This is a genomic window from Caballeronia sp. GAWG1-5s-s (assembly GCF_023631445.1).
GTDB lineage: Bacteria > Pseudomonadota > Gammaproteobacteria > Burkholderiales > Burkholderiaceae > Caballeronia.
This window is the reverse complement of sequence record NZ_JALQDC010000001.1, coordinates 282,660-338,797: the sequence shown is the minus strand read 5'-3', so window position 1 is coordinate 338,797 and position 56,138 is coordinate 282,660. Positions and strand designations below refer to the sequence as shown.

The 56,138-nt window shown below is 64.1% G+C and carries 55 protein-coding genes, 1 pseudogene and 1 riboswitch (2 of these 57 cut by a window edge); of the genes and pseudogenes, 30 read left to right on the top strand and 26 right to left on the bottom strand.

Translation table 11 applies throughout. The annotated features are described in order from the left end of the window. From NCR34_RS01615 to NCR34_RS01600, 4 genes are all read right to left on the bottom strand, one after another. Positions 1–264, bottom strand: partial view of a PhaM family polyhydroxyalkanoate granule multifunctional regulatory protein gene (locus tag NCR34_RS01615; protein ID WP_250498916.1) — the start only. 504 nt of this gene lie to the left of the window's left edge; 264 of the gene's 768 nt are visible here — the first part of the coding sequence; the start codon lies at positions 262–264; its stop codon lies off the left edge, out of view. Positions 265–323: 59 nt separating this feature from the next. Next, a complete protein-coding gene (locus NCR34_RS01610; RefSeq protein ID WP_250498915.1) occupies positions 324–1,151 on the bottom strand; it encodes an enoyl-CoA hydratase/isomerase family protein in 828 nt (275 codons plus the stop codon). A gap of 16 nt (positions 1,152–1,167) precedes the next feature. Continuing rightward, a complete protein-coding gene (locus tag NCR34_RS01605) occupies positions 1,168–2,328 on the bottom strand; it encodes an ABC transporter substrate-binding protein (RefSeq protein ID WP_250498914.1) in 1,161 nt (386 codons plus the stop codon). Between the two features lie 126 nt (positions 2,329–2,454). Continuing rightward, positions 2,455–3,441: a fumarylacetoacetate hydrolase family protein gene (locus NCR34_RS01600; protein ID WP_250498913.1), complete on the bottom strand. Its 987-nt coding sequence runs from the start codon at positions 3,439–3,441 to the stop codon at positions 2,455–2,457. A 75-nt stretch (positions 3,442–3,516) separates the two neighbouring features. Between NCR34_RS01600 and NCR34_RS01595 the strand changes: the two genes are divergently transcribed. From NCR34_RS01595 to NCR34_RS01565, 7 genes and pseudogenes are all read left to right on the top strand, one after another. Further along, positions 3,517–4,332 carry an IclR family transcriptional regulator gene (locus NCR34_RS01595; protein WP_248320960.1) on the top strand — a complete coding sequence of 272 codons (816 nt, stop codon included), beginning with the start codon at positions 3,517–3,519 and terminating at the stop codon, positions 4,330–4,332. 88 nt (positions 4,333–4,420) lie between these two features. Further along, positions 4,421–5,644 (top strand): DUF3108 domain-containing protein, encoded by a 1,224-nt coding sequence (locus NCR34_RS01590; RefSeq protein WP_250498912.1) that lies wholly within the window; start codon positions 4,421–4,423, stop codon positions 5,642–5,644. A gap of 64 nt (positions 5,645–5,708) precedes the next feature. Beyond that, on the top strand, positions 5,709–6,497 hold the full coding sequence (locus NCR34_RS01585; protein ID WP_250498911.1) for an alpha/beta fold hydrolase: 789 nt from the start codon (positions 5,709–5,711) through the stop codon (positions 6,495–6,497). Positions 6,498–6,619: 122 nt separating this feature from the next. Beyond that, the gene (locus NCR34_RS01580) at positions 6,620–6,877 is read left to right on the top strand and encodes a BTH_I0359 family protein (RefSeq protein WP_175939078.1); all 258 of its coding nucleotides are present in this window, start codon (positions 6,620–6,622) and stop codon (positions 6,875–6,877) included. 250 nt (positions 6,878–7,127) lie between these two features. Continuing rightward, positions 7,128–8,195: a homocysteine S-methyltransferase family protein gene (locus NCR34_RS01575; protein ID WP_250498910.1), complete on the top strand. Its 1,068-nt coding sequence runs from the start codon at positions 7,128–7,130 to the stop codon at positions 8,193–8,195. 41 nt (positions 8,196–8,236) lie between these two features. Next, a pseudogene (gene metH, locus NCR34_RS01570) lies at positions 8,237–10,966 on the top strand (methionine synthase); the annotation flags it as partial. A 166-nt stretch (positions 10,967–11,132) separates the two neighbouring features. Then, the gene (locus NCR34_RS01565) at positions 11,133–11,321 is read left to right on the top strand and encodes a hypothetical protein (RefSeq protein WP_175939072.1); all 189 of its coding nucleotides are present in this window, start codon (positions 11,133–11,135) and stop codon (positions 11,319–11,321) included. 106 nt (positions 11,322–11,427) lie between these two features. Here the strand turns inward: NCR34_RS01565 and NCR34_RS01560 are convergent, their stop codons facing one another. Next, entirely contained in the window at positions 11,428–11,754 is a 327-nt protein-coding gene (locus NCR34_RS01560) for a DUF1840 domain-containing protein (protein ID WP_250471076.1), read from the bottom strand. Positions 11,755–12,000: 246 nt separating this feature from the next. Between NCR34_RS01560 and argS the strand changes: the two genes are divergently transcribed. The 4 genes from argS (at position 12,001) to NCR34_RS01540 (ending at position 16,297) form a co-directional block, all read left to right on the top strand. Further along, positions 12,001–13,785 (top strand): arginine--tRNA ligase, encoded by a 1,785-nt coding sequence (gene argS / locus NCR34_RS01555; RefSeq protein ID WP_250498908.1) that lies wholly within the window; start codon positions 12,001–12,003, stop codon positions 13,783–13,785. Between the two features lie 152 nt (positions 13,786–13,937). Then, the gene (locus NCR34_RS01550) at positions 13,938–14,705 is read left to right on the top strand and encodes an SPOR domain-containing protein (protein WP_250498907.1); all 768 of its coding nucleotides are present in this window, start codon (positions 13,938–13,940) and stop codon (positions 14,703–14,705) included. Positions 14,706–14,851: 146 nt separating this feature from the next. Beyond that, positions 14,852–15,499, top strand: a complete 648-nt coding sequence (locus NCR34_RS01545; RefSeq protein WP_248320952.1) for a thiol:disulfide interchange protein DsbA/DsbL — start codon at positions 14,852–14,854, stop codon at positions 15,497–15,499. A gap of 15 nt (positions 15,500–15,514) precedes the next feature. Then, entirely contained in the window at positions 15,515–16,297 is a 783-nt protein-coding gene (locus NCR34_RS01540; protein ID WP_248320951.1) for an SDR family oxidoreductase, read from the top strand. A 52-nt stretch (positions 16,298–16,349) separates the two neighbouring features. Here NCR34_RS01540 and NCR34_RS01535 read toward each other — a convergent pair whose 3' ends face one another. The 14 genes from NCR34_RS01535 to flhD all read right to left on the bottom strand — a co-directional run bounded on the left by NCR34_RS01535 (position 16,350) and on the right by flhD (position 30,328). Beyond that, the gene (locus tag NCR34_RS01535; RefSeq protein WP_248320949.1) at positions 16,350–17,636 is read right to left on the bottom strand and encodes a DUF3443 domain-containing protein; all 1,287 of its coding nucleotides are present in this window, start codon (positions 17,634–17,636) and stop codon (positions 16,350–16,352) included. 19 nt (positions 17,637–17,655) lie between these two features. Continuing rightward, positions 17,656–18,177, bottom strand: coding sequence for a DUF2844 domain-containing protein (locus tag NCR34_RS01530; protein WP_248320947.1), 522 nt, complete (start codon positions 18,175–18,177; stop codon positions 17,656–17,658). Positions 18,178–18,518: 341 nt separating this feature from the next. Continuing rightward, positions 18,519–19,223: a protein phosphatase CheZ gene (gene cheZ, locus NCR34_RS01525; protein WP_175939057.1), complete on the bottom strand. Its 705-nt coding sequence runs from the start codon at positions 19,221–19,223 to the stop codon at positions 18,519–18,521. A 2-nt stretch (positions 19,224–19,225) separates the two neighbouring features. Beyond that, the gene (cheY, locus tag NCR34_RS01520) at positions 19,226–19,621 is read right to left on the bottom strand and encodes a chemotaxis response regulator CheY (RefSeq protein WP_159837744.1); all 396 of its coding nucleotides are present in this window, start codon (positions 19,619–19,621) and stop codon (positions 19,226–19,228) included. Between the two features lie 57 nt (positions 19,622–19,678). Continuing rightward, a complete protein-coding gene (locus tag NCR34_RS01515; RefSeq protein ID WP_248320945.1) occupies positions 19,679–20,800 on the bottom strand; it encodes a protein-glutamate methylesterase/protein-glutamine glutaminase in 1,122 nt (373 codons plus the stop codon). Between the two features lie 2 nt (positions 20,801–20,802). Beyond that, positions 20,803–21,561, bottom strand: a complete 759-nt coding sequence (cheD, locus tag NCR34_RS01510; RefSeq protein WP_248320943.1) for a chemoreceptor glutamine deamidase CheD — start codon at positions 21,559–21,561, stop codon at positions 20,803–20,805. Further along, complete coding sequence (locus NCR34_RS01505; RefSeq protein ID WP_175939052.1) at positions 21,558–22,487, bottom strand: CheR family methyltransferase; 930 nt, start codon at positions 22,485–22,487, stop codon at positions 21,558–21,560. Before NCR34_RS01505 ends, cheD begins: the two co-directional genes overlap by 4 nt. Positions 22,488–22,598: 111 nt before the next feature. Beyond that, positions 22,599–24,449, bottom strand: a complete 1,851-nt coding sequence (locus NCR34_RS01500; protein WP_248320941.1) for a methyl-accepting chemotaxis protein — start codon at positions 24,447–24,449, stop codon at positions 22,599–22,601. A gap of 51 nt (positions 24,450–24,500) precedes the next feature. Further along, on the bottom strand, positions 24,501–25,019 hold the full coding sequence (gene cheW / locus NCR34_RS01495) for a chemotaxis protein CheW (RefSeq protein ID WP_175939048.1): 519 nt from the start codon (positions 25,017–25,019) through the stop codon (positions 24,501–24,503). Positions 25,020–25,045: 26 nt separating this feature from the next. Further along, the gene (gene cheA / locus NCR34_RS01490) at positions 25,046–27,325 is read right to left on the bottom strand and encodes a chemotaxis protein CheA (RefSeq protein ID WP_248320939.1); all 2,280 of its coding nucleotides are present in this window, start codon (positions 27,323–27,325) and stop codon (positions 25,046–25,048) included. Positions 27,326–27,380: 55 nt separating this feature from the next. Beyond that, positions 27,381–27,758 carry a response regulator gene (locus NCR34_RS01485; RefSeq protein WP_175939044.1) on the bottom strand — a complete coding sequence of 126 codons (378 nt, stop codon included), beginning with the start codon at positions 27,756–27,758 and terminating at the stop codon, positions 27,381–27,383. A gap of 100 nt (positions 27,759–27,858) precedes the next feature. Continuing rightward, positions 27,859–28,848 (bottom strand): flagellar motor protein MotB, encoded by a 990-nt coding sequence (gene motB / locus NCR34_RS01480; RefSeq protein ID WP_248320937.1) that lies wholly within the window; start codon positions 28,846–28,848, stop codon positions 27,859–27,861. 37 nt (positions 28,849–28,885) lie between these two features. Beyond that, complete coding sequence (motA, locus tag NCR34_RS01475) at positions 28,886–29,746, bottom strand: flagellar motor stator protein MotA (protein ID WP_206467376.1); 861 nt, start codon at positions 29,744–29,746, stop codon at positions 28,886–28,888. A gap of 234 nt (positions 29,747–29,980) precedes the next feature. Continuing rightward, entirely contained in the window at positions 29,981–30,328 is a 348-nt protein-coding gene (flhD, locus tag NCR34_RS01470) for a flagellar transcriptional regulator FlhD (RefSeq protein WP_248320935.1), read from the bottom strand. A gap of 620 nt (positions 30,329–30,948) precedes the next feature. On the opposite strand from flhD, the gene NCR34_RS01465 reads away from it, so the two are divergent. From NCR34_RS01465 to NCR34_RS01455, 3 genes are all read left to right on the top strand, one after another. After that, positions 30,949–32,013, top strand: coding sequence for a glycosyltransferase family 4 protein (locus NCR34_RS01465; RefSeq protein WP_175939037.1), 1,065 nt, complete (start codon positions 30,949–30,951; stop codon positions 32,011–32,013). Between the two features lie 243 nt (positions 32,014–32,256). Continuing rightward, positions 32,257–32,985 (top strand): aquaporin Z, encoded by a 729-nt coding sequence (aqpZ, locus tag NCR34_RS01460; protein ID WP_248320933.1) that lies wholly within the window; start codon positions 32,257–32,259, stop codon positions 32,983–32,985. Between the two features lie 300 nt (positions 32,986–33,285). Further along, a complete protein-coding gene (locus NCR34_RS01455) occupies positions 33,286–33,570 on the top strand; it encodes a hypothetical protein (RefSeq protein ID WP_248320932.1) in 285 nt (94 codons plus the stop codon). Positions 33,571–33,609: 39 nt separating this feature from the next. Here NCR34_RS01455 and NCR34_RS01450 read toward each other — a convergent pair whose 3' ends face one another. Further along, a complete protein-coding gene (locus NCR34_RS01450; RefSeq protein WP_248320930.1) occupies positions 33,610–34,437 on the bottom strand; it encodes a Cof-type HAD-IIB family hydrolase in 828 nt (275 codons plus the stop codon). Positions 34,438–34,483: 46 nt separating this feature from the next. Next, a complete protein-coding gene (locus tag NCR34_RS01445; RefSeq protein WP_248320928.1) occupies positions 34,484–35,410 on the bottom strand; it encodes a glucosamine kinase nucleotide-binding domain-containing protein in 927 nt (308 codons plus the stop codon). Positions 35,411–35,516: 106 nt separating this feature from the next. Between NCR34_RS01445 and NCR34_RS01440 the strand changes: the two genes are divergently transcribed. From NCR34_RS01440 to NCR34_RS01430, 3 genes are all read left to right on the top strand, one after another. Then, the gene (locus tag NCR34_RS01440) at positions 35,517–36,128 is read left to right on the top strand and encodes a DNA-3-methyladenine glycosylase I (RefSeq protein ID WP_248320927.1); all 612 of its coding nucleotides are present in this window, start codon (positions 35,517–35,519) and stop codon (positions 36,126–36,128) included. Positions 36,129–36,553: 425 nt separating this feature from the next. Further along, entirely contained in the window at positions 36,554–36,979 is a 426-nt protein-coding gene (locus NCR34_RS01435) for a hypothetical protein (RefSeq protein WP_248320925.1), read from the top strand. 15 nt (positions 36,980–36,994) lie between these two features. Further along, positions 36,995–37,372 (top strand): hypothetical protein, encoded by a 378-nt coding sequence (locus NCR34_RS01430; protein WP_248320923.1) that lies wholly within the window; start codon positions 36,995–36,997, stop codon positions 37,370–37,372. A 97-nt stretch (positions 37,373–37,469) separates the two neighbouring features. Here NCR34_RS01430 and rpsU read toward each other — a convergent pair whose 3' ends face one another. Both rpsU and NCR34_RS01420 read right to left on the bottom strand, forming a co-directional pair. Then, on the bottom strand, positions 37,470–37,682 hold the full coding sequence (gene rpsU / locus NCR34_RS01425; protein WP_159837708.1) for a 30S ribosomal protein S21: 213 nt from the start codon (positions 37,680–37,682) through the stop codon (positions 37,470–37,472). Between the two features lie 370 nt (positions 37,683–38,052). Then, positions 38,053–39,003: an aldo/keto reductase gene (locus tag NCR34_RS01420; RefSeq protein ID WP_248320921.1), complete on the bottom strand. Its 951-nt coding sequence runs from the start codon at positions 39,001–39,003 to the stop codon at positions 38,053–38,055. Between the two features lie 256 nt (positions 39,004–39,259). On the opposite strand from NCR34_RS01420, the gene NCR34_RS01415 reads away from it, so the two are divergent. The 4 genes from NCR34_RS01415 (at position 39,260) to fliT (ending at position 44,675) form a co-directional block, all read left to right on the top strand. Further along, positions 39,260–41,680, top strand: a complete 2,421-nt coding sequence (locus NCR34_RS01415; protein WP_248320919.1) for an HAD family hydrolase — start codon at positions 39,260–39,262, stop codon at positions 41,678–41,680. Between the two features lie 241 nt (positions 41,681–41,921). Then, on the top strand, positions 41,922–42,746 hold the full coding sequence (locus NCR34_RS01410; RefSeq protein WP_175939021.1) for a flagellin domain-containing protein: 825 nt from the start codon (positions 41,922–41,924) through the stop codon (positions 42,744–42,746). A 153-nt stretch (positions 42,747–42,899) separates the two neighbouring features. Beyond that, positions 42,900–44,342 (top strand): flagellar filament capping protein FliD, encoded by a 1,443-nt coding sequence (gene fliD / locus NCR34_RS01405; protein WP_248320918.1) that lies wholly within the window; start codon positions 42,900–42,902, stop codon positions 44,340–44,342. Between the two features lie 33 nt (positions 44,343–44,375). Then, positions 44,376–44,675, top strand: coding sequence for a flagellar protein FliT (gene fliT, locus NCR34_RS01400; RefSeq protein WP_248320916.1), 300 nt, complete (start codon positions 44,376–44,378; stop codon positions 44,673–44,675). 122 nt (positions 44,676–44,797) lie between these two features. Here the strand turns inward: fliT and NCR34_RS01395 are convergent, their stop codons facing one another. Continuing rightward, the gene (locus NCR34_RS01395; RefSeq protein WP_248320915.1) at positions 44,798–45,808 is read right to left on the bottom strand and encodes a sodium:calcium antiporter; all 1,011 of its coding nucleotides are present in this window, start codon (positions 45,806–45,808) and stop codon (positions 44,798–44,800) included. A 95-nt stretch (positions 45,809–45,903) separates the two neighbouring features. Continuing rightward, a riboswitch (yybP-ykoY riboswitch) is annotated at positions 45,904–46,072 on the bottom strand. Between the two features lie 221 nt (positions 46,073–46,293). Between NCR34_RS01395 and NCR34_RS01390 the strand changes: the two genes are divergently transcribed. After that, positions 46,294–47,889, top strand: coding sequence for an ABC transporter substrate-binding protein (locus tag NCR34_RS01390; protein WP_371747362.1), 1,596 nt, complete (start codon positions 46,294–46,296; stop codon positions 47,887–47,889). A gap of 18 nt (positions 47,890–47,907) precedes the next feature. Here NCR34_RS01390 and NCR34_RS01385 read toward each other — a convergent pair whose 3' ends face one another. Then, on the bottom strand, positions 47,908–48,981 hold the full coding sequence (locus NCR34_RS01385) for an MBL fold metallo-hydrolase (protein ID WP_248320914.1): 1,074 nt from the start codon (positions 48,979–48,981) through the stop codon (positions 47,908–47,910). A gap of 106 nt (positions 48,982–49,087) precedes the next feature. Between NCR34_RS01385 and NCR34_RS01380 the strand changes: the two genes are divergently transcribed. Genes NCR34_RS01380 through NCR34_RS01350 form a run of 7 tightly spaced genes read left to right on the top strand, consistent with a single transcriptional unit; the run spans position 49,088 to position 55,085 of the window. Continuing rightward, a complete protein-coding gene (locus NCR34_RS01380) occupies positions 49,088–49,510 on the top strand; it encodes a MerR family transcriptional regulator (RefSeq protein ID WP_248320912.1) in 423 nt (140 codons plus the stop codon). A 40-nt stretch (positions 49,511–49,550) separates the two neighbouring features. Next, a complete protein-coding gene (aceK, locus tag NCR34_RS01375) occupies positions 49,551–51,344 on the top strand; it encodes a bifunctional isocitrate dehydrogenase kinase/phosphatase (RefSeq protein WP_248320911.1) in 1,794 nt (597 codons plus the stop codon). A 28-nt stretch (positions 51,345–51,372) separates the two neighbouring features. Beyond that, positions 51,373–52,146 carry a carbonate dehydratase gene (gene can, locus NCR34_RS01370; protein WP_248320910.1) on the top strand — a complete coding sequence of 258 codons (774 nt, stop codon included), beginning with the start codon at positions 51,373–51,375 and terminating at the stop codon, positions 52,144–52,146. Beyond that, on the top strand, positions 52,139–53,332 hold the full coding sequence (locus NCR34_RS01365) for an acetyl-CoA C-acetyltransferase (RefSeq protein ID WP_248320909.1): 1,194 nt from the start codon (positions 52,139–52,141) through the stop codon (positions 53,330–53,332). Before can ends, NCR34_RS01365 begins: the two co-directional genes overlap by 8 nt. Positions 53,333–53,354: 22 nt before the next feature. After that, positions 53,355–54,032, top strand: coding sequence for an SDR family oxidoreductase (locus tag NCR34_RS01360; protein WP_248320908.1), 678 nt, complete (start codon positions 53,355–53,357; stop codon positions 54,030–54,032). Positions 54,033–54,060: 28 nt separating this feature from the next. Further along, positions 54,061–54,669, top strand: coding sequence for a glutathione S-transferase family protein (locus NCR34_RS01355; RefSeq protein WP_248320907.1), 609 nt, complete (start codon positions 54,061–54,063; stop codon positions 54,667–54,669). Further along, positions 54,666–55,085, top strand: a complete 420-nt coding sequence (locus NCR34_RS01350) for a YchJ family protein (protein WP_248320905.1) — start codon at positions 54,666–54,668, stop codon at positions 55,083–55,085. The genes NCR34_RS01355 and NCR34_RS01350 overlap by 4 nt, the downstream gene beginning before the upstream one ends. 116 nt (positions 55,086–55,201) lie before the next feature. Here NCR34_RS01350 and NCR34_RS01345 read toward each other — a convergent pair whose 3' ends face one another. Further along, complete coding sequence (locus NCR34_RS01345; protein ID WP_250499007.1) at positions 55,202–55,447, bottom strand: hypothetical protein; 246 nt, start codon at positions 55,445–55,447, stop codon at positions 55,202–55,204. On the opposite strand from NCR34_RS01345, the gene NCR34_RS01340 reads away from it, so the two are divergent. Next, positions 55,413–56,138, top strand: partial view of a dienelactone hydrolase family protein gene (locus NCR34_RS01340; RefSeq protein ID WP_248320904.1) — the 5' portion only. The gene runs 519 nt beyond the window's last position; the window shows 726 of its 1,245 coding nt (coding positions 1–726); the start codon lies at positions 55,413–55,415; the stop codon falls past the right edge of the window. The genes NCR34_RS01345 and NCR34_RS01340 overlap by 35 nt on opposite strands.

Below are 56,138 nucleotides of genomic sequence, written 5' to 3'. Positions count from 1 at the left end.
GTTGAGCTTGAGCCACTGCTCGACGGCGCGCATGTCGGTCACACGCTTGTCCAGTTCCTCGATGTTCGTAAGCGGCGCGAGCATGTCCGACATCATGGAAAGCGAGGGATTCGCGCCCTGCGCGCCGCCCGACATCGCGGCCGCGAACGGATTCAGGCGCATCATCTCCCACATCTTGCCCATCATGTCCGCCTGGCCCAGGCCGGAGAAACCGGGGAAGCCGGGAATCGAAAACGGCGGGGTGCCGCCTGAGGTGTCCGTCATTCGTCGCTCCTCTTGATTGGTTGATCGCCTTGGCTAGCCACTAGCCGTGCCGGGCCGCGTCAGAACGGCGCGTCGCCCGGAAAGTCCGGCGCGCGGCGCTCGCGCAGCGAACGCATGCCCTCGTGCACGTCGGGTCCGGCGAAGCCCATGAATTCCAGCGCCAGCGATGTATCGAAAGTCGGCCCCGCCGTGCGCAGCCAGTTGTTCAGCGCGTACTTGGTCCAGCGGATGGCCGTCTGCGATCCCTGCGCGAGCCGGTTCGCCACTTCGATTGCCTTCGGCATGAGTTCGTTCTCTTCCACCGCGAGCGATACCAGCCCGATGCGCTCCGCTTCTTCGCCGCTCACGGGCTCGCACAGGAGCAGATAGTACTTGGCCTTCGCCATCCCGCACAGCAGCGGCCAGATGATCGCCGCGTGATCGCCCGCCGCGACGCCGAGCCGCGTATGTCCGTCGATGATGCGCGCCGACTTCGACGCAATGGAGATATCCGCGAGCAAGCCCGCGACCAGCCCCGCGCCGACCGCCGGACCGTGCATCGCGGAGACGATCGGCTTGCTGCAATTGATCACGTTGTACACGAGATCGCGCGCTTCGCGCCAGACACGCGCGCGCACGTCGAAGTCGTTCGCCATCTGCTCGACGAGCGCGAGGTCGCCGCCCGCCGAAAAGCCCTTGCCCTCGCCGCGAATCAGCGCGACGCGCGTCTCGGGATCGCGGTCGATGTCGCGCCAGATCTCCGCGAGTTCGCGGTGCATGTTGGCGTCGGCGGTGGACAGGCCGCTCTTGTTCGCGCCCGCGCCCGGCATGACGACTTCCAGCACGCCATGCGCGTGACGGCGCAAGTGCAGCGACGTGTAGCGCGAATACAAGGAGAGATCGCTCATGTCGGTTCCATGTGGTCTAGCGCGGCTGATACACCCACTTGCCGTCGCGAATCTCGACCATCACGCGGGCGCGCTGGTCGAGGCCGATATGATCGTTGGGCGTCATGTTGACGACGCCGTTGGTATCCGCGAAGTTCTTCGTGCCTTCGAGCGCATCGCGCAGCGCGCCGCGAAACGCGGGCGTGCCCGGCGCGCCGGCCTTCATCGCGATCGGAATGGCGCGTTGGAGCAGCATGCCAGCGTCCCACGCATACGAACCGAACGCCGAGACCGTGCCTACGCCCTGCTTCGCTTCATAAAGCTTGATGTAGTCGAGCGCGAGGCGCTTGGCCGGGTGATCGTCCGGCAACTGCGCCGCGACGAGCACCGGGCTCGTGGGCAGGAACGTGCCGTTGCAATCCGCGCCGCACACACGCAGGAAGTCGCGATTGCCCACGCCGTGATTGTGATACACCTTGCCCTTATAGCCGCGCTGCGCGAGCGTCTTCGGCGGCAAAGCGGCAGGCGTGCCGGCCGCGCCGACCACCACCGCGTCCGGCTTGGCCGCGAGAATCTTGAGAATCTGCCCGGTCACGCTCGGGTCCGTGCGATTGAACCGCTCGTTGGCGACCACGGTGATCTTGTGCAGTTGCGCGAACTTCGCGACTTCCGCGTAGAAGGTCTCGCCGAGCGCGTCCGCCTGGCCGATGTAGGCGAGCGTCTTCACGCCGTGATTGCTCGCGTGCTCGGCAATCGCGGAGGCCATCATCGCGTCGGTTTGCGGCGTCTTGAAAACCCAGCGGCGCTTCTCGTCGACAGGCTCGATGATCTTCGCCGATGACGCGAGCGAGATCATCGGCGTCTGGCCTTGCGCGACGACATCGATCATCGCGAGCGAATTCGGCGTGATCGACGAGCCGATGATCGCATCGACCTGATTCTCGCTGATGAGCTTCTTCGTGCTCTGCACCGCTTGCGTGGTGTCGGAGGCGTCGTCGAGCACGATGTAGTCGACGCTCGCGCCGCCCATTTCCTTCGGCAGAAGCGCGACGGTATCGCGGGCGGGAATGCCGAGCGACGCGGCCGGTCCCGTCAGCGACAGCACGAGCCCGATCTTAACGTGCGGCGTTTGCGCGAACGCCGCTGTCGTCGCGGCGAATGCGAGCACGGCTGCGGCCACCCACTTGCTTCTGCGCATGGAAGTCTCCTGTTGTTTTTTGTCGTCGCGCGGCGCGTGAGCCGCAACGCCCGGAGAGTGTACGGTGGCCGGTGCTCCCGACGCATCGGGCGAAACCCGTTGCGCCGTTTGTTTCATCGCGCGATATCAGTGTTCGAGCTGCACGACGGCCTGATCGATCGCGCCGAAGATGGACTTTCCCGCGTCGTCGAAGATCTCGATTTTCACGCTGTCGCCGAACTTCATGAACTCCGTCTGCGGCGCGCCGTGCTCGATGGTCTCCAGGCAGCGCTTCTCCGCGATACAGCAGTAGCCGCGCTTCGTGTCCTTGTTCGAGATCGTGCCCGAACCGACGATCGACCCCGCGCGCAGATTGCGCGTCTTTGCCGCGTGCGCGATCAACTGGCCGAAGTGGAACACCATGTCCACGCCGCAATCCGGCTGGCCGACCTTCTTGCCGTTCCAGTGCACCGTCATCGGGCGATGCACGCGGCCTTCGCGCCACGCCTCGCCCAGTTCGTCGGGCGTGACGGCCACGGGCGAGAACGCGGTGGCAGGCTTGCTCTGGAAGAAGCCGAAGCCCTTCGCGAGTTCGGCGGGGATGAGGTTGCGCAGCGAGACATCGTTGACCAGCATCAGCAAGCGCACGCTTTTCAATGCTTCGTCGGGCGTGGGCGCCATTTGCACGTCGGAGGTGATGACGGCGACTTCCGCCTCGAAGTCGATGCCATACGATTCCGACGCGCACACGATATCGTCCGTCGGCCCGAGAAAGTCGTCGCTGCCGCCCTGATACATGAGCGGGTCGGTCCAGAATTCGGGCGGCATTTCCGCGCCGCGCGCGCGCCGCACGAGCTCCACGTGATTCACGTAGGACGAGCCATCGGCCCATTGAAACGCACGCGGCAGCGGCGCCATGCACGACTTCGCATCGAACGAAAACGTGTGGCGGGCGCGGCCCTGATTCAACGCTTCGTAGACGTCGTAAAGCTGCGGCGCGTAGAACGTCCAGTCGTCGAGCGCGCGTTGCAGCGTGGAGACGATTCCATCGGGAATGACAGCCGTGCGCAGATCGCGCGATACGACGATGAGCTGGCCGTCGCGCGTGCCGTCCTTCAGCGTGGCAAGTTTCATAAGGCGGAGTCGGGCTGAGATGACGTTGAGGGAAATCTATTTTACGATGGTGAATCCATCGCCTTCACGCTTTCCATGCCATCCAACGCGCCCGCCACCGGCGACGAACTCGACCTCGACGCATCCGAAGAAAAGCTGCGCTCGGGCATTCAGTCGATCGAAGTCGGCTTCCGTTTGCTCGATGTACTCACTCACGAGCCGCGCGCCATGATGCTGCGCGATCTCGCGCAGCGCGCGGGCATGAGCCCGGCGAAAGCGCATCGGTATCTGGTGAGCTTCGTGCGGCTTGGGCTCGCTTCGCAAGACCCGCTCACGGGGCGCTACGAACTCGGCGGCTTTGCCTTGCAGATGGGCCTCGCCAGGCTCGCGCGCGTCGATGGCGTGAAGCTCGCGCGCATAGCGCTGGCTGAATTGCGCGACCGCATCGACCAGACCGTGGGCATCGCGGTGTGGGGCAATCAGGGACCGACCGTCGTGCACTGGATGGAGTCGAGCTATCCGGCGAAGGCATCGCTGAAGCTCGGCGACGTGATGCCGCTGCTGTCGTCGGCCACGGGATTGCTCTTTGCCGCGTATCTGCCGCGCAGCAAGACGCAGCCGATGCTCGAACGCGAACTCGCTGCGAGCAAGCAAACAATCGCTGATGTCGAGCCGCTTCTCGCCGATGTCCGCGAGCATGGCGCGGCGCGCGTCGAAGGCATGTTGCTGCCGTCGATTCACGCGTTCTGCATGCCCGTTTTCGATTCGACCGGCGAACTCGCGCTCGGGCTGATCGCGCTCGGACACGAAGGCGCGTTCGATACGCGTTGGGGCGGCGAGATCGACTCGGCGCTGCGGGAATGCGCGCGCAGCCTGTCGTATGAACTGGGGTACAAGGCGGGCGAACGGTGATCGCTCTTGCGCGCGGAACATCCCTGCGAGCGCGCGTGTCATAACCGCTTCTGTCGCCGCGCCATTCCTTCTCTTTCCGCTTCGTTCGATGCCCCTGTTCTCGTTTCATCGTCCGCCTGCTGCGCCGGGCGAGCCTTCCGCTGCCGCGTCCGCGCCGGATGCGCCTCGACGATGGGGGCGCTGGGGGCGCTGGGTTGGGGCGGCGCTGATCGTCGCCGCGCTGCATTGGAGCGCGATGCGCTGGATCGAACACGCGAAACAGCCGGCGAACCGTACGCCCGAGCAGAAGCCGCCGGTTCAGGTGGAACTGCTGACGCCGAAGCCCGTCGCGCCGCCTGCGCCTGTCAAACCGGCCGCTCCTGCGCATGTGGCGCGGCCTGCGCCGCCCAAAGCCGCGCCTGAGCCTGCGCCTACGCCTGCGCCTAAGCCCGCTGCGCCCGAGCCCGTGTTGAGCGCGGCCACGCCGCAGCCCGGTGAGCCGGCGGCGGCATCGGGCGTGGCGGCTTCGGGCGCGGGTGCCGCAAATGCTCCCGCGTCCACCTCGCCGCCAGCCCCAGCGCCGACCCCAACCGCTTCCGGCGACAAATTCAGCGTCCCGCCGACCGGCGACCTACGCTACGACACGCTCGTCAACGGCGTGATGAACCAGACCGGCACGATCCACTGGACGAACGACGGCCAGCACTACGAGATGGTCGTCTCCATTCCGCTGCCGTTCGTCGGTCCGTACGTGTATTCCAGCAAGGGCCATATCGATGCTTTCGGCATCGCGCCGGAACAGTATTCGGAGAAACGCGGCCGCCGCGCCGCCGATGTCGCCGTTTTCAATCGCGAAGCCAGGCAGATCGTCTACACGCGCACACCGAATAGCCAGCCGCTCGCGGACGGCGCGCAGGATCGCTTCAGCGTTGTCATGCAACTGACGAGCCTCGTGCGCGGCGCGCCCGACATCTATAAACCCGGCGTCACGCGGCAGTTCAGCGTCGCGGATAACGACAGCAGCGAAATCTGGCCGATGGAAACCGTCGGCGATGAAACGGTGCAGACGCGCGACGGCTTCGTCACCGCGCGGCATTTCACGCGCCTGCCGCGCCGCGAAGGCGACCGGCGCAAGCTCGACATCTGGCTGGCTCCGGCGCTCGGCTGGCTGCCCGCGCGCATCCTCCAGACCGAGCCCAATGGCATGCAGATCGAAATGCTGTGGGCCGGCAAGCTGCAAGCGGCTTCCGCTGCCGAGAACACCGCGCCGGGCACGACGGATGCGTCAGAGGAAACCGCACCCGCCGCCGACGATGCATCCGTCAGGCCGTAGCGGCGGCGCGTCCCACGGTCTCACGGGACGCACGGAATTTCAAAGCGACCTCCACGGAGCGGATATGCAGGTGAACAACAAAGGCATCGAAACCCGATACGTTCTCGACAACGAAGGCGGCGGTCCCTGGCTGACCTTCATCCATCCACTCGCCGGCGATCTGTCCGCGTGGGACCAGATGGCGGGCTACTTCCGCAACGATTTCACCGTGCTGCGTTATGACTTGCGCGGCCACGGCTACACGGCGGTGTCGCCTGAGGCGTTCAGCGTGGACGATCTCGCCGATGACCTGTCGGAGTTGCTCGACAAGCTCGGCGCGCCGAGCACGCATGTCGTCGGCTTGTCGCTGGGCGGCATGGTCGCGCAGAAGTTCGCGATCAACCATGCGGACAAAGTGGATTCGCTGACGGTCGTGGGCGCGCCTGCGTTCATCCGCGAAGAAGCGCGCTCGACGTTTTTGCAACGGGCGGCTTCCGTGCGTCAGAACGGCATTGGGAGTATGGTGGAATCGACGCTGGAACGCTGGTTCACGGAGGGTTTTCGTAAAGCGCACCCCGAAGTGATCGAGCAGGTCGGCGAAACGATTGCGCGCACGCCCGACGAAGGTTTCGCGAAGGCCGCGGAAGCGCTCAGCCGTTTCGATGCGAAGAGCCAACTTGCGTCCATCCAAAAGCGCACGCTCGTCGTGGCCGGTGAACACGACAATGGCACGCCGCATGCTGAATGCAAGGTGATCGCCGACACGGTGCCGGGCGCGCAATTCGAACTTCTGGATGCGGCACACATGTCTCCGATCGAGGCGTCGCAACGCTTTTGCGCATTGCTCGATGCGTTTCTGCGTGAGGCCGCCTGACCACGTTTCACAGAAAAAGCCTCGATAACACGGCATCACGTCGAGGCCACCCCTTGAATTCCCACCCAGTCGCTCCAACTACGATGCAGGTTGCGGGAGCAACAGGAATAAGGAGTGTCGCCATGCAAATGATCTACAACAGCCCTAACTATTGCGTCGTTGAATTTCCGCCTCAGGCCAACCATCTCGCGATGATGTCGGGCGGGTACGAAATCGTCGACAAGAACACGCAACGGGAGATCTTCATCGACGGCGAGCTTGCGGCAAAATTCCGCGAGCATGTGCAAAAGCTGATCGAAGAAGAACCATCGCTCGAGGATGTCGATGAATTCCTCGGCCAGTTCGATGTCTTGATGACCCAGCCCGTGGTGCTGCACTAACGCCACGTTTCGTGCGGGCGCTCAGAGTCTTGCGCCCGCGCCGCCATGCTCGCCGGCGGATCGGCGAATGAGGCGAGCCACGCAATACGGCAAACGAGCGACACGCCAGAGAAGACCCCGCCGAAGCCTCGGCGGGGTTCTTTTTTTCGCCCGTCCGCTTCGCCATGAAGCAAACCGCGCCGGGAGCGACCGCATCGCGCTGCGGCTACAATGACGGACTATTTCCTATCCGGTGCAGGGCCTGTCCGTCATGAACCAGAACGCCACTCCGAGTCTTCCAGTCTCCGCGCGCGATTACACGCGCGGCGCCGCGCTTCCCACGCTGTTGCAGCAGCGCATTCTGATCCTCGATGGCGCGATGGGCACCATGATTCAGCGCTACAAGCTGGACGAATCCGCTTATCGCGGCGAGCGCTTCAAAGACTATGGCCGCGATATCAAGGGCAACAACGAGTTGCTCTCCATTACGCAGCCGCAGATCATCCGCGAGATTCACGACCAATACCTCGCGGCGGGCGCGGATATCATCGAGACGAACACCTTCGGCGCCACGCGCGTCGCGCAGGCCGATTACGGCATGGAAGACCTCGCCGCCGAAATGAACTTCGCATCGGCAAAACTCGCCCGCGAAGCCTGCGATGCGTTCTCGACGCCCGACAAGCCGCGCTTCGTCGCGGGCGCGATCGGGCCGACGCCGAAGACCGCGAGCATCTCGCCCGACGTGAACGATCCCGGCGCGCGCAACGTGAGCTTCGATGAACTGCGCGACGCATACTACGAGCAAGCAAAGGCGCTGCTCGATGCGGGCTGCGATCTCTTTCTCGTCGAAACCATCTTCGACACGCTGAATGCGAAGGCTGCGCTCTTCGCGCTCGACGAGCTCTTCGAGAACACGGGCGAACGCCTGCCGATCATGATCTCCGGCACGGTCACGGACGCCTCGGGCCGCATTCTGTCGGGCCAGACCGTCGAGGCGTTCTGGAACTCGCTGCGTCACGCGAAGCCGCTGACGTTCGGGCTCAACTGCGCGCTCGGCGCGGCGCTCATGCGCCCTTATATCGCCGAGTTGGCGAAGCTGTGCGATACCTACGTGTCGTGCTATCCGAACGCTGGGCTGCCGAATCCGATGAGCGACACCGGCTTCGACGAAACGCCCGACGTGACATCGGGGCTGCTCAAGGAGTTCGCGCAAGCGGGACTCGTCAATCTCGCGGGCGGGTGCTGCGGAACGACGCCCGAGCATATCGCCGAGATCGCGAAGGCGCTCGCGCAAGTCAAGCCGCGCGCCTTCCCTTCGCAATACCGCGACGCCGCTTAAGTACTTAGTACTGCCCGAATCGACCAAGAGAAACAGAAGAGAAGCGAACGACCATGACCGATCACACGATGCGTCTTTCCGGCCTCGAGCCGTTCAACGTCACCGAAGGCTCGCTCTTCATCAACGTCGGCGAACGCACGAACGTGACGGGCTCGAAGGCGTTCGCGCGCATGATCCTGAACGGCCAGTTCGACGAGGCGCTCGCCGTCGCGCGGCAACAGGTCGAAAACGGCGCGCAGGTGATCGACGTGAACATGGACGAAGCCATGCTCGATTCGAAAGCGGCCATGGTGCGCTTCCTGAATCTGATCGCGTCGGAGCCGGACATCGCCCGCGTGCCGATCATGATCGACTCGTCCAAGTTCGAAGTGATCGAAGCCGGGCTCAAGTGCGTGCAGGGCAAGGCGATCGTCAATTCCATCTCGCTGAAGGAAGGCGAAGACGCGTTCCGTCATCACGCGAAGCTGATTCGCCGCTACGGCGCGGCGGCCGTCGTGATGGCGTTCGACGAGCAAGGTCAGGCCGATACCTTCGAACGCAAGACGCAAATCTGCAAGCGTTCCTACGACATCCTTGTGAACGAAGTGGGCTTCGCGCCGGAAGACATCGTTTTCGATCCGAACATCTTCGCTATAGCGACGGGCATCGAAGAGCACAACAACTACGCGGTCGATTTCATCAACGCGACGCGCTGGATCAAGCAAAACCTGCCGTACGCGAAGGTGAGCGGCGGCGTGTCCAACGTGTCGTTCTCGTTTCGCGGCAACGATCCGGTGCGCGAAGCCATTCACACGGTGTTCCTGTATCACGCCATTCAGGCGGGCATGGACATGGGCATCGTGAACGCGGGGCAGCTCGGCGTCTACGCCGATCTCGATCCCGAACTGCGTGAGCGCGTCGAGGATGTCGTGCTCAATCGCCGCGAAGACGCCACCGACCGCCTGCTCGAGATCGCCGACAGGTTCAAGACCGGCGCGGCGAAGAAGGAAGAGAACCTCGAATGGCGCAATCAGCCGGTCGAGGCGCGGCTTTCGCATGCGCTCGTGCACGGCATCACGACCTTCATCGTCGAAGATACGGAAGAAGTGCGCGCGAAGATCGAACAGGCGGGCGGCCGGCCGATCAACGTGATCGAAGGGCCGCTGATGGACGGCATGAACATCGTCGGCGACCTCTTCGGCGCGGGCAAGATGTTTCTGCCGCAAGTGGTGAAGTCGGCGCGCGTGATGAAGCAGGCGGTCGCGCATCTGATCCCGTTCATCGAAGAAGAGAAAAAGCGTCTCGCCGATGCCGGCGCGGACGTGCGCTCGAAGGGCAAGATCGTCATCGCGACCGTGAAGGGCGATGTGCACGACATCGGCAAGAACATCGTGTCGGTGGTGCTCCAGTGCAACAACTTCGAAGTGGTCAACATGGGCGTGATGGTGCCCTGTGCGACCATCCTGCAGAAGGCGAAGGAAGAAGGCGCGGATATCATCGGCCTGTCGGGGCTCATCACGCCGAGTCTCGAAGAAATGGCCTACGTGGCCTCCGAAATGCAGCGCGACGAATACTTCCGCGGCAAGCAGACGCCGCTTCTGATCGGCGGCGCGACGACTTCGCGCGTGCATACCGCCGTGAAGATCGCGCCGAATTACGATGGCCCGGTGGTGTACGTGGCGGACGCGTCGCGTTCGGTGTCGGTCGCATCGAGCCTCTTGTCGGACGAAGGCGCGGCGAAGTTCCTCGACCAACTGAAGACCGACTACGAACGCATTCGCACGCAGCACGCGAACAAGAAAGCGCAGCCGATGGTGACCTACGCCGAGGCGCGCGCCAACAAGACGAAGATCGACTGGAGCGCGTATCAGCCGAAGAAGCCGAGCTTCATCGGGCGGCGCGTGTTCAAGAACTACGACCTCGCGGATCTGGCGAATTACATCGACTGGGGCCCGTTCTTCCAGACGTGGGATCTCGCGGGACCGTACCCGGCCATTCTGAACGACGAGATCGTCGGCGAATCGGCGCGGCGCGTGTTCTCGGACGGCAAGTCGATGCTCTCGCGCATCATCCAGGGCCGCTGGCTCACGGCGAACGGCGTCATCACGCTCTTGCCCGCGAACACGGTGAATGACGACGACATCGAGATCTACACGGACGAGTCGCGCTCGAAAGTGGCGATGACGTGGCGCAACCTGCGTCAGCAAAGCGTGCGGCCGGTGGTCGACGGCGTCATGCGGCCGAATCGCTCGCTGGCGGACTTCATCGCGCCGAAGGACTCGGGCGTGGCCGATTACATCGGTCTCTTCGCGGTGACGGCGGGCCTCGGCGTCGACAAGAAAGAGCAGCAGTTCGCCGCCGATCACGACGACTACAGCGCGATCATGCTCAAGGCGCTCGCCGACCGTTTCGCGGAAGCCTTCGCCGAGGCGCTGCATGCGCGCGTGCGCCGCGAATTGTGGGGCTACGCCGCCAACGAAACGCTCGACAATGAAGCCCTCATCGCGGAGAAGTACAGCGGCATCCGTCCCGCGCCCGGCTATCCGGCCTGCCCCGATCATCTCGTGAAGCGCGATATGTTCGAAGTGCTTCAGGCGGAGGAAATCGGCATGAGCCTGACGGAATCACTTGCCATGACGCCGGCCGCGAGCGTCTCGGGTTTCTATCTCGCGCATCCGGAAAGCAAGTACTTCTCGGTCGGCAAGATCGGCGACGATCAGGTGCAGAGTTTCGCGCAACGCATGGCGATCTCATCGGCGGATGCGGAACGCGCGCTCGCGCCGCTGCGCTGATCGCGTTCGGCAAGCATGGCGAACGTTGCGCAAAGACATATGCCGCCCGTGATACGCAAGAAAAGCGCCGCGTGATGGGCGGGAACTTTTTTTATTCCGTAGACTTGTCGCTGCGATGAACCGCCACGACGGCGGCCACGCACTCTTTAGCCACGGAGAAAGTCGCATGAAGAAGATGACGTCCGCCGTAAGCATCGCGATCGCCGCGGCAGTGCTCGCAGCGTCGAGTTCGGCTGCGTTCGCGCAGGCCAGCACCACGCAGGCATCGTCGTACTCGCCGCCGCAGGCCGAACACAAGAAGAAGCCGAAGACGCCCAAAAAGCCGAAGACTCCGGGCAACGGTCAGTCGCAGTAAGCGGCGCCGCCCGAGTAAGCCAGCAGGAAGACAACCCCGCATCGTCGCCGATGCGGGGTTTTTCATTTGAGCCGCGCGGTGCTCATGCGCCCGCTCACGCGCCCGCTCAGACGCCCCAGAGAATGTCCTTGTTCTCTTTCTGCGCGAGACGCAGCATGTCCAGGAACGGATACGCCCGTTGCGCGAGCCCGATGGGAATCTCGTGCGGATCGTGGCCTTGTTCGCCTTCGTGGAAATGGCCGTCGTGCTCGGCGCGCTCTTTCTTGTCGCTGACGATCGCCGCTTCGAGTTTCTGAATGGCGGCAGGCAGTTCGTCATGCGTGATGACGCCGCGCTCGGTCAGCTGCTTGCCGATGATCTCGAGCAGATACTCGGCGAGGTTGTCGAGCATCATGACATCCGGTGCAGCCATGGTTTTAAATGTGATCAGCATGGGACAGTCCTTTTCCTTTTGTTGGATGACAGCCGGGGCGAATGCGAGCCGCGCCGGCAAGCCGATCTTTGCAGAACAACCACCCTGAATAGACAGTTTAGCACCTGCTAAAATCCCGGTTTCAGCTGTGGCCCGCCTTGAAGGCAGGCCGTGGCGAACGGCTCATCAGCCGCGTCAATCGGCGCTTCGCGTCGCCCGCACCTGTCGCGTGCCACTGCGCATTCGCTTCACTGGATCACATTCAGCATGCTGCCCGCACACAAAGAAACCCTGGAAACGCTCCTCTCCGACGCGGTCAAAGAGGTCGCGCAAGCCACGCAAGGCGCAACGGAACCCGCTTTCGTCGCGCCCGCGATCGTGCTCGAACGGCCGAAGGTCGCAGCGCATGGCGACGTGGCATCGAACGTCGCGATGCAGCTCGCCAAGCCGCTGCGCGCGAACCCGCGTCAGCTCGCGCAGCAGATCGTCGATGCGGTGCTGGGCCATCCGGCCGCGAAGGGGCTTGTGGAGAGCGCCGAAGTCGCCGGTCCCGGCTTTATCAACTTGCGTCTCGCGGCGAAGGCAAAGCAAGACGTGATCCCGGCGGTGCTCGGCGAAGGCGCGGCGTACGGCCGTTCGTCGCGCGATGCGGGCAAGCGCGTGCTCGTCGAATTCGTGTCGGCGAATCCCACCGGTCCGCTGCACGTCGGCCACGGCCGTCAGGCTGCGCTCGGCGACGCGCTCTCGAACCTGCTCGCGACGCAAGGCTACGCGGTGCATCGCGAGTTCTACTACAACGACGCAGGCGTGCAGATCGGCAATCTCGCCATCTCGACGCAAGCGCGCGCCCGCGGCTTCAAGCCGGGCGACGCCGAGTGGCCGGAAGCCGCATACAACGGCGAGTACATCGCCGACATCGCGCGTGACTACATGGCAGGCGCAACGGTGGCGGCCAAAGACGGCGAGCCGGTCAAAGGTAAGGGCGACGTGGACGACCTCGAAGCCATCCGTCACTTCGCGGTCGCGTATCTGCGCCACGAACAGGACATGGACCTGACCGCGTTCGGCGTGAAGTTCGACCAGTTCTATCTGGAGTCGTCGCTATACAAGGAAGGGCGCGTCGAAGAGACGGTGAAGGCGCTGATCGACGCCGGCAAGACCTACGAGCAGGACGGCGCGCTGTGGCTGCGCACCACCGACGACGGCGACGACAAAGACCGCGTGATGAAGAAGTCCGACGGCACGTACACCTACTTCGTGCCGGATGTGGCGTATCACGTCACCAAGTGGCAGCGCGGATACACCAAGGTCATCAACGTGCAGGGCTCGGACCATCACGGCACCATCGCGCGCGTGCGGGCCGGGCTGCAAGGGCTCGGCATCGGCATTCCGAAGGGCTATCCCGACTACGTGCTGCACAAGATGGTCACGGTCATGCGCGACGGCCAGGAAGTGAAAATTTCGAAGCGCGCCGGCAGCTACGTGACGGTGCGCGATCTGATCGAATGGTCGGGCGGCATGACGCCGGGCAGCGAAGCCGCGCCCGATCAGCTCGACGAAGCGATGATTCGCCGCGGCCGCGACGCCGTGCGCTTCTTCCTGATCTCGCGCAAGGCCGACACGGAATTCGTGTTCGACATCGACCTCGCGCTCAAGCAGAACGACGAGAACCCGGTCTACTACGTGCAGTACGCGCACGCGCGCATCTGCACCATTCTCAGCGACTGGAAGGAACGCTACGGCGGCGACCTCGCGCAAGCGGCGAAGGCGGATCTCGAACCGCTGTCGAGCCCGCGCGCGATGGCGTTGCTCAACAAGCTCGCCGAGTTCCCGGACATGCTCGCGCACGCCGCCGACGAACTCGCGCCGCACGCGGTCGCGTTCTATCTGCGCGACCTCGCTGGCGAATTTCACTCGTTCTACAATGCGGAGCGCGTGCTCGTGGACGACGAGAAAGAGCGTACGGCGCGCATCGCGCTCTTGGCGGCCACGCGTCAGGTGCTCGAAAACGGTCTCGCGACCATCGGCGTGTCGGCTCCGCAGAAGATGTGATCGGCGGCGCAGCGTCGTGAGCTCTTCGTCGCGCGCGCCTGTAGCTTTGTGAATCTTTCGGCGTGCGCGGACGGCAGCCTGGCGCGGGCGCGCGTTACGCGGCGGCTATAATCGTCGGCCAACTCGAAGACTTTTTGCAGGTGATTCATACGATGGCAAAACCAAGCCGCACGTCGAAGCAATCGCAGTCGAAGCAAACGGGGGGAACCTTTCTCGGCATCGTGCTCGGTCTGATCGTCGGACTCGCGATCGCCGTGATCGTCGCGCTGTACATCACGCGTGCGCCCACGCCATTCGTCGCGAAGGTCGCGCCGCCAGCGGAGTCGTCTTCCGCGCCCGCCGCGCAGCCGTACGACCCGAATCGCCCGCTGCAAGGCAAGTCGCCGGGACAAGCGGTGCCGCAAGCCGCGCAGCCCACGCCGCCGAACACGGCGCCCGGCCAGAGCACGAATCAGACGCAGTCGTCGGGCGTGCTGGACGAGCCGCAGATCGTCGAAGTCCCGCCGAGCGGCGGCACGGCGTCCGCGCCGCGCACCGCGAGCCCGACTATCGCGAAGAAGCCTGAAGCCGCGCCGGGATCGACCGGTTCGACCAGTTCGACCACCGCCGCGACGCCGCCGAAGAACGGTTCCGCGCCGCCCGCCACGGCCAAGACCACGCCGCCCGCGCCCGGCGACGTGAACACCGGCTATTTCCTGCAAGTCGGCGCGTACAAGACGCAGGCCGATGCCGAGCAGCAGCGCGCGCGTCTGGGCTTTCAGGGCTTCGAATCGAAGGTCACGCAGCGCGATGCAGGCGGTGTGACGTACTATCGCGTGCGTATCGGTCCGTTCGCCAAGTTCGAGGACATGAACACGGCGCGTCAGCGTCTGTCCGACGCAGGCGTCGATACGGCGGTCATTCGTTTCTCGAAGCAATAACGCCGTGCAGGACGGCGCCCGCGTGCTCGACCGGTTATGAGCGCGGCGCGCCTTAAGTCAGGCTTAAGCGTCGTATGTCCCACTTGAGAACCGCGACGCATCCGCCATGTCAGCCTTCACGTCGCACCTTTGCACTTTCTTCGACCATGAAAAAACTCTTTAGCGCCTTCGCCCTTTCCCTCGGCATTGCCGCCGCCTCGTTCAGCGTCGCGGGCACGGCATCGGCCGCTCCTGCTGCTGGCAAGGATTACACGGTGATGCAGGCGCCGCAGCCCATCGGCGCGCCGGCGGGCAAGGTCGAGGTCATCGAGTTCTTCTGGTACGGCTGCCCGCACTGCAACGAATTCGAGCCGTACATCGAGGCGTGGGAGAAGAAGCAAGGCCCGGACGTCGTGTTCAAGCGCGTGCCGGTGGCGTTCCGCGACGACTTCATCCCGCATTCGAAGATGTATCACGCGCTGGTCGCGCTCGGCGTCGCGGAAAAGCTCACGCCCGTGGTGTTCAACGAAATCCACGTGAAGAAGAACTATCTGCTGACGCCGCAGGCGCAGGCCGACTTCCTCGCCACGCAAGGCATCGACAAGAAGAAGTACATGGACGCGTACAACTCGTTCTCGACGCAGAGCGACGTCCAGCGCGACGCCAAGCTGCTTCAGGACTACAAGATCGACGGCGTGCCGACGGTCGTGGTGCAGGGCAAGTACGTGACCGGCCCGGCGCAGACGAACAGTCTGCCCGGCACGACGCAGGTGATGGACTTCCTCGTCCAGCAAGTGCGCGACAAAAAGATGTAATCGCCTGACGCCGGTATGAACGCAGTTCCGTTGAAGGTCTTCATCACCGGCGCGTCGAGTGGCATTGGCCAGGCACTGGCCGAAGAATACGTGAAGCGCGGGGCCGTGCTCGGCCTCGTCGCCCGACGCGCCGAGTCTCTTGCGGCATTCGCCGCGCGCCATCCCAAGGCGTCCATTTCCATTTATCCCGCCGATGTCCGCAATCCCGACGCGCTCGCCGATGCCGCGCGCCGGTTCATCGCGGAGCACGGCGCGGCCGATATCGTGATCGCCAACGCGGGCATCAGTCAGGGCGCGCTCACGGGCCACGGCGAACTCGACACGTTCCGCGCCGTGATGGACGTGAATTACTTCGGCATGGTCGCGACGTTCGAGCCGTTCATCGCGTCGATGACGGCCGCGCGGCGCGGCACGCTGGTCGGCATTGCGAGCGTCGCGGGCGTGCGCGGGCTGCCGGGCTCAGGCGCGTACAGCGCGTCGAAATCGGCGGCGGCGAAGTATCTGGAAGCGCTGCGCGTGGAGATGCGGCCGCAGGGCGTCTCGGTCGTGACCATCGCGCCCGGCTACGTGCGCTCGGAGATGACCGCGCACAATCCGTATCGCATGCCGTTTCTGATGGATGCCGACCGCTTCGCCGCGAAAACCGCCGATGCCATCGCGCGCAAAGTGCGCTACGCGACGTTTCCGTGGCAGATGCGCGTCGTCGGCATGCTGCTGCATGCGATGCCGCGCTGGCTCTACGATCCGCTCTTCGAGCGCGCGCCGCGCAAGCCTCGCCCCGCGCCCTCCGAGCGATAGGCGAAAAAAATCCGGCCGCGCGGGCCGGATTTTTTTTGCCATGCGTCGTGCGTCAGAAGGCCACGAACGGCGCGCTGCCGTAGCCGACGTACACGTGGCGCCCGTAGAAGAACGGCACGCCGAAGTCGAACAGGCCGCTCATACCCAGCTGGCCACCCAGGCTGTTGAACGCGAACTTTCCGGTGCCCGATGTCAGCGTGCGCGCGCTCACGAGGCTGAACGGCACCGTCGCCGTATTGCCGTCGGTGCCGGAGACGGTCGCGGTGAGCGACTGCTGCGACGTCGGGCAATAGAACACGCTCGTGCTCGAACACAGCGGGAAGTTGTCCTGGAAGAAGTTGCCGTTCGATCCCGTGTCGAAGAACGTCTGGTAACTCGTGCCCTTGTACGTGCCGCTGAGATCGCCGTACGCGTCGGTGCCGAGATGCGTGACGCCCGTGAGCGTGTTGTTGCTCTGCGTGCCGATGCCGAATATCAGCGTGCCGCTCGCGCTCGCCGCGCCCGTGACGGGAACCGGCGGCAACTGAACGATCACGCCGTTGTTGTCCACCGGGAACCGCTGCACGGGATTCGCCACTTGCTGCGCGACCGGAACTGCCGTGCCCGTGCAGTTCGTGCCGTTGGTGCACGAGAAGTACATGCCGTTCAGCGGGGTCGTCGCGCAATTGCTGCCGCAATCCTGCGCCAGCGTGCCGATGCCGAGAATGCCGTTCGCGCCGATCTCGCCGGCGGTGTTCTCGTCGTTGCCCGACGGGCATCCGTTCATGCCGGTGGGCGCCGCCGACGGGTCCAGGTCGCCGATGATCTGCACCGGCAGTGCGCTCGCCACTTCCGAGCCGATGCGCACGTCCGCCTGCCGCACGGTGCCCCACGTATAGCCGTCCGCGAAACCGGCGCACTCGGCGAGTTGTCCGCCGTTGAGCGCCTTCGCGCCCGGCAGCGCGCCGATGACCGACTGAGCCGCCGAACTCAGAATGCGCAGGCCGAAGGAAGCCGTGTCGATCTGAATGTTGTCGATGGTCTGGCAGGTGTTCGTGCCGGGCGCGCAGACCGTCACCGAGACATTCGGAATGTTGACGAAGTTCGCGACGCCGCCGTTCACCGTGATGGGCACCGCGTTCGTGCCGTTCGGGGTGATAGGCTGGGCGTTGGCCGTGCTTGACGACCCGCCGCCTGAACTGCCGCCGCCGGACGAGCCGCCGCCGGAGCCGGAATTGTTGTCGCTGCCGCCGCCGCATGCGGCGAGCGTGAGCGCGAGAAACAGCGCGCCGAGCCAGCGCGCCGCGTTGCCGGCGCGCCGGGAAGATGCCGCGCCGAGGCCGGGTGTCGTTGTGAACATTATCGGATTCTCCCGTCGCTTACTGGATGTCGCTGGCGGAAACGCCGGCGGGCAAAGACTGCGGCAGGTACGCGCTGCCCGAGAAAGCGCCCATGTGACCGCCCGAATGCACGACGAGACCCGAATCCTGCACGCTCACCTGACCGCGTCCGCCGCGCGCGGCGCGCTGCGCGAGCATGGCTTGCTGGTACTGCGGGAAATAGCTGCCGAGCAAGGTCGCGAGGTCCGGCACGCGCGGCCCGCGCCACGCGACGCCGAACACGGTGCCGTCGGACGACACGTATTCGTTGATGACGGTGCCGCTCGCGAGCGTCGTCGAGCGGACGGTGTAGTTCGATGCCGCCGATGCGCCGGACGCGCCCGATGCCGCCGTCGCGGCATGCACGACCGCGTTGCCGGCGGTGGCGCCTTGCGGCGCGTTCAACGGCGCGCCGCCGAGCGCCGCGTGCGCCGGTGCGGCCGCGCAGACGCTCAACGCGCCTGCAAGAAAGGCCAACGATAGCCTGAGATGCCCATGACGGGGTTGCTTCGGTACCTTCACTGGGCCTCCTGTCGATTCCTGTGGATGGTTGCCTGGCGGGCCCGCGCGCCGTTTTACGGAGCCGCGAACCCCTGCGGATTCAAGCATCGTACGGATGCTATAGCCATCAGTATGCCAAATCCCGAAAAACGGCCGCGTCACGCGCATGCGACGCGCCGTTGGGGACGGATGAATCGAACAGTAAGTCGGGCAGAAGTTCCCGGTCGATAGATGCTTTGCTAAAAGCAGGCATCGAGGCTGAAATCCGGCGCAAAGGCAAACGCAAACGCAAAGGCAAACGCGGAACGCATCCGAGGAGGCGTTCCGCGTTTTTTGCGCTTGGCGTCAGGAAGCTGGAAGGCTTAGAAGCCGAGGCTCGCGAGCAGATCGTCCACTTGCGACTGATCCTGCACGACGTCGCTGCGCCCTTCCGGGTTGATCTGCGGTCCGTTGAGAAGATTTTCCGGACTGCCCGTCGATGACGACATCAACGCCGCCGCCGACGCCGCGAACTGCTCGCGCCGCTCGGGCGCGATGTTCTCGAGCAACACGCCCAGCAATTGCTGCTCGATCAGATACACGACGTCCGTGATCTTCTTGATCACCTGGCCGGTCAGATCCTGGAAATCCTGCGCGAGCATGATTTCCAGCAGTTGCGCGTTGGTCGCCTGCGTCTTCTCGGGCACGCTTTGCAGGAAGCTGCGCGTCTGCGCGAGCAACTCGCCGGCTTCGCCCTGCGCGAGCGGCGCGCCGTACCATTGCGCCCAACGCTCGTCAAGCGCCTGCGCTTCGCGCTGCATCGCTTCCTGCATCGGCTTGGCGAGCTCGATCGCGTTGAGCGCGCGGTCGGCCGCCTGCTCGGTCATCGTCGCGACGTACTTCAGGCGGTCGCGCGCGTCGGGCACGGCTTGCGCCGCGGCTTCGACCTGCTTGTCGAGACCTAGTTCGCGCATGGAGTCGCGCAGCGTGCGCGTCAATTGGCCGATGCGCGCGAGAATGCGGTCGCTCGAAAAATCGTTATCGGCCTCCGCTGCCACGGCGGCGAGTTCAGTGGTCAGATCGTTCACGATCAGCTCCCGGCTTTAGCCATCTTCTCGAGAATCTTGGTGAGCTTCTCGTCGAGCGTGGCGGCCGTGAAAGGCTTCACCACGTAACCATTCGCGCCCGCTTGCGCCGCCGCGATAATGTTCTCTTTCTTCGATTCCGCCGTCACCATCAGCACCGGCAGATGCGACAGCGTCGCGTCGGCGCGGATCTGCTGCAGCATCGACAGGCCGTCGAGGTTCGGCATGTTCCAGTCGGAAATCACGAAGTCGAAGCCGCCGCCGCGCAGACGCGCGAGGCCCGCCGCGCCGTCTTCTGCTTCGTCGACGTTCGAATAGCCGAGCTCCTTCAGCAGATTGCGCACGATACGGCGCATCGTCGGAAAATCGTCGACGACGAGGATCTTCATGTTCTTGTCCATCATTGCTCCCGTGTGTTCTCAGTGCGGCGTGACACCGCGTAATTCAATTCAGTTAAATCAGACGCGCTGCACGCGTTCGCCCATCGATGCCAGCCGCGCCATCACGCGCCGGCTCATTTCAGAAAGCGGCGCGATCTCGCTTGCGCCGCCCATTGCAATTGCTTCGCGCGGCATGCCGAACACCACGCAACTCGCTTCGTCCTGCGCGAGCGTGTAGGCGCCCGCCTGCTGCATGTCGAGCAGTCCCGCCGCGCCGTCGCGGCCCATGCCGGTCAGAATCACGCCGATCGCGTTCTTGCCCGCGTGTTGCGCGGCCGAGCGGAACAGCACGTCCACCGAAGGACGATGCCGGTTCACCGGCGGCGCATCCGACAGATGCGCGACGTAGTTCGCCCCGCTGCGCGCGAGCACGAGGTGCGCGTGGCCCGGCGCGATATACGCGTGACCCGGCAATACGCGCTCGCCGTGCTCCGCTTCCTTCACCGTGATGCGGCACAGCCCGTTCAGGCGCTGCGCGAACGACTTCGTGAAGCCCGGCGGCATGTGCTGCGCGATCAGCACCGCGGGCGCGTCGGGCGGCAGCGGCACGAGCACTTCGCGGATCGCTTCCGTGCCGCCCGTCGACGCGCCGACGATCACGAGCTTTTCCGTCGACACGAGCGGGTTGTTGATGAGCGGCGCGGGCTTCGCGCCAGCGTGGCCCGGCGCGCTCGGCGCGCTCGCCGCATGCACGATCTGCCGCACGCGCGCGCGGGAAGCGGCGCGAACCTTGTCGGCGAGCTTCTCGGCGTAATCCAGCATGCCGTCGCGGATGCCGACCTTCGGCTTGGTCACGAAGTCCACCGCGCCCAGTTCCAGCGCGCGCAGCGTGATTTCGTTGCCGCGCTCGGTCAGCGACGACACCATCACGACCGGCATCGGCCGAAGGCGCATCAGCTTTTCGAGGAAGTCGAGTCCGTCCATGCGCGGCATTTCGACATCCAGCGTCAGCACGTCCGGGTTATGCAGCTTGATCAGCTCGCGCGCGACGAGCGGATCGGGCGCGGTCGCGCACACGTGCATGTCGGGCTGCGAGTTGATGATCTCGGTCATCAGGCTGCGCACGAGCGCCGAGTCGTCGACGCACAAAACTTTGATCTTCGGCGCGGCTTCCTTGCCGCCATTCGATGCATTCAACATGCTCACGCCTCCTCCGCGGCCTTCGCGATGCGCGACGTCCGCGCGATTCCGTTGATCGCCCGCGCGGCGGCCGCCGTTCCCGACGCGCCGAACAGTTCGACGCGCGGCTTCGTCGCGGGCGCCGCAGGTGTCGCGCGCTCCACGCCGAACAGTTCCACGCGCGCGCGCGCCCTTGCGAGCCGTTCCGCGCGCTCTTCGGGCGTGCGCTGCACGAGCGCCTGCTCGCGCTCGACGACGACCGGGTCATGCTGCGTCTTCAGCTTCTTGACCATCACCTGTCCCGTGCGCGGCATGAACGCGACCTTGCGCGGATGCATGCCCTGCAAGTCCTCGGCGACGATGCGAATCTTCTCCAGCGCGAGATAGCGCCGCACGAACTCCGAGTTGCGATCGCCGATGTTGATGGTCGTCATGCCGGCCAGCACCGCGCCGCCGCCGAACACCTTCGCCTCGAACCGCTCGCGGCGTCCGCCACGCTTGATGAGCTCGTTGATGAGCACTTCCATCGCATACGCGCCGTAGCGCATCGAGTCCGACGACGCGTGCGACGGATCCGAGCCGTCATCGGGCAGCATGAAGTGATTCATCCCGCCGATGCCCGCCGTGCGATCGTTGATGCACGCCGCCACGCACGATCCGAGCACCGTCACGAGCACCATGTCTTCGCTCGTCATGTAGAACTCGTTCGGCAGCAGCTTCACGCCGGGCTTCTTGAAATGGTTGTCGAAATACAGATTCGACGCGATCGGCAGCCCGCTCATGCCGGCTCTCCCGCCAGCACGCGCTTCGGCGCGGCCGCCGCTTTCGTGTCGCGCGTCAGTTCGTAGACCGTCTGGCCGCGCAGCCGGAACGCCTGCGACACATACGTGAAGTTCTCCGAATGACCGGCGAACAACAGGCCGCCCGGCTTCATCAGAGGCTCGAAGCGCGAGAGCACCTGGCTTTGCGTCGGCTTGTCGAAGTAGATCATCACGTTGCGGCAGAAGATCGCGTCGAACGGGCCTTTCACGTCGTAGCGCGCGTCCGTCAGATTCACGCGGCCGAAGCTCACCAGCGAGCGCAACTCCGGGCGCACCTTGACGAAGCCCGCGTGCGAGCCGGTGCCCTTCAGGAAGAACCGCTTCAGGCGTTCCACCGGCATCGCCTTCACCTGATCGAGCGAATACACGCCCGCGTCCGCCTTGGCGAGCACCTGGCTGTCGATGTCGCTCGCGAACACCGTGCAGTGCCGCGCGGCCTGCTCGCCGAGCGCCTCGACGAGCGTCATCGCGATCGAATACGGCTCCTCGCCCGTCGATGCCGCCGAGCACCACACCGACACCGGCTGCTGGCGGCGCTTCACGAAGTCCGCGAGCAGCGGGAAGTGATGCGACTCGCGGAAAAACGCCGTCAGGTTGGTGGTCAGCGCGTTGACGAAGGCTTCCCACTCGGCGTTGTCGTCGTTGGCTTCGAGACGGTCGAGGTACTGCTTGAACGTGTCCATGCCGCAGGCGCGCAGGCGTCGGGCGAGCCGGCTGTAGGCCATGTCGCGCTTGTGGTCGGACAGCGAGATTCCCGCGCGGCGATGAATCAGCTCGCGAATCCGGGCGAAGTCCGCCACGGTGAATTCGAAATCGCGCTCGACTTCCGGACCGCGTATGCCGCCGGCCAGTTCGACGCGTGCGTTGGTTGCATTACGCGTTGCCATTCTGGTGCCTCTTGCTCTATGTGCGCCTGCCTGCTTGCTTTCCGCTTCTGCGCCGGTCGTGCGCCGGGTTGTTTCCGAATCCGCGCGCTCGACCGGTGCCGGCCGATGCGCTTAGAACGTTTCCCAGTCGCCGTCGTCGGCGGTCGTGGCCTTCGCGCGCGGGGCGGGTGCCGCCGCCGGTGCGCTCACGCGGGGCGCGGCTTTCGCTGCGCTCGCCGGCTTCGCTGCATCGCGGGCCTTATCCTTGATAACGGCCGATTCCGGCGCGACGTTAGGCTGCTCAGCAACTTTCGCTGCGCTCGCGGACGATGCACGCGACGTCGGCTCGACGCGCGTCGCCTTCGCCACGGCGGGCGCCAGGCGCGCAGCCGCGACCGCCGCGCTCGGCTTCGCCGACGCCGGCACGGTTCCCGCGATGCGCCATTGCCCGACGATCTCCTTCAACTGCCGCGTCTGCTCTTCGAGCGTGGCAGCCGCCGACGCCGCCTGCTCGACGAGCGCCGCGTTTTGCTGCGTCACGCTGTCCATCTGCGTCACGGCGCGATTCACCTGCTCGATGCCGTCGGACTGCTCCTCCGACGCCGCGCTGATCTCGCCCATGATGTCGGTCACGCGGCGCACCGCCTGCACGATCTCGCCCATGGTTTCGCCGGCGCGCGTGACGAGTTGCGAGCCGCTCTGCACTTTCTCGGTCGAATCGCCGATCAGCGCCTTGATTTCCTTTGCCGCCGCCGCGCTGCGCTGCGCGAGCGAGCGCACTTCGCCCGCCACGACCGCGAAGCCGCGCCCTTCTTCGCCCGCCCGCGCCGCTTCCACGGCCGCGTTCAACGCGAGAATGTTGGTCTGGAACGCGATGCCTTCGATCACGCCGATGATGTCCACCACCTTGCCCGAGCTGGACGCAATGGCGTTCATCGTATCGACGACCTGCTCGACCACCTCGCCGCCGCGCGACGCGATATCCGACGCGTTCACCGCGAGCTGGCTCGCCTGACGCGCGTTGTCCGCGTTCTGCTTCACCGTGCTCGTGAGCTGCTCCATGCTGGAGGCCGTCTCTTGCAGCGACGCCGCCTGTTCTTCGGTGCGCTGCGACAGATCCGTGTTGCCGCTCGCGATTTCATGCGCGCCGACATCGATGGATTCCGCGCCGCGATGCACCGCGCCGACCATCGCGGTCAGGTTCGTGCGCATGCGCTCGATGCCCGAGAAAAGACGGCCGATCTCGTTCGTGCTGTCCGTGTGCGCCGACTTCGTGAGATCGCCGCGCGAGATGCGCTCGAAGTGTTCCACCGCGTCGTTGATCGGCTGCACGATCAGGCTGCGCAGCGCGAAACGCGTGGCGAAAAGCAGCAGACCGGAGAGCGCGAGCAATCCGCCGATGACCATGCTGAGCGTCGCGTTCTGCGACGCCGCGTTCGCCCGCGACTCTTCCGCGTGCTTCTGCTGGAACGCGACCGCCGCCGTCACCGCCTGATCGAACGCGACGAACATCGGGCTGATCTTGGTATCGGCAATGGCGTGGTACGCGGCCATGTCGTTCGCGCGCATCGCGGCGAACTCCGGCTCGACGCCGGTCTTCATCAGCGTGTCATGCTGCGCGACGAGCGTGTCGAGCGTCGCTTGCGGCAGCATCGGCTTCTTCGTGTCGAGATAGAGCTTCCAGTTCTCGTAGCTCTTGTCGAGCAGGAACTGGCCGCGCTCCATCGCCTTCTTCGCTTCGTCGGCGCTGCCCGCTTCGGTGAGCGAGCGCACGCGGTCGAGCGTGATGCGCGAGCGCAGCAGATACGACGACGTGTCCGCGAGCGCGCGCATCGCCACCATGTCTTCTTTGGCGAGCGAGTCGAGCGAGGCGCTCGCGGAATTGAGGCCGACGAGCGACAGCGCGCCGATGACGGCCGCGCAACCGACGAACAACAGACCGACGAGCGTGAGCGTCGTGCGAATGGACAACTTCTTGAACATGGCTTCCTTTCCTTGGCTCGCGACGCGCGCGGGATGCTTCCGCGCGCCTGTTTAAGCGGCGACGGAGTCGATCAACTCCATCTCGCGGCTGGTCATGAGCTTTTCGATATCCATCAGAATCAGCATGCGGCCTTCGACCGTGCCGAGGCCCGTGAGATATTCGGAGGTGAGCGTCGCGCCGAATTCGGGCGCGGGCATGACCTGGTCTTGCGTCAGCGTGAGCACGTCCGACACGCCGTCCACCACCATGCCGACCACGCGATGCGCGACGTTCAGGATGATGACGACCGTCTGGTTGTCATACTCGACGCGGCCGAGATTGAACTTGATGCGCATGTCCACGATCGGCACGATGATGCCGCGCAGATTGATCACGCCCTTGATGAACGCGGGCGCGTTCGCGATGCGCGTGACGCTGTCGTAGCCGCGAATTTCCTGCACTTTCAGGATGTCGATGCCGTACTCTTCGGCGCCGAGCGTGAAGACGAGGAACTCTTGTCCGGCGGCTTCGGCGTGCTGCGCATCGCGGCGCGACAGTGTTGCGTTTTGAATCGATTGGATGTCTGCCATGAGAAACCCCAGGTTCGGTCGATGTGTTAATGGGTGTGCGAGTGTTGCGCGCGTGATTCGCGGTTGAGCGCGGCCACGTCGACGATCAGCGCGACGCTGCCGTCGCCGAGAATGGTCGCCGCCGAGATGCCGTGCACCTTGCGATAATTCGTTTCGAGGTTCTTCACGACCACTTGCTGCTGGCCGACGAGTTCGTCGATCAGCATGGCCATGCGCCGTCCTTCCGTTTGCAGGATCGTGACGATGCCCTGCGTCGGCTCCGTGCGCGCGCCTTCGACCGAGAACACCTGATGCAGCGCGATCAGCGGCAGATATTCGCCGCGCACGCGCACCACGCGCTCGCCGTTGGCGACCGTGTAGATGTCATCGGCGACCGGTTGCAGCGACTCCATCACGAAGTTGAGCGGCAGAATGAAGATTTCGTTGCCGACCTTCACCGACATGCCGTCGAGAATCGCGAGCGTGAGCGGCAGCACGATCTTCGTGGTCGTGCCCGCGCCCTGGCGCGACATGATTTCGACGTGGCCGCCCATCGACTGGATGTTGCGCTTCACCACGTCCATGCCGACGCCGCGGCCGGAAATGTCCGTCACCTGCTCGGCGGTCGAGAAGCCCGGCATGAAGATGAGTTGCCAGACTTCCTCGTCGGTCATGGAGTCGGAAACCTGCATGCCCTGCTTCTGCGCCTTCGCGAGAATCTTGTCGCGGCGCAGGCCCGCGCCGTCGTCGCTCACTTCGATCACGATGTTGCCGCCGTGATGCGCCGCCGACAGCACGAGCTGGCCGGTGGCGGGCTTGCCCGCCGCGCGGCGCGCTTCCACGGTCTCGATGCCGTGATCGAGCGAATTGCGCACGAGGTGCGTGAGCGGATCGATGATGCGCTCGATCAGGCTCTTGTCCAGTTCGGTCGCCTGACCGAATGTGACGAGTTCCACTTCCTTGCCGAGCTTGCCCGCGATATCGCGGACGAGGCGCGGGAAGCGGCTGAATACGTAATCCATCGGCATCATGCGGATGGACATGACGGCCTCTTGCAGGTCGCGCGCGTTGCGCTCGAGCTGCGCCATGCCGTTGAAAAGACGGTCGTGCAATGCAGGGTCGAACGTGCTCGTGGTTTCGGCGAGCATCGCCTGCGTGATGACCAGTTCGCCGACCAGGTTGATGAGCTGATCGACCTTCTCCACGCCGACGCGAATGGAGCTGCCTTCCGCGGATGCCGCTGCGGCCGGGCGCGCTTTCTTCTCGGCGTCGCCGGTGGCGGCCTTCGGTTGTGCTTCGCGTGACGGGAGGGCGGCAGCAGCTTGCGTTTCCGCATTCGCCGCCGCCTTCGCCGCTTCTTCTTTGTGCTGCGCCGCGGATGCGGGCGCTTCCTGCGCCTGCGATACGGGCGGCTCTGCCTGTAGCGTGTGTTGCTTGGCTTGCGCCGGCTCGGACGCTGCCGACGGCGCAATGTGATGCGCGTCGCCGCGGCCGATCGTGATTTGCGATTCGTCGATCACGAAGCAGCACACGGCCACGATGTCGTCGGACGAGACGTCCGAATCGAGCCAAAGCACGAGTTCGGCGTCGGTCTTCTTCTCTCCGACGATACTGCCCAGGTTCCCCAGCTCCTCGGTCAAGGTCGCCAGGTCCTTCTCGCCCACCCCCCGTAGCGTAATTTTCAGGTGGGGTCCTGCTTCCGCCGCCGGCGTGCCGGCCGCGGTTCCCGCATTCGTTGCATGGGTTGCATTCGTTGCGCCGTCCGTGACTTCGAACGCGCCGTCCCAGTTGCCGTCGTCCTCGATGGCTTCGGCGGCCTGCGCGATCACGTGCGAAGGCGGCGCGTTCGGGCCTTCATAGGCCGGCGCGACGTCCACTTCGCCGATGACAGCCGGCGTGACCGGCTCTTCGACGACAGGCGCGCTCTGCGGCGCGGCGTCTTCGTTCTTCAGGCGTTCCAGCTTCGCGCAGATCGCGGCGGCGGCGGCCGCATCCGGCTCGGCGCTCGCGCGATACGCGGCGAGCTGGTCCGAGAGCACGTCCTTGGTCGCGAGGAACGTGTCGATCATGTCGCGGCGAAGCACGAGCTCGTTGTTGCGCGCGCGATCCAGCAGCGATTCGAGGATGTGCGTCGTTTCGGTGAGCGCGGTGAAGCCGAACGTGGCTGCGCCGCCCTTGATCGAATGCGCCGCGCGAAAGATCGCCGCGAGATCCTCGGGATCCGGATTCGCGATATCGAGGACGAGCAGCAGTTGCTCCATCTGCGCGAGCAGTTCATCGGCTTCGTCGAAGAAGGTTTGATAGAACTGGGTAATGTCGAGTGTCATGCTTGATTCACCGTCGGCGCGTGCGCGCGAGTTGTCTTGGCTGTATCTGTTCGCTTCAGTGCTGCGTGTCTTCGGAGAGCGCGGCGACCACTTCGGTCAACAGGTCCGGATCGAGCGGTTTTTCGATCCAGCCCGTCGCTCCCGCCGCGCGCGCCGCTTCCTTGAACGGCTCGCCGTCTTCCGTGGTCAGCACGAGGATCGGCGTGGCGCGGTAGGCGTGGTTGGCGCGCAGCTCCGCAATCAGGTCGAGGCCGCTCTTTTGCGGCATGTGCTGATCCGTGAGCACGAGATCGAAACGCTCGGCGAGCGCCCATTCGAGCCCTTCGTTGCCGTCGGACGCCACCGTCACCTCGTAGCCCGCCGTCGTCAGCGTGGCAGAGAGGATCTGCCGCATGGCTGCGGAATCGTCGATTGCCAGAATGTTCTTGATCATGTGTCGCCTTTGGGTCTGCGCCTCGCTGCCTCTTGTCCGGATGACGGCGCAAACGTGTGGAGTCTTGAGCGTTTTTTATGCAGATTTGCTCGCAGCACGCTTATTTCCGCGCCACGCCCGGCACGATCCGGCCGAGAAGCGGCGTCGCGCCGGGCGCGAAGGCGTCCGAAGCGTTATCCAGCGTCGCGGCCGCGCCGCCGTCGTCGCGCAGCATCGACGCTTCCGCGCGGTGATTCAGCACGATGATGCTGATGCGCCGGTTCTCGGGATCGAGCGGGTCTTGCTTGTTCAGGTTTTGCGTGGACGCGAGGCCGAGCACGCGCAGCACCTTCGCTTCGTCCATGCCGCCCGCGACCAGCTCGCGCCGCGACGCGTTCGCGCGGTCCGCCGACAGTTCCCAGTTGCTGTAGCCCTTTTCGCCGCCCGCGTACTTCACGGCGTCGGTGTGGCCCTGCACGACGATGCGGTTCGGCACGTCGTTCAACGTCCGGCCGATTTCGCGCAGGATGTCGCGCATGTACGGCTGCACGCTGTTGCTGGAGAGCGCGAACATCGGGCGCTTCTGGGTATCGACGATTTCGATGCGCAGGCCCTGCTGCGTCGACTGGATGCGGATCTGCTGCTTGAACTGGTGCAGCGTCGGATTGGCTTCGAGCGCGGCCATCAGCTTGACCTGGAGGTCGTGAAGACGGGCCTGCTCGCGCCGTTCCAGTTCGCCTTGCGCGGCTTTCAGCAGTTCTTCGTCCGCTTTCGCGGTCGGGCTTTGCGCGAATTGCGTCTTGCCGTCCGAACTGCGGGCATCGCCCGGATCGTTGCTCGAAATGTCGCGCCCGCCGCCGGTGATGATGCTGTTGTCCATGCCGACGCTCTTGCCGCCGACCATCGCCGCCTTGAGCGGCATGTTGAAGTACTCCGCGATGCCGCGCCGCTGCACGGGCGAGGTCGACGAGAGTAGCCACATCAGCAGGAAGAACGCCATCATCGCGGTCATGAAGTCCGCGTACGCCAGCTTCCACGCGCCGCCGTGGTGGCCCTTGCGGCCCGCGACGATGCGCTTGATGAAGATGGGACGGTCTTTTTCGCTGCTCATCGCAGGGCTCCGGTCGGGGTCGCGAAAACGAGGCGCGTCACTTCGCCTTCACCCGGCGCACGTGCTCTTCCAGTTCGGAGAACGACGGGCGCTCGGTGGAGAACAGCACCTTGCGGCCGAACTCGACGGCGATCGCCGGCGCGTAGCCGTTCAGGCTCGCGAGAATCGTCACCTTGATGCACTGGAACATCTTCGTCTGCTCGGCGACGCGCTGCTCCGCGACGCTCGCGAGCGGCCCGATGAAGCCGTACGAAATGAGAATGCCGAGGAACGTGCCGACGAGCGCCTGCGCGATCATTTCGCCGAGAATGGCGGGCGGCTGATCGGCGGAGGCCATCGTGTGCACGACGCCCATCACGGCCGCGACGATGCCGAACGCGGGCATCGCGTCGCCGACTTTTTGCAGCGCCAGCGCGGGCGCTTCGCCTTCGACGTGATGCGTCTCGATCTCTTCGTCCATGAGGCTTTCGATTTCGAACGCATTCATGTTGCCGCCGACCATGAGCCGCAGATAATCGGTCATGAACTCGACGATGTGATGATCCGCGAGCAGCTTCGGGTACTGGCTGAAGATCGGGCTCTTGTGCGGGTCTTCGATGTCGGCTTCGAGCGTGAGCGTGCCTTCTTTGCGCGCCTTCGCGAGCAGCACGTAGAGCAGGCCCATCAGCTCCATGTACACGTCCTTGTTGTACTTGGAGCCTTTGAAGAGCGTGGGAATGACGAGCAGCGTCGACTTGATGGTCTTGACGCCGTTGCCGAGAATGAAGGCACCGATGCCCGCGCCGGCGATCATCAATATTTCGACCGGCTGTACGAGCGCGCCAAGATGGCCGCCTTCGAGCGCGTAACCGCCGAAAACGGACAACAATGTCACGAGCGTTCCAACGAAAATCAGCACAGTCGGGTCCTCAGGGTTGGGAATGCGGATTGGCCGGCGTACATGCGCGGTTAAGACTGTTTACGGCACCCGGCTGGAAAACTTTGGGCGGGCTGGCGGTGGGCGGCGGGCGCGGATGAAAGGCACGGGCGGAGCACGGTTGTTTCGCCGACATAGGCAATAGCGCCTCCCGATGGCCGCGACAGCCGATCGCGCGATCGACTCCGGTCGAAGTCGCGCGACGGACTGGATCAGTCAGACGCACTCACTCGTCGATGCCACTTCGCCGCTTTGAACCGCCGCGTCGACACGCACGACTCCCGGCTCTGTCTGCGCGAGCGCCGGGCGCTTGTCCTTGTCTGCAAGCGAAGCCAGGATCGTGTGGTCGTCGAAACGGAAGCGGCACAGCACGTGACTCGACGTCGCAATCTTCACCGCCTGCGCGAGCGTCAGCGACGACACAAGCTCGGCTACCTCGTCGGACAGCCCGAGGCGATGCATCGCCAGGACGCGGTCTTCCCGAAGCAGCCGCTGCGCGAGCAGCACATACGACAAGTTCACCTCGCGGATTTCCGCGAGCGTGCTCATGGTGGTGGCCGTCATTTTTCCCCCGAGTCATTGCATGGCTGGTCAGGCCCAGCGGGAAACGTTTGCTCGGACGCGCTCAATCGCGAGGCGTCCGGCCCCGCTCGTCTTGTCGCGCCGATTTTCCGACAGCGCGTTGCTTGCCACTATCGGAAAAAGCTGCCGACGCGCCGACAGACTTTCGCCCGAAATCGTGTAGGAAAAGTTCGTACATGCGCAGTCGAATTCGCTGCGCGTCGGCAAACGCCTTTATCGGCAGCGGCCGGACAGACTTGAGGCCGGCGCGGGCACGTCGCGTGCTACGGGGTGCCTCGCCGCTCGCATTGCCAGTCGAAATCGTCTCCTTCGACCGCTTGAGTGCAATTTTTGACTTCGTAACAGCCGGTGTTTCGCGCTGTAACAAGGTTAAGCGATTGAAAAATGACGTGAAATGCCGCTCTCGATCCCGATAATGAACGTAAGGGATAACCCGGTCGAGAGCCGGGCCGATCTTTGGGCGGCGTGAGCGACACACCGCGGCCCGCCCGAATGGCATCGCGCAACGCTCGACCGGAGCGCCACAGCGGTGTCCACACAACAGCTTTCATGGCCCATCGGCGCCGACCGCGCCCCAAGCGGCCACTCAGGAGAGTCACGTTATGCGAATCGCACAAATTGCACCGTTGCACGAAGCAGTTCCTCCGAAGTTTTACGGCGGCACTGAGCGCGTGGTGTCTTACCTGACGGATGCGCTCGTCGACCTCGGCCACGATGTAACCTTGTTCGCAAGCGGCGATTCGCAAACCCGGGCGACGCTCGACGCGGCCTGGCCGCGCGCCCTGCGACTCGATCCCACGATCCGCGATCCGCTCGCGCCGCACATGCTGCTGCTCGAAACGGTCCGCCGCCGCGCGCACGAGTTCGACGTGCTGCACTTTCACCTCGACTACATGCCGTTTCCGCTGTTCACGCAGCTGGACACGCCGTTCGTGACCACGCTGCACGGCCGTCTCGACCTGCCCGAGCTCCAGCCGATCTTCAACACGTTCACGAAGGCGAACGTCGTTTCGATCTCGGACAACCAGCGCGGACCGCTGCCGCAGGCAAACTGGCTGAACACGGTGTATCACGGCCTGCCGGACGATCTGCTGACGCCGCAGCCGCACAAGAAGCCGGAATATCTGGCGTTCCTCGGCCGGATCTGCCCGGAAAAACGCGCGGACCTCGCCATCAAGATCGCGGCTCAGAGCGGTCTGCCGCTGAAGATCGCGGCGAAGGTGGACAAGGTCGATCAGGACTATTTCAAGTCGACGATCGAGCCGCTGCTGTCGCAGGCGCACGTCGAGTTCATCGGCGAGATCAACGAGGCGCAGAAGCCCGAATTCCTCTCGGGTGCCAAGGCGCTGCTCTTCCCGATCGACTGGAACGAGCCGTTCGGCCTCGTGATGATCGAAGCGATGGCGTGCGGAACGCCAGTGATTGCCTTCAACCGCGGTTCGGTGCCGGAAGTCATCGATCACGGCGTGACCGGCTTCATCTGCGAGGACGTGCCGGGCGCGGTCGGCGCGCTGCATCGCATCGACGAGCTCTCGCGCACCGAGATTCGCGCGCAGTTCGAGCGCCGCTTCAGCGCAAAGACGATGGCGCAGAACTATGTCGACACGTACACGGCCATGCTTCAGGCCGCGAAGCGTCCGGTGCTGCGTCAGGTCGCCGTCGGCTGATCGCGCACAGCTTGCCACTCTCGAATGCCGCCCAATGGGCGGCATTTTTTTCGCCTGGCCGCTGACGCCGTCCGCTTCGTAACAAGGAGGAATCCGAACATCGCTGCGTCGAGCGTGAAATGCCCGTGAATCGACCAATTTTGACAGTCCGTAAAAACTGCCGCCCTTAAACTGCGCTCGGCAAGGGCAATAGGCTTTCTTGCGTCAAATCAAAGGTCTCTCACATTTCACGAAGGCAAGATCATGCATTTGTCGAAGCGTCTCGGCGCTGAAGTTTTCGGTACTTTCTGGCTCGTGCTGGGCGGCTGCGGAAGCGCCGTGCTGGCCGCCGGCTTTCCGCACATGGGCATCGGGTTCGTGGGCGTCTCGCTCGCGTTCGGACTCACCGTGCTCACCATGGCCTACGCCATCGGACACGTGTCCGGCTGCCATTTGAACCCGGCCGTGAGCGTCGGGCTGGCCGTCGCGGGGCGCTTTCCCGTGCGCGACCTCGGGCCGTACATCGTGGCGCAGGTGGTGGGCGCAACGCTCGGTGCATTGGCGCTCAAGCTGATCGCCACCGGCATGCCCGGCTTCGATCTGGTCGGCAGCGGCTTCGCCGCGAACGGTTTCGGCGAGCACTCGCCGGGCCACTACACCGTGTTCGCGGCGCTGGTCTGCGAATTCCTGATGACGTTCTTCTTCCTCTTCGTCATTCTCGGCGCAACGGATGATCGCGCGCCGAAGGGCTTCGCGCCGATCGCCATCGGCCTGTGCCTGACGCTCATTCACCTGATCTCGATTCCGGTCACGAACACGTCCGTGAACCCGGCTCGTTCTACCGGCCCGGCGTTCTTCGTCGGCGGCTGGGCGCTGGATCAGCTGTGGCTGTTCTGGATCGCGCCGATCGCAGGCGCTATCGTCGCGGGCGTGCTGTATCCGCTGCTGGCTTCGGATTCTGAAGCGCGCAAACTTGGCGCTGTCGCGCAATAAGTCGCGGGGTCGGTCATGCGAAACGGGCGCTTCGGCGCCCGTTTTGTTTTGCGCCCGGCGCGCGCGGATTAAAAGCGCGCGACAGTTGTAATGGCGAATTACGTAGCATGCTTACTATTTCTTCTGCAAGCGCGCGCTCCGAAGCGCAAAGCCCCGCCGGACAAGGCTCGCGCGTATCTCATCGCAATCGAAAAGGGCTTACGCCCCGCTTGCACCCGGTAACAAGTCGTCGAAGCGTGTAAGACGGCGGGCGCTTACATTGAACTCATGCGACACACGTCGCCTTCCAGGAGAAACACAATGAAGCGCATCGTCACTCGATTGCTCGTCGCGACCGGTCTTATCATCGGCGCAGTGGGAGCGGCTCAGGCCCATACCGATCTTCACGTCGGCGTTTCGCTCGGCGCGCCTGCCTATGCCGCTCCCGCGCCCGTGTATGTGAGGCCCGCCTCGCCGCAATATCGCTCGCCTTACTGGCGTCACGAGGAACCGCGCTGGCATCGTGACTACGGTCACGACAACGGGCGCTGGAACCGCGCCGGTTGGGACCACGGCCGTTCGAACGACTGGGGCCGCCGCGGCTAACCACAACGCCGAGCGCTAAACGGTAGGCGCTTGAAAGAGTTAGCGCGACGACGCGATGTCGTCGCGCAGATCGAACAGCTTGCGCAGATGATGCGCGACGCCCGCCTCGAAGTTGTTGCCGATGCGCGGCACATGCGGCAGGCGCGTGATCAGGTCCGGATTCGCGTTGTTCATCATGAACGGATGGCCGGCGGTTTCCAGCAGGTCGATGTCGTTCATGTTGTCGCCGAACGCGACGCATTGCGCGGGATCGATATCCAGCCGCTCCAGCACATAACGCAGCGCGCGGCCCTTCGACACATCGGACGTCATCACTTCGAGGCAGTCCGGCAGCGAATACGTGACATACAGGGCATCGCCGAATTCGCTTTCCAGATTCGCGGCGACGTGCTTCAGGTCCGCCGGCTCGCCGATGTACAGCACCTTCGCGATGTTTTCGCCGTCATGCTCGCGCAAATCCATGACTTCGTACTTGAAGCCGGAGTCCTGATGAAAGACGAGCAGTTCGGGCGCGTGGCGGTCGATGAGCCACGCATCGTCGGCGAACAGATTCACGATCACGCGGCCATGCGCGCCCGCGACATCCGGCTGCACGAGGCGTCGCACGGCGGCAGGCGCAAGATCGCGCGAGTAGATGCGCTCGTCGCCGGGCGCATGCACGCGCGCGCCGTTGGACGTGATCAGGTACGCGTCGATGCCCAGCAGATCGCGGATGCCGGCCACATCGCGATAATGCCGCCCCGTCGCGATGATGACCGGCACGCCGCGCCGTGCGAGCGTGCGCAGCGTCTCTGCGGTGAACGGGTCGAGCTGGTGATCGCTGTTGAGAAGCGTCCCGTCGAGATCAGTTGCGATGACCGAATACATGGCTGCCCTGTTTGAGCGGAGAAAAACGCCCGCGAAGCTGACTATTCTATCGCGGCTCTTTCCCGGGCCGCCCCGCCGCGCCGCCCGGCGCCACCGCGCGCCGCGCCAGTTCGAGCGCACCCGCGGCCGAATCCGCGCGGGGTCGGCGAAGGCGCTCGCGCAACGATATCGGCACGAAAGGCTCATATGGCGCCGCCAGTCCGCCGCAAAGCGCGACCGGCAATTTGCCGTCTCGATCCAGCGCCGCGACGAGCAGTTCGATTTCGCGCCCCGCCTGCTCCAGCAACTGCGCCGCCGACGGATGATCGCGGTATTCGAACACGCTCGGCGCGAGCGTGGCGTACGCGGTCTGGTTCGACGCGCACAGCCACACGACGAGGCTGTCGCGATCCGTCGCGCCAGTGAGTTGCAAGAGCGCGCGAGACCAGTCATCGGCCGGGACTCGCCCGTCCAGCACGCGCTGAAGATGGACCACCGCGCGCAGGCCGAGCCACGCGCCGCTCGCTTCGTCGCCGCTCGGAAAGCCGTATCCGCCCGCGATGCGGCAGACGCCCTCCTCGTCCAGCGAAGCCGCGATGCTGCCCGTGCCAAGCGCGACGATCACGCCCGGTCCGCCGCCGTGCGCGCCGAGGACGGTGGTGTACGCGTCGCTTTCCACGCTCAACGCGTGGACCGGCGGAGCCATGCTCAAGAAAGCCGCGAGCCAGTCCGCGTTGTTGACGCCCGCGAGGCCGCAGCCGAGCGAACAGGCGCGCCAGTCGAAGGCGAGACCGGCTGCATCGGAAGCACGATTGCAAGCATCGCCGATAGAACGCCACGCCGCTTCGACGCCCAGCGCCAGCCCCGAAGGACCGCCGCTCGCGCGGGCCAGCTCGACGCCGTGCGCGTCCGCGAGAATCACGCGCGTGCCGCTTCCGCCGCCATCGATGCCGAGCAGGAAACCGTTGAAATCCGAATCCGAGAAAGTGTTCATGGCCGCAAGCATAGCGGCGACGGCGGCACGCGCCAATTAGCCGAATGGCAGAGTGGCGCGGCAATCGCGTTCGGCTATGCTGGCGCGACCGAAACGAGGATTTGCAATGGCAGCCACCGAACCGACACGCTGCGCCTGGGCCACCACCGAGGCCATGGCGCATTACCACGACACCGAATGGGGCGTCCCGTCCCGCGACGACCGTCATCTCTTCGAAATGCTGGTGCTCGAAGGCGCGCAGGCCGGTCTTTCATGGTCGACGATTCTCAACAAGCGCGAGGGTTATCGCGCGTTGTTCGCGGGCTTCGACATCGACAAGGTCGCGCGCTTCACGGACGCGGACATCGAGCGGATCGTCGGCGATGCACGCGTGGTTCGCAACCGGGCGAAGATCGCGTCCGCCGTCATCAATGCGCAGGCGGTGCAGCGCATTCAGGCCGAGCACGGCTCCTTCGCGGACTTCGTGTGGTCGTTCGTGAACGGCGCGCCTATCGACACCCCGCGCGATGCGAACAATCCGACGCCCGCCTCGACGCCCGAGTCGGATGCGCTGAGCCGAGCGCTCAAGCAGTACGGCTGCAAGTTCGTCGGCACGACCATTTGCTACGCCTTCATGCAGGCGACGGGCATGGTGAACGATCACGCCGTGGGCTGTATCTCGCGCGTCAAGCCTAAGACAAAGCGCAAATCGCCGGAAAAAACGACACCTTCAGCCTAATCCGAGGCAGGCGATTTTTGCTTTTTGGCAACATTCTTGCCGCAAAAGCGCGTTCATTAGGGAAAGTCCTCATCGCAGGCGTTTTTTTGCAGTGAAGCATGCCGCCAGCCGCGCCGTTTCAAGCGCGGAGCATGCTTCTGCCGCACTGCACGAACGTCCGTGTCGTGTAAAAATGGCGTTCTCGCGTGCGCTGCCGCACCTTTTTACCGAGCCGTGCCGTTATAACTGACGGTGTGCGGATCGTTCACTGAGTGGAGAGATCCGCCGCGAGTACACGGACACGCGAATGCGCGTGTCCCTAGGCCGGGAAAAACAACGTGCTCGAAGCAGTAGCCGGTCGGCGTGCGCGCCGTCCGACGCCGCAGGTGCAGGTTGCTCGAAACTCAACGCATGGCCGCTGCGCAGGGGCGCAGGGGAGAAAGATCATGAAAAGCCTGAACTTCCTGACGCATCAGGAGATTTTTGACAACGCGGTGCAGCATCTCTTCACGCAGGGACAAGCCGCTTTGCTGCCTCACGGCGGCGGCGCGTATCGCGGATACTGCGGCGGCTGCCCGATCGGGAGCCTCATCAAGCCGCGCGACTACGTGACGGCCATGGAAGGCGTGCCGATCCGCTATATCGGGAAATCGCCCGAGTCGGTGCCGGCGTACATGGATGTCGGCGTCGCGGCGCTCAAGCGCGCTCTGCTGCGCGCGCGCATCAACGTCTTCGATCCGACCACCGTCGAACTGCTCTCGTGCCTGCAGAACGTGCACGACGTCTTCGGCAAATGGGAGTGGCGCGAGCGTCTCACGTCGATTGCGCGGCAGTTCGGTCTGTCGGCCGAGCTCCTGAAAACGGCTGCGTAACGGTGCGGGTGCCGTATGTTGAGCCCTGTCACGATGTTGAGCGCGAACGAGATCTTCCATCGCGTGAGCGCGCATTTGCTGGCGCAGCGCGCCGTCTCGGAAGATGACAACGGGTCGTGCCGCTTAAGAGGCGCGCACGGCCGCAAGTGCGCGATCGGATCGCTGGTGCGTGACGATGTCTACGAAGCGGAGCTCGAAGGCGTCGGCATCTCGTACTATCGGCATGCGCATGACGGCAAGCTGCTGCGCGCGCTGTATGCGTCGAACGTGAATGCTTACGATCCGGCCATCATCGATCTCTTGATGGAACTGGAGCAGATTCACGACGACGCCAGCGTGGACGAGTGGCCGCACTTGCTGGGCGCACTCGCTAAGCGGCACGCGTTCGCCTGAGCAGGAACGCAGAAAAAAACGGCGGTGCGCCCTCACGGGTCGCACCGCCGTTTTGCCTTCGCGGACCGAGAGGAAACCGGCCCGGCGTAAAGACGCTTTAGTGCATCTTCTTCGGCAGCATCTGGCTACGCAGGCGCTTGCGCAGGCGGGCAACGGCCGCGGCCTTCTTGCGCTTGCGCTCGGTGGTCGGCTTTTCGTAGGACTGGCGCTCGCGCAGTTCTGCGATCAGGCCGTTCTTTTCGATGGTGCGGCGGAAGCGCCGAATCGCGACATCGAACGGCTCGTTTTCTTTGAGGACAATAGTGGTCATGACAATCCTGATTTGCTAAACGTATTTCTAAGTGCGCAACGGAAAAACCCGCCGCGCGCCGGCACTCCGATCGTCCGCCGGGCGCCTAAAAGGACGCAGCGGACACGAGCAAAGCGGCCACGGAGGCCGGAAAAGAGAGAGCTGGGATTCAACCGCAAAGCGGCATGTGCGCACGAAAGGACCGCCTGAACGCACACTTTCGGCGCCGTTCTCCGCTGGCGATTAACGTTTTGACGTTGTCATTTTCAGCGGAGCGGACGCAAAAATCGGCCGAAAAATCGGGCACATTTCTCGATTCGGGCGCGATGTTACCAGAACACCGCGCCTGTGCCAACTCTTCGAAGCACGGCAACTCGTTGATGCAACAGATTTATTTCTGCCAGGCGCTGGCTTCGTCCAGTTCCGCCACTTCCTCCGGATCGAGCTCGAGGCGCGTGGCCGCCGCGAGACTCTCCAGTTGCTGCACGGACGTGGCGCTCGCAATCGGCGCGGTCACGCTCGGCCGCGCGATGACCCACGCGAGCGCAATGGTCGCCGGCGTGGTGTCGTGGCGCTTCGCGGCTTCATCGAGCGCATCGAGAATCTTGAGGCCGCGCTCGTTCAGATACTTCTCGACGCGCGAGCCGCGCGCCTTGCCCTGCATGTCTGCTTTGGAGCGGTACTTGCCCGACAGAAAGCCGCTCGCCAGGCTGAAATACGTGACGACCGCGACCTTGTGCGCTTCGGCGACGGGTTCGAGGTCCGTCTCATAGCCTTCGCGGTCGTAGAGGTTGTACTCCGGCTGCAGGATCTGATACGCCGGCAGCGACGATTCCTTCGCGACTTTCAGCGCTTCTTGGAGCCGCGCGCCGGTGTAGTTCGACGCGCCGATCACCCGCACCTTGCCCGCCTGAATGAGCTTCTGGTAGGCGCCGAGCGTTTCGTCGAGCGGCGTCTTGTCGTCGTCCAGATGCGAGAAGTAGACGTCGATGTAATCGGTCTTCAGACGCCGCAGCGAATCGTCCACGGCCGCCGCGATGTTCGCCGCCGAAAGCCCCTTGCGCGTGCTCAGCATGCCGACTTTCGTCGCCAGCACGATCTTGTGGCGCTTGCCGCTTTCCTTGAACCACTTGCCGATGATCGTTTCCGATTCGCCGCCGTGGTGCCCTTCGACCCAAGCGGAGTACACGTCCGCCGTGTCGATGAAATTGAGGCCGTGATCGACGAACGCGTCGAGGATGGAGAACGACGTGCGTTCGTCCGCGGTCCAGCCGAACACGTTGCCGCCGAAGACGAGCGGCGCGACGTTCAGATCCGATGTGCCGATGCTGCGAGTTTGCATGGAGTACTCCGCGTGAGTAGAGGACGTTCGGGAAGGATACGCAACATTGCGCGACGCTGCCGCGCGCGTCGCTCATGCGCCGAAATGAGGCCCAAAGCTGCGCTTGTTCCCCGCTTTCGTTCTGGCGCAAGCACCTAAGATCGTCGACACATCACAAAGGCTGATGCCGAGGCGGACGAGAACGACCCGCTGCAGACGCCCGACGCACGAAAACCATCAAAGCGGGCCCGCCGGCGCGGGCTGCGGAGTTCATCACATGCAAGCAGACAAGAACGTCCTTCCGGATCAGTTGGCCGAAACGTGGTCGGCGCGCGCGCCGTCGCATACGGTCGCGACCTTCGACTGTTTCGACACGCTCTTCTGGCGCGCCGTACAGGAACCGGTCGACGTTTACTACGCGCTGGCCGAAGACCCGCTCTTCGTCGAACACGGCGTGAGCGCCCGTGTGCGCACGATGGCCGAATCCGAAGCGCGTAAGAACAACTACTTCGCAACCCGCAAGAGCGAGGCGACGCTCGAACAGATCTATGCCGAAGCCGCGCCTCACGCCGACGAGGCAATTGTGAGCGCGCTCGCCGAGCGCGAGGTCGATAAAGAGATCGAGATCGGCTTCATCTTCGAACCGGTGCTCGGGCTGCTGCGCGAGGCGAAAATTCGCGGCCTACACACGGCAATCGTCAGCGATACCTATTACTCCGAGGCGCAATTGCGCCGCATTCTCTTTACAACCGCGCCGGAGCTCGAATCGCTCATCGACGTCGTGTTTTGTTCGTCTGAATTCGGTGTCTCGAAATCCACGGGACTCTGGAATATCGTGACGGAACGGCTGGGCGTCGCGCCCTCGGAGATTCTCCATACCGGCGACAACCCGTACGCGGACTGGGCCGTTCCACAGCAGATGGGCATCGGCGTACTGCATTTCCAGCAGCGCGACGACGAGATGCACAAAGCGGACCGACAGCGGCTGATGGCGGCGCGCGTCCTCTTTCCGTCGATCCGCGCGACGAAGCCCGCGCCGAGCTTGCATCACGCGATGCGCTCCCTGCAACAGGGCCGCGACATGAGCACGAACGAGCGCATCGGCTACTGGTCGGTCGGCCCGATCATGCACGCATTCGCGCGCTTCGTGCTGGACACGCATGAGGATCTCAAAGCGCGTGGCCGACCGCACAAGCTCGCGTTTCTGCTGCGCGACGGGCATCTGATTCATCGGGCATGCGAAGCGCTGCACGGCAGCCCGATCGGCAACGAAGCGTACGTCGGGCGGTTCGTCGCCGCCGGTTCGACCTTCGACAGCCGCGAGGCCATCGAGCGTTATCTGAGTACAGAGGTCATCAACCCGCAGATGATGAAGTTCGGCGCCGACCAACTGCAACTGCCGCCCAAGGAAACCGGCAAACTGCTCGCCGAGGCGAACGCGTCCGCCAATCCGCTGCAGACGTTCCGGCGTCTCGTGCTGGAACCGCGCATGGTGAAGCTCATCATCGAACGCAGCGCGGCGCTTCGTCAGCGGCTCTTTCGCCATCTGCAGCGAACCGTCGGGCTGGAGCGCGGCGACACGCTCGTGATCGTGGACCTGGGTTACTACGGCTCCATCCAGCGCTCGCTCGGCAAGCTGTTCAAGAAGTATTACGACGTGGAGATCGTCGGGCGCTATCTCGTTTCGCTGGATACACCCGGCTGGCGCGCGGATCGCGCGGGCGTCGTCGACAGCCGCTGGGCCGATGAAAACGTGATGGAGATGTTGATCGCGCATATTGGCCATTTCGAGCAGATGTGCTCGCTCAAAACCGGCAGCGTGTATGACTTCAAGGACGACGGCACGCCGCTTCTCAACCAATCCGCGAAAAGCGAGAAGCAAATCGCGCAAAGCGGCGAAATCCAGGATGCTTGCGTCCGCTTCGTCCGGGATATGGCCGCGATGCCGGCCACCAGCTTTCCCCGCCTGACGCCTGAACGACTACGCGTCGATGCGGCCATCTGCCTCGCTCGCCTACTGTATCTTCCGGACCGCGACGAAGTGGCCGGCGGCAACGAGACGGTGTTCGAGATCAACGGGGCGTCCATTCACGCATTCAACGTCGCGGATAACGACGCGGGCATCGAAGGGCTTCGTCAGCGCGGACCGTTCTATATGCGCAGCATCGGCAAGGGTTTTCGTCCGGGTTATCCGTACGAGATGCGCCACGCAGGCATCGACCAGGCGATTTTCCTAATGGCCGTGCGCCGTCACCGTCTGGATTTCACCGTCGACGATACGACGTACCGCGAGACGCGAATTCCCGCGCTTTTCGTGCGCGGCAATGAAACCGCGACCGAGACGCTGACCGCGCGCGCGACTTACGACGGCTTCTATTCGCTCGTCGTGCCGATTTCCGACTTCGACGTCGCGCTCATGTTCGGCCAGGAGATGAGCTGGATGCAGATCGCATCGGCGACAACCTTTCCCGCCGATACGCTGGATACGCGTATTGAGTTCGATCGTCAGCGCGCGCTCTCGCCTGGGAGCGAGATCATTTACGACGGCATGACCGAGCGCGAACCCGGCATGTTCGAGATGTCGCCGAACGGACTCATTTATGTGCCTGCAATGGCCGGAAAGACGCGGCAATTGATGCGCCTGACGTTTCGCCCGCTTTCCTGGGTTCAGAAGGCCGAGGTTGCACTGGCTTCATGAAGATGTAGCGGGCCGGCTGCCTGTAAAGGTGTAGCCGACCCGGCCGTAATTGCTCTTAAGCCCTGCCGGCCAAGGCGCCGGCAGACTCCGTGAAAATTCGAATCGCATTCGATCTTCGGCCTAAAGTTTCTTTCCCGTGGGCCGAAATCCTTAGGTAAGGCAGTCAGCGAATCACATTAAACATCGCGACGCCGCATTCAGACTCAGACTAGTAGCGCCTTTACCAACGAGGTAATTTGAAATGTTGAACATCAACACCAACACCCTGTCGCAAACGACGCAAAAGAACCTGCAAGGTTCGCAAAGCGCGCTGTCGTCGGCTATTAACCGCCTCTCGTCGGGCAAGCGCATCAACAGCGCCGCTGACGATGCAGCAGGTCTGGCGATTTCGACGAACATGACGTCGTACGTCAACGCGCTGAACCAGGGCGTGTCGAACGCGAACAACGCGATCTCGATGATTCAAACGGCGTCGGGCGGCCTCAGCTCCACGACGGACAACCTTCAGCGTATTCGCCAGCTGGCCGTTCAGGCAGCCGACGGTTCGCTCTCCGACACGCAGCGCGGCTACCTCCAGACGGAAGTGACCCAGCGTCTCGGCGAACTGGACCGCGTGTCGAGCCAGACGACGTTCAACGGCCAAGCCATGCTGTCCGGCTCGGTCTCGACGGTGGCCTTCCAGATCGGCGCAGTGGCGAACCAGACGCTGAGCGTCGACTTCGGCAGCACCGCGATGAGCCAGACCGGCCTGTTCGGTTCGGCATCGGTCGACATCTCCACGGCAAGCGGCGCGCAGTCCGTGATCAGCCTGGTCGACACGGCGCTCGACACCGTCAACACGCTGCAATCGACGCTCGGCGCTGAACAGAACCGCTTCACGTCGGCCGTTACCAGCCTGCAATCGCAGTCGACCAACCTGAACGCAGCACAGTCGGCCATCACCGATGCAGACTTCGCGCAAGAAACGGCGAACCTGTCGAAGGCTCAAGTGCTGCAACAAGCGGGTATCTCGGTTCTCGCGCAAGCGAACTCGATGCCGCAGCAAGTGCTGAAGCTCCTCGGCTAAGCGCATGTGACCTACCCCGCCGCAAGATGGGCGGGGTTCGGCAGTTCACTGGGAGGCCCGCCTCCCAGCTTTCGTTAGCGCAGCGACATTCATCATCGGCGCTGCGCTCACGAAAGCTCGCAAACAGATAAGGCAGTCCGTCCGGAGCATCCGATGACCACCACCACCTCGAGTACCGACGTCAGCGCCACACTGGCCGCTGCCGCGCAGTCCATCATCAGCGGCGCGACGAACTCTACGCTCGATGTATCCACGCTCGTTTCCTCGCTCGTCACCGCGAAGACCACCGCTCAGGCCACGCAGATCGCGAACAAGACGGCGAGCGACAACACGCTTCTGTCCGCCGTCTCGCAGATCAAGTCCGCGCTGTCATCGGTGCAGACCGCGCTGAAGAGTCTTTCCGACGGCACCGGACTCGCCGCGTACACGGCGACGGCAAGCGGCAGCGGACTCACGGCGACGGCCGGCACGAGCGCGGTGGCCGGTTCGTATGCGATCACGGTCAACAACATCGCGAGCGCGCAAAAGATTTCGTCGACGGCGCACGCCGCCACCGACACCTTCGGCACAGGCACGCTCTCGCTCTCGCTCGGATCGAGCTCGATGAACGTGACGCTCGACGGCACCAACACGCTCGCGAGCATCGCGTCGTCGATCAACTCCGCGAGCGACAACCCCGGCATCAGCGCGACCATCGTCACGGGCACCGACGGCCAGCATCTCGTGCTCGCGTCTAAGACGACGGGCGCCGCCAACACCATTTCGGTCACGGCCGGCGCAGGCGTCGATTCGTCGCTTTCGTACAGCACGGGCAGCAGCAACTACACGCAGACGTCGGCCGCGCAGGACGCGTCGCTCACGGTCGACGGCACGGCCGTCACGAGCACGACCAACACGCTCACGACCGCGATCGGCGGCGTGACGCTGAACCTCGCATCGGCGGCGGCCGGATCGACCCAGACGTTGACCGTGTCCTCCGACACGACCACGGAAAAGAGCACGATCAAGGCCTTCGTCGACGCGTACAACTCGTTCGTGAGCCAGGCCGCCGCGCTGTCGTCGTTCGACTCCACGAAAAGCGCCGGCTCGCAAGGCGGCGTGCTGCTCGGCGACTCCATGCTCCAGAGCATTCAGAGTTCGCTGTCCAGCATCATTACGAGCGGCGTGAATTCGGGTTCCGGTTCGACTTCGACGACGACGAACCTCGCGTCGATCGGCATCGATCTTCAGGACGACGGCACGCTGTCCATCGACGATTCGACGCTTTCCACCGCGCTCTCGAACAGCCCGACGCGCGTGGGCCAGCTCTTCAACCAGACGAACGGCATCGGCACGCAGCTCAATTCGAAGATCACGTCGTTCTTGCAAACGGGCGGCATCATCGATACGCGCACGACCGCGATCAATGCAGACCTGAAGAACCTCACCACGCAGACGGCCACGTTGCAGACCTACGCGGACAGCCTCACGTCGCAGTACAACGCGCAGTTCACGGCGCTCAACACGCTGATGGCGACGATGCAGAACAACACGCGATACCTGACGCAGCTTTTCGGCGGCACGAACAGCGCCGGCGCGCTCGCGACCAACAAGTAACGCAGGCGTCAGCCGATTCGCACGGAGAAAGATGTGAGCCAACAAGACAAGCTGACGAACGCGGTATCGCTCACGCGCGCCATGGCCGCGGCCGCGGCCGCCGGCGACTGGATCGAAGCGGCGCGCCTGGGCGAATTGCGTTCGCCGATCATCATGCAATTGCAGAACGACCTCGATCCGGCGACGTTGCAGGCCGCGAGCGACATCCTGACGCTCGATGCCGCGCTGATGCAGTCGGCGCAAGCCGCGCGCATGTCGCTCGGCAAGAACTTTCGCGAGGCGACCGCGCGCATCGACGCGGCAAGCCGTTATCAACAAACGGCGCGGCTCTAAAGTTTCGCTGTCCCGCGCCGTTATATAGACTAACAACAACAAATAAGCGTCGATGTAATGACGCAGCTTCGCTCTCGATGCCCGCCTCGCGCGGGCATTTTTATTTGGCGTGTGGCGGGAGCCTAGCGCCCGAGCGTCAACGTGAGATACGCCGCGTACAGCACGCCGTTGCCGAGCAGCGCCCACAACGCGACGCCCTTCCCTCTCGCATGGAACCGCAGCCACGCCGCCGCCGCGAGCGTGATGAGCACGCCGGTCAGCACTTCGACGCGCGGCTCCCACGGCGTCAGCATGATGCCGATGGAAGGCAGCAACGTGCCTTGAAACACCATCGCGCCGGTAATGTTGCCGAACGCGAGCGTGTCCTTGCCGCGCCGCGCCCACAAAATGCTGTTCACCTTCTCGGGCAGTTCGGTCGCAATCGGAATGATGATGAGCGACAGCAGCAGCGCCGACACGCCGAGTGCCTGCGAGACGCCCTCGACGCCGTGAATGAACCCCTTCGCGCCGCCCACCAGCAACACGATGCCGATCAGGAATTGCAGCATGATCGAACCGAGATTCGTCTTGAGTCCGACGCGCGAGATGAAGAGCGTTTCGGGCGCCTCGGTGCCGTGTCCGCTCTCGACGAGATTCGCCGATGCCCTGAACGTCGAAATCACATAGATCACGTACAAGCCGACGAGTCCCGCAGCGAACAGCGCGCGCACTTGCCATGCGTGATGCGGCACGAACATCGCGCCGGCCGCGATCAGGAAGGCGAACAGGAAGAAGTTCAGGTCGCGCGTGAAGCCGCTGCGCTCCGGTTCGATCACGCCGCGCAAGCCGCGCGATTTCACGATGGCGAGCGTCATCAGGAACGTCGAAAGCGTCGCGAGCATGAGCGGCGCGCCGAGAATCGCGCCGACGCCGATCTCTTCGTTGACCGCGCGGCTCGCCGTGCCGCCTAAGAGCGCGATGATCGGCACGGTCGTTTCCGGCAAGGCCGTGCCGACTGCGGCGAAGAGCGATCCGGTCACGCCTTCCGAAATGCCGAGCCGTTCGCCGAGATGTTCGAGCGCATTGGTGAACAGCTCGGAGGCAATCAGAATGATCGCGAGCATCAACGCGAGTTGGAGGAAAAGCATCGTCATGCGGCACCTCGCATGGCGCGACGTGGCACGCAGACGATGTCGGCGCGTGAGCGAATGAGGTCTTGTGGTTGCGGGGACACGATGATTCCACGGTCGGACGTCAGCGAACCATGATGCGCCACGCGCCGTCCGACCAAGAACGACGTGGCACATCAGTGGTCTCGCCAAACCGGACCGGTCGAACGCGCCACGGCAGCAGAGCCGAGGATGTTGACGCGTTCTCCTTCGCAAGCGGAAGGAAGGCTACTCCCCAAAGACGGGGGCAGTGTAGCGTGACGCGTCGCGTTCGGCAAGCCGACGCAGGCAGCGGGACATATCGGTATGCGCAACGGTTCGTTGTCGCGCGCCCGCGCGTTCGCTAATCTACGCGCGCGGGCGCGGTGCTTGCTCGGCATCGCGCGACCGGATTCATCGAGCAACAAGAACAAACGCTGTGTGATTCACGGAGCGCGTGCGACAGCGCGCTCCCGCCGACCGGAGAACCCATGCGCATCAAACGCTTGCCTGCCCTTCTCGCCGCCCTCGCCGTGGCCGCGCCCATGCTCGCGCAGTCCAAGCCGCTTACCGTCTGCACGGAATCGAGCCCGGACGGCTTCGACGTCGTGCAGTTCAACTCGCTCGTCACGACGAACGCATCGGCAGACGTGATCTTCAACACGCTCGTCTCTTACGACGAAGCGGCGAAGAAAGTCGCGCCATCGCTCGCGGAGAAATGGGACGTATCGAGCGATGGTTTGAGCTACACGTTTCATCTGCGGCCGAACGTGCAGTTTCAGAGCACCGATTACTTCAAGCCGACGCGTCCGCTCAATGCCGACGACGTCGTCTTCACGTTCGATCGCATGCTGTCGGAGAGCAATCCGTGGCACAAGGTCGCGGGCGCGAGCGGCTTTCCGCACGCGCAGTCGATGGGCCTCGTGAAGCTCATCAAGAGCGTGACGAAGGTGGATGACCACACCGTGAAGTTCGACCTCAACGAGCCGAACGCGACCTTCGTGCCGATTCTCACGATGGGCTTCGCCTCCATCTATTCGGCGGAATATGCGGACCAGTTGCTGAAGGCGAACAAGCAGGTAGACCTGAACAGCAAGCCCATCGGCACGGGTCCGTTCGTGTTGAAGAGCTATACGAAGGATGCCGTCATACGCTACGACGTGAACCCGTCGTACTGGGGCCCGAAGCCGAAGATCGACCGCCTCATCTACGCGATCACGCCGGACGCCACCGTGCGCGCACAGAAGATCAAGGCGGGCGAATGCCAGATCGCGCTTTCACCTAAGCCGCAGGACGTGCTCGACGCGAAGAAGGACCGCTCGCTCAAGGTCAGCGAAACGCCCGCGTTCATGACCGCGTTCGTCGCGCTGAACACGCAGAAGAAGCCGCTCGACAACCCGAAGGTGCGTCAGGCGCTGAACATGGCGTTCGATCGCACGACGTACATGAAGACCGTCTTCGACAACACGGCGACGCCCGCCGTGAATCCGTATCCGCCGAACACCTGGAGCTACGACAAGAACGTGCAGGCGTATCCGTATTCCGCGGACCGCGCGAAGAAGCTGCTCGCCGACGCGGGCTTTCCGAACGGCTTCGACACGACCATCTGGGTGCGTCCGAACGGCAGCGTGCTGAATCCGAACCCGAAAGCGGGCGCCGAACTGCTGCAAGCCGATCTCGCGAAAATCGGCGTGAAAGCGCAGGTGAAGGTGATCGAATGGGGCGAGCTGATCAAGGAAGCGAAGCAGGGCCAGCATGACATGCTGTTCATGGGCTGGGCCGGCGACAATGGCGACCCGGACAACTATCTGTCGCCGCTCTTCAGTTGCAATGCGGTGAAGTCGGGCATCAACTTCGCGCGCTATTGCGACCCGCAACTGGACAAGCTGATCGCGGACGGCAAGGCGACGCCTGACATCGCCAAACGCACGAAGGCGTACGTGGATGCTCAAAAGATCATCCACGATCAGGCGCTATGGATTCCGCTCGTGTATCCGACCGCCGCCGCGCTCACGCGCACGAACGTCAGTGGCTATAACGTGAGCCCGTTCGGGCGGCAGAACTTCGGCGTGGTGTCAGTGCAGTAACGCGTTAAGCGCGAAAGCTCAGACCGGCGAGAAGCGGATCACCCCGTCATCGCCGGTCCGGCGCGCGAGCGTGCCATCGAGCCATAGCAAGTTCAGATGCGCGAGCGCCTCGCCGAGCGCGAACGTCATCTGATGGATGTCGAGCGCGCGCTTGAACATGATCGGCACGATGTCGGCGGCGCTGCACGGCTTCGCCGCGCACGCCTCGCGCACTTCCGCGAGCCGCGCCCGATGATGCTCGCGAAGCTGCGCGATGCGCGTCTTCACGCCGCGAAACGGCTTGCCGTGCGAGGGCAATGCGAGCACATCGGCGGGCATCGCTTCATAGCGCGCAAGCGATTCGAGATACAGCGCGAGCGGATTGCCTTCCGGCTCGATGGCGAACACCGACACGTTCGTCGAGATGCGCGGCAGCACCATGTCGCCGGAAATGAAGAGCTCGTCGGCCGCGCAGTAGAGCGCAACATGCTCCGGCGAATGGCCGTAGCCCGTCACCACTTCCCACTCGCGCGTGCCGATGCGCAGCCGGTCGCCGTCACGAATGCGGCGGAATTCGCGCGGCATCGAGGGCACGAGCGTCGGGTAATAGCTGTCGCGCTTCCTGAGCGCATCGAGCGATGCCGCGTCCGTCAGGCCGTGCGCCGCGAAGTGCTGTGCCGCGCGCTCGCCGCCCGCGTTGGAGCCGTCGCCCGCGGCCATCACGCGGCCCATCGCATATTCGCCGAGCGAGATCCACAGCCGCACGTTCCAGCGTTTCTTGTCTCCGCCCTGACAGATCCAGTGCGCGAGTCCCAGATGGTCCGGATGGCAATGCGTGACCATCAGGCGCAGCACCGGCTGACCGTCGAGCACCGTATCGAACACGCGCTCCCAGTTCGCGCGAATGCTCTCGTTCGCGATGCCGCAATCAATCACGGTCCAGCCTTTCACGCCGTCGATTTCATCGCGCAGCAGCCACAGGTTAATGTGATCCAGCGCGAATGGCAGCGGCATGCGCAGCCAGTAGACGCCGGGCGCCACTTCTTTCGCGCCGCCGGGCGCGGGCATTTCGTCGGCAAAGACGTAGTCGAGCTGATGTTCGAGTGCGTTCATCGGTCGGTGCTCTGAGGGTTTGCGCCGCGTTGCAATCCGGCGAAGTTGACGATAACGTAAACGTCATTCTAACGTTGGACGCGCTCCGGCGCGCGGCGCTTTCCCGATGACTCAGCCCACGCATTTCTCGATCACCGAACTGGCGCGCGAATTCGACATCACGCCTCGCGCCATTCGCTTTTACGAAGATCAGGGTCTCCTCGCGCCGCGACGCGAAGGCACGAACGGCCTGCGGCGCGTGTATTCGTCGCGGGATCGCACGCGCCTGAAGCTGACTCTGCGCGGCAAGCGGCTCGGCTTCACGCTGTCGGAGATTCGCACGCTGCTCGACCTTTACGATTCCCCGACCGGCACGACCGCGCAATTGCGCGGCTTCGTGGACACCATTGCGGCGCATCGGCAAGTGCTCGAACGGCAACTGGAGGACATCAACACGACGCTCGCCGAACTCGCCGCGTACGAGAAGGAAGGCCGCGCGCTGCTCGCAGCGGGCATGGACAAGCGCGCCCGCCGAGCGAAAGCCGCATGATGTGAGCTCAACCCGCGACCCACGACCCGCGCACGCCGACATGAACCACTTCCCCAAGCTGCTTTCGTCGCAAATCGGCTTCGATGTCGCGCAGACGCTGCTCGAAGGGTTCGATCGCCATTACCGCGTGTTTCGCGATGCCGCCATCGAAGCGAAGCCGCTCTTCGAACGCGGCGACTGGCATGCGCTGGCGCGGCTGGCTCGCGAGCGCATTGCGTCGTATGACGATCGCGTGGCGGAATGCGTGGCGCGTCTCGAAGACGAATACGACGCCGAGCATATCGACGACGACGTCTGGCAGCAAATCAAGCTGCATTACATCGGCCTGTTGACGACGCATCGGCAGCCGGAATGCGCGGAGACGTTTTTTAATTCGGTGTGCTGCAAGATTCTGCATCGCTCGTACTTCAACAACGATTTCATCTTCGTGCGCCCGGCGATCTCGACCGAATACATCGAGAACGACGAGCCCGCCGCGAAGCCGACGTATCGCGCGTATTACCCGGACACCGACGGCCTCGCCGCGACGCTCGAACGTATCGTCACGAACTTTCAGCTCGAGCCGCCGTTCGAAGATTTGACGCGCGATGTGCAGTGCGTGATGCAATCCTTGCGCAATGCATTCGGCGATTTCGCGCCCGCGCCGAACTTCCAGATTCACGTGCTTTCGTCGCTGTTCTTCCGCAACAAGGCTGCGTATATCATCGGGCGCATCATTCATGGCGATTCGTTGCTGCCGTTCGCCATCGCCATTCGCCATACGCAGCGTGGGCTGCTCGCGCTCGATACGGTGCTGACCGAGCGCCAGCAACTGCTCATCATCTTCAGCTTCGCGCACTCGTATTTTCTGGTCGATATGGAAGTGCCGTCCGCGTACGTTCACTTCCTGCGCACCATCATGCCGGCGAAGCCGAACGCGGAAATCTATACGTCGCTGGGCCTGCAAAAGCAGGGCAAGAATCTGTTCTACCGCGACTTGCTGCATCATCTGAAGCATTCGAGCGATCAGTTCATCATCGCGCCGGGCATCAAGGGACTCGTGATGATCGTGTTCACGCTGCCGTCGTTTCCGTATGTGTTCAAGCTCATCAAGGACGCCTTCCCGCCGCCGAAGGAAACCACGCGCGAGAAGATTCAGGACAAGTACCAGCTCGTGAAACGGCACGACCGGCTGGGACGCATGGCCGATACGCTCGAATATTCGAGCGTCGCGCTGCCGCTTGCGCGCCTCGATCACGCGCTTATCCGCGAACTGGAGAAAGAAGCGCCATCGATGATCGAATACGAAGGCGACAAGCTCGTGATCCGCCATGTGTATATCGAACGGCGCATGGTGCCGCTCAATCTGTTCCTGAAGAACGGCCACGCCGACGACATCGACCACGGCATTCGCGAATACGGCGACGCCATCAAACAGTTGATGCAGGCCAACATCTTTCCCGGCGACATGCTGTACAAGAACTTCGGCGTCACGCGGCACGGACGCGTGGTGTTCTACGATTACGACGAGATCGAGTACCTCACGGACTGCAACGTGCGCCGCGTGCCGCCGCCGCGCACCGAGGAAGACGAGTTGTCCGGCGAGCCGTGGTATAGCGTCGGGCCGCACGATATCTTTCCCGAGACGTACGGCACCTTCCTGCTCGGCGATCCGCGCGTGCGCGAAGCGTTCATGCGGCATCACGCGGATCTCTTCGACCCTGCGCTGTGGCAGCGTCACAAGGAGCAACTGCTGCAAGGCGAAATCGCCGATTTCTTTCCCTATGACCCTGCCGTCCGGTTCTGCGTCCGTTATCCGGAGCGATTCCAGAAGGCACCGGCGCGCGCTGCATAACGCGCGCCCTTGAAACACGAACACGAACATGACTGACCGCACCAACGAAGCCCATCCTCTCGTTCATCTGTTCGAGAACAACCAGAACTGGGTCACGCGCAAGCTCGCGGAAGACGCCGAGTTCTTCGAGCGGCTCGCGCATCAACAAGCGCCGGAGTATCTGTGGATCGGCTGCTCGGACTCGCGCGTGCCCGCGAACCAGATCATCGGCTTGCCGCCGGGCGAGGTGTTCGTGCATCGGAACATCGCGAACGTGGTCGTGCATTCGGACCTCAACTGCCTCTCGGTGATCCAGTTCGCCGTCGACATGCTGAAGGTCAAGCACATCATGGTCGTCGGTCATTACGGCTGCTCGGGCGTGGGCGCGGCGCTCGTCGGGCGGCGCGTGGGTCTCGCGGACAACTGGCTGCGCCATGTCGAGGACGTGCGCGAGAAGCACGCCGCGTTGCTCGACGAATGGCCGATGGGCGAAGCGCGGCATCGCAGGCTCGTGGAACTGAACACCATCGAGCAGACGCTCAACGTATGCCGCACCACGGTGGTCAACGACGCCTGGTCGCGTGGACAAGCGCTCACCGTGCATGGCTGGACCTACGGCGTTCACGACGGCCGTCTGCGCAATCTCGGCATGATGATCAGCGCGCAGGAGAAAGTGGATTCGACGTATCAATCGTGCCTCGCCGCGTTGAAACGCGACGGCGCACATGCAGCGGAAAACGACGTGATCGCGTCCGACGCGGCGCGTCTCGGCGATGTTCCCTCTGTCATTCAGGGCGTCATTCAGGAGCTAAAACATGAGTGAGACACAAGAGAATCCCGTAGTCATCGTTTCGGCCGCGCGCACGCCGATGGCCGCGTTTCAGGGCGATTTCGCCGCGTTGACGGCGCCGCAACTGGGCGCGGCCGCCATTCGCGCGGCGGTGGAACGCGCGGGGCTTAGCCCCGAGCAGATCGACGAAGCGATCATGGGCTGCGTGCTTCCGGCAGGACAAGGTCAGGCGCCCGCGCGACAGGCGGCGCTCGGCGCGGGCCTGCCGCTCTCGACCGGTTGCACGACCATCAACAAGATGTGCGGCTCCGGCATGCGCGCCGCGATGTTCGCGCACGACATGCTGCTCGCCGGCTCGGCGGATGTGATGGTCGCGGGCGGCATGGAGAGCATGACGAACGCGCCGTATCTGCTGCCGAAGGCGCGCGGCGGCATGCGCATGGGACACGGACAAGTGCTCGATCACATGTTCCTCGACGGCCTCGAAGACGCGTACGAAAAAGGCCGCCTGATGGGCACGTTCGCGGAGCAGTGCGCGTCGTCGTATGAATTCTCGCGCGAATCGCAGGATGCGTTCGCGGTGGAATCGCTGCGCCGCGCGCAACGCGCGAACGAGGACGGTTCGTTCGCGTGGGAGATCGCGCCGGTTACGGTGGCGGGCAGGAAGGGCGATATCGTCATCGAGCGCGACGAGCAGCCGTTCAAGGCGAACATCGAGAAGATTCCGTCGCTGAAGCCGGCGTTCGCGAAGGACGGCACCGTGACGGCGGCGAATTCGTCGTCGATATCGGATGGCGCGGCCGCGCTCGTGATGATGCGCGAATCGACCGCGAAGCGCCTCGGCGCGACGCCGATTGCGCGCGTCGTCGGACACAGCACGTTCGCGCAGCAGCCGGCGCTCTTCACGACCGCGCCGGTCGGCGCAATCCGCAAGCTCTTCGAGAAGAACGGCTGGCGCGCGAACGATGTCGATCTGTACGAGATCAACGAAGCCTTCGCCGTCGTCACGATGGCCGCGATGCGCGAGCACGACCTGCCGCACGACAAGGTCAACGTGAACGGCGGCGCATGCGCGCTCGGGCATCCGATCGGCGCGTCGGGCGCGCGTATTCTCGTGACGTTGATCGGCGCATTGCGCGCGCGCGGCGGCAAGCGCGGCGTGGCGACGCTGTGCATCGGCGGCGGCGAAGCGACGGCAATGGGTATCGAACTCGTTTGAGACAGACAACAAAGGACGACTGATGAAAACCGCTCTGATTCTCGGCGCGTCTCGCGGCATCGGCCACGAATTCGTGCGTCAATATGCGCGCGACGGCTGGCGCGTGCTCGCCACCGCCCGCGACAAAGCCGCCCTTTCCGCGCTCGATGCGCTCGGCGCGCAGACCTTTTCGCTCGACGTCACGCAGCCGGAGCAGATCGCCGCGCTCGCGTGGCAGCTCGACGAGGAGCGGCTCGATGTGGCGATCATCGTGTCCGGCGTCTACGGCCCGCGCACCGAAGGCGTCGAGACCATCAGCGCCGAAGACTTCGATCACGTCATGCATACTAACGTGCGCGGCCCGATGCAACTGATGCCCGTGCTGCTGCCGCTCGTCGATGCCGCGCACGGCGTGCTCGCCGTCGTGTCGAGCAAGATGGGCAGCATTAGCGAGGCGAGCGGCACGACCGGCTGGCTGTATCGCGCCAGCAAGGCGGCGCTCAACTCGGCGCTGAAGGTGGCGTCGGTGCAGTCGCGTCATTCGGCGTGCCTCGCGCTGCATCCCGGCTGGGTGCGCACGGAAATGGGCGGGCCCTCCGCGGCCATCGACGTGGCGCGCAGCGTCACCGGCATGCGCGCCGTCATTGCAGAAGCGCACGCGCTGCGCGACGAGTACAACGGCCGCTTCATTCAGTACGACGGCACGCGGCTCGACTGGTGAGCCGCGCCATGACAAGGAGAATCGGGGAATGACTTATCACGTGCACGGCGTGTCGGCGTCCGGCAACTGCTACAAGGTGCGGCTCGCGCTCGAACAACTGAACTTGCCCTATGTCTGGCACGAAGTTGACATGATGCACGGCGCGACGCGCACCGACGCCTTCCGCAAGCTGAACCCGAACGGCAAGGTGCCCGTGCTCGTCATAGACGAAACGACGACGCTCTCTGAATCCGACGCCATTCTCTGCTATCTCGCCGAAGGCTCCGCGCTGCTTCCCGACGATCGCCTCGAACGCGCGCAAGTGCTGCAATGGATGTTCTTCGAGCAGTACAGCCACGAGCCGTATGTCGCGGTGGCGCGCTTCATCCGCGAGTTTCTGAAGCAGCCGGACGATCCGCGTCTGCCCGAGAAGACCGCCGGTTCGTATCGCGCGCTCGACGTGATGGAGCAGCATCTCGCGTCGCGCACGTTCTTTGTCGGCGAGCGCTACACGGTGGCCGACATCGCGCTGTACGCCTACACGCACGTGGCCGACGAAGCGGGGCTCGATCTGTCGCGCTATCCGGCCATTCGCGCGTGGCTGGATCGCGTGCGCAATCAGCCTGGCCATGTCGAGATGCCGGGAGTCGATGCATGACGCCGGTCGACTGTCCGTGCGGCGGCGCAGCGCCGTCGCGGCGCCCGGACGCGCGCGCGCCGCGCTATGCGGACTGCTGCGGCCGCTTCATCGAAGGCGGCGCGTTTCCGGCAAACGCGATGGAACTCATGCGCTCGCGCTACACCGCCTATGTGCTCGGCGACACCGCCTATCTGCGCGCGACATGGGACGCGAAGACCTGTCCGCCCGACCTCGACGCTTCCGGCGACGGCACGCGCTGGCTTGGCTTGCAGATCAAACGGCACGCGGTTATCGACGCCAATCACGAAGAAGTCGAATTCGTCGCGCGATACAAAGTCGGCGGGCGCGCGCATCGGCTGCACGAAGCGAGCCGTTTCACGCGCAATGCCGAAAGCCACTGGATTTATATCGACGGCGACATCATCGAAAAGTAAATCGTCGCTTAAAAACAAGACGGTATTAATTTCCTGAACTTCTCCTTTCAGATTAAGCTGTTACGGGGTTTCCTTTATTGTGCAGTGCAATTTTGAACGGGTAATCTGTGTTTGCGTCAGGGCGCTGTCATTCTCGCGCCCGGCCAAATGCGGTCACCCGTTTTTTCCAGTTTGAAGCCATTTGTCATGCCTTTTCGAGGCATGACTCCAACGCCCGGCATTCCACACTGCTCATTGTCAGCAGCGCGGCCAGCTTGTGACTTCAACCGGCGATTCGGGGTCCGCGTCATATCAACACATTGATTCGAGTGCGGTCGGAGTTCACGGATGGCGATCAGAACCTGGTTGGTCGGATGCAGCATGGCATGCTCGCTCGCGGCGTCGTTGGTCGCGTCCGTCGTGCACGCCGAACCGATCGGCGGCATCCGCCAATCCGAAGGGCTCGCGGCGCCCGTCTTCAGCCAGATTCCGGATGCGCTCGACGCGCGGCTGCCGGTCGTCGCGAATGGCCTGAACGAAACGGTCATCGAGGTGCCGGAAGACGACATCGCGCTCGAAACCACTGTCTTTAAACCGGACGGCGCGGGCCCGTTCCCGATGATCGTCTTCAATCACGGCAAGCTTCCCGGCGATTCGCACGCCCAGCCGCGCAACCGGCCGGTCGCGCTCGCGCGTGAGTTCGTGCGTCACGGCTATGTCGTCGTCGTGCCGAACCGCCGCGGCTTCGCGGGCTCCGGCGGCGACTATGCGGGCCACGGCTGCAATGTCGAAGCCAACGGTTTCGCGCAGGCGCGCGACGTCGCCGCCACCGTCGAGTACATGAGCGCGCAGCCTTACGTCGACAAGACGCATATCGTCGTCGCGGGCACGTCGCACGGCGGGCTGACGACCATCGCCTACGGCGCGCGCGATGCGCTCGCCGCGCCGGGCGTGCGCGGTCTCATCAATTTCTCGGGCGGCTTGCGGCAGGACGAATGCGCGGGCTGGCAGAAGAATCTCGTCGATGCCTTCGGCGCGTATGGCGAGAATGTCCGCCTGCCGTCGCTGTGGCTG

What these genes read in the sequence shown, in the direction of transcription:
- NCR34_RS01610 (WP_250498915.1), bottom strand. Translation starts at nt 1,151, where the DNA reads ATGAGCGATCTCTCCTTGTATTCGCGCTACACGTCGCTGCACTTGCGC.
- NCR34_RS01605 (WP_250498914.1), bottom strand. Translation starts at nt 2,328, where the DNA reads ATGCGCAGAAGCAAGTGGGTGGCCGCAGCCGTGCTCGCATTCGCCGCG.
- NCR34_RS01600 (WP_250498913.1), bottom strand. Translation starts at nt 3,441, where the DNA reads ATGAAACTTGCCACGCTGAAGGACGGCACGCGCGACGGCCAGCTCATC.
- NCR34_RS01595 (WP_248320960.1), top strand. Translation starts at nt 3,517, where the DNA reads ATGCCATCCAACGCGCCCGCCACCGGCGACGAACTCGACCTCGACGCA.
- NCR34_RS01590 (WP_250498912.1), top strand. Translation starts at nt 4,421, where the DNA reads ATGCCCCTGTTCTCGTTTCATCGTCCGCCTGCTGCGCCGGGCGAGCCT.
- NCR34_RS01585 (WP_250498911.1), top strand. Translation starts at nt 5,709, where the DNA reads ATGCAGGTGAACAACAAAGGCATCGAAACCCGATACGTTCTCGACAAC.
- NCR34_RS01580 (WP_175939078.1), top strand. Translation starts at nt 6,620, where the DNA reads ATGCAAATGATCTACAACAGCCCTAACTATTGCGTCGTTGAATTTCCG.
- NCR34_RS01575 (WP_250498910.1), top strand. Translation starts at nt 7,128, where the DNA reads ATGAACCAGAACGCCACTCCGAGTCTTCCAGTCTCCGCGCGCGATTAC.
- NCR34_RS01565 (WP_175939072.1), top strand. Translation starts at nt 11,133, where the DNA reads ATGAAGAAGATGACGTCCGCCGTAAGCATCGCGATCGCCGCGGCAGTG.
- NCR34_RS01560 (WP_250471076.1), bottom strand. Translation starts at nt 11,754, where the DNA reads ATGCTGATCACATTTAAAACCATGGCTGCACCGGATGTCATGATGCTC.
- argS (WP_250498908.1), top strand. Translation starts at nt 12,001, where the DNA reads ATGCTGCCCGCACACAAAGAAACCCTGGAAACGCTCCTCTCCGACGCG.
- NCR34_RS01550 (WP_250498907.1), top strand. Translation starts at nt 13,938, where the DNA reads ATGGCAAAACCAAGCCGCACGTCGAAGCAATCGCAGTCGAAGCAAACG.
- NCR34_RS01545 (WP_248320952.1), top strand. Translation starts at nt 14,852, where the DNA reads ATGAAAAAACTCTTTAGCGCCTTCGCCCTTTCCCTCGGCATTGCCGCC.
- NCR34_RS01540 (WP_248320951.1), top strand. Translation starts at nt 15,515, where the DNA reads ATGAACGCAGTTCCGTTGAAGGTCTTCATCACCGGCGCGTCGAGTGGC.
- NCR34_RS01535 (WP_248320949.1), bottom strand. Translation starts at nt 17,636, where the DNA reads ATGTTCACAACGACACCCGGCCTCGGCGCGGCATCTTCCCGGCGCGCC.
- cheY (WP_159837744.1), bottom strand. Translation starts at nt 19,621, where the DNA reads ATGGACAAGAACATGAAGATCCTCGTCGTCGACGATTTTCCGACGATG.
- NCR34_RS01515 (WP_248320945.1), bottom strand. Translation starts at nt 20,800, where the DNA reads ATGTTGAATGCATCGAATGGCGGCAAGGAAGCCGCGCCGAAGATCAAA.
- cheD (WP_248320943.1), bottom strand. Translation starts at nt 21,561, where the DNA reads ATGAGCGGGCTGCCGATCGCGTCGAATCTGTATTTCGACAACCATTTC.
- NCR34_RS01505 (WP_175939052.1), bottom strand. Translation starts at nt 22,487, where the DNA reads ATGGCAACGCGTAATGCAACCAACGCACGCGTCGAACTGGCCGGCGGC.
- NCR34_RS01500 (WP_248320941.1), bottom strand. Translation starts at nt 24,449, where the DNA reads ATGTTCAAGAAGTTGTCCATTCGCACGACGCTCACGCTCGTCGGTCTG.
- cheW (WP_175939048.1), bottom strand. Translation starts at nt 25,019, where the DNA reads ATGGCAGACATCCAATCGATTCAAAACGCAACACTGTCGCGCCGCGAT.
- cheA (WP_248320939.1), bottom strand. Translation starts at nt 27,325, where the DNA reads ATGACACTCGACATTACCCAGTTCTATCAAACCTTCTTCGACGAAGCC.
- NCR34_RS01485 (WP_175939044.1), bottom strand. Translation starts at nt 27,758, where the DNA reads ATGATCAAGAACATTCTGGCAATCGACGATTCCGCAGCCATGCGGCAG.
- motB (WP_248320937.1), bottom strand. Translation starts at nt 28,848, where the DNA reads ATGAGCAGCGAAAAAGACCGTCCCATCTTCATCAAGCGCATCGTCGCG.
- flhD (WP_248320935.1), bottom strand. Translation starts at nt 30,328, where the DNA reads ATGACGGCCACCACCATGAGCACGCTCGCGGAAATCCGCGAGGTGAAC.
- NCR34_RS01465 (WP_175939037.1), top strand. Translation starts at nt 30,949, where the DNA reads ATGCGAATCGCACAAATTGCACCGTTGCACGAAGCAGTTCCTCCGAAG.
- aqpZ (WP_248320933.1), top strand. Translation starts at nt 32,257, where the DNA reads ATGCATTTGTCGAAGCGTCTCGGCGCTGAAGTTTTCGGTACTTTCTGG.
- NCR34_RS01455 (WP_248320932.1), top strand. Translation starts at nt 33,286, where the DNA reads ATGAAGCGCATCGTCACTCGATTGCTCGTCGCGACCGGTCTTATCATC.
- NCR34_RS01450 (WP_248320930.1), bottom strand. Translation starts at nt 34,437, where the DNA reads ATGTATTCGGTCATCGCAACTGATCTCGACGGGACGCTTCTCAACAGC.
- NCR34_RS01445 (WP_248320928.1), bottom strand. Translation starts at nt 35,410, where the DNA reads ATGAACACTTTCTCGGATTCGGATTTCAACGGTTTCCTGCTCGGCATC.
- NCR34_RS01440 (WP_248320927.1), top strand. Translation starts at nt 35,517, where the DNA reads ATGGCAGCCACCGAACCGACACGCTGCGCCTGGGCCACCACCGAGGCC.
- NCR34_RS01435 (WP_248320925.1), top strand. Translation starts at nt 36,554, where the DNA reads ATGAAAAGCCTGAACTTCCTGACGCATCAGGAGATTTTTGACAACGCG.
- NCR34_RS01430 (WP_248320923.1), top strand. Translation starts at nt 36,995, where the DNA reads ATGTTGAGCCCTGTCACGATGTTGAGCGCGAACGAGATCTTCCATCGC.
- rpsU (WP_159837708.1), bottom strand. Translation starts at nt 37,682, where the DNA reads ATGACCACTATTGTCCTCAAAGAAAACGAGCCGTTCGATGTCGCGATT.
- NCR34_RS01420 (WP_248320921.1), bottom strand. Translation starts at nt 39,003, where the DNA reads ATGCAAACTCGCAGCATCGGCACATCGGATCTGAACGTCGCGCCGCTC.
- NCR34_RS01415 (WP_248320919.1), top strand. Translation starts at nt 39,260, where the DNA reads ATGCAAGCAGACAAGAACGTCCTTCCGGATCAGTTGGCCGAAACGTGG.
- NCR34_RS01410 (WP_175939021.1), top strand. Translation starts at nt 41,922, where the DNA reads ATGTTGAACATCAACACCAACACCCTGTCGCAAACGACGCAAAAGAAC.
- fliD (WP_248320918.1), top strand. Translation starts at nt 42,900, where the DNA reads ATGACCACCACCACCTCGAGTACCGACGTCAGCGCCACACTGGCCGCT.
- NCR34_RS01395 (WP_248320915.1), bottom strand. Translation starts at nt 45,808, where the DNA reads ATGACGATGCTTTTCCTCCAACTCGCGTTGATGCTCGCGATCATTCTG.
- NCR34_RS01390 (WP_371747362.1), top strand. Translation starts at nt 46,294, where the DNA reads ATGCGCATCAAACGCTTGCCTGCCCTTCTCGCCGCCCTCGCCGTGGCC.
- NCR34_RS01385 (WP_248320914.1), bottom strand. Translation starts at nt 48,981, where the DNA reads ATGAACGCACTCGAACATCAGCTCGACTACGTCTTTGCCGACGAAATG.
- NCR34_RS01380 (WP_248320912.1), top strand. Translation starts at nt 49,088, where the DNA reads ATGACTCAGCCCACGCATTTCTCGATCACCGAACTGGCGCGCGAATTC.
- aceK (WP_248320911.1), top strand. Translation starts at nt 49,551, where the DNA reads ATGAACCACTTCCCCAAGCTGCTTTCGTCGCAAATCGGCTTCGATGTC.
- can (WP_248320910.1), top strand. Translation starts at nt 51,373, where the DNA reads ATGACTGACCGCACCAACGAAGCCCATCCTCTCGTTCATCTGTTCGAG.
- NCR34_RS01365 (WP_248320909.1), top strand. Translation starts at nt 52,139, where the DNA reads ATGAGTGAGACACAAGAGAATCCCGTAGTCATCGTTTCGGCCGCGCGC.
- NCR34_RS01360 (WP_248320908.1), top strand. Translation starts at nt 53,355, where the DNA reads ATGAAAACCGCTCTGATTCTCGGCGCGTCTCGCGGCATCGGCCACGAA.
- NCR34_RS01355 (WP_248320907.1), top strand. Translation starts at nt 54,061, where the DNA reads ATGACTTATCACGTGCACGGCGTGTCGGCGTCCGGCAACTGCTACAAG.
- NCR34_RS01350 (WP_248320905.1), top strand. Translation starts at nt 54,666, where the DNA reads ATGACGCCGGTCGACTGTCCGTGCGGCGGCGCAGCGCCGTCGCGGCGC.
- NCR34_RS01345 (WP_250499007.1), bottom strand. Translation starts at nt 55,447, where the DNA reads ATGCTGCATCCGACCAACCAGGTTCTGATCGCCATCCGTGAACTCCGA.